At 52.5% G+C, this 56,572-nt stretch carries 54 protein-coding genes, 1 tRNA gene and 6 pseudogenes (2 of these 61 cut by a window edge); 22 read left to right on the top strand and 39 right to left on the bottom strand.

Features of this window, described 5'->3' with window-relative positions; translation table 11 throughout:
- The 12 genes from proA to GUC46_RS18730 all read left to right on the top strand — a co-directional run.
- A protein-coding gene (proA, locus tag GUC46_RS18785) for a glutamate-5-semialdehyde dehydrogenase (protein ID WP_003031370.1) crosses the window boundary here: on the top strand, nt 1-1,093 show its 3' portion. Its footprint begins 161 nt before the window's first position; the window shows 1,093 of its 1,254 coding nt (coding positions 162-1,254); its start codon lies off the left edge, out of view; its stop codon occupies nt 1,091-1,093.
- 270 nt (nt 1,094-1,363) lie between these two features.
- A complete protein-coding gene (locus GUC46_RS18780) occupies nt 1,364-2,083 on the top strand; it encodes a Crp/Fnr family transcriptional regulator (protein WP_130714955.1) in 720 nt (239 codons plus the stop codon).
- Nucleotides 2,084-2,678: 595 nt separating this feature from the next.
- Nucleotides 2,679-3,266 carry a common pilus major fimbrillin subunit EcpA gene (locus tag GUC46_RS18775; protein ID WP_003031365.1) on the top strand — a complete coding sequence of 196 codons (588 nt, stop codon included), beginning with the start codon at nt 2,679-2,681 and terminating at the stop codon, nt 3,264-3,266.
- A 52-nt stretch (nt 3,267-3,318) separates the two neighbouring features.
- Complete coding sequence (locus GUC46_RS18770) at nt 3,319-3,996, top strand: hypothetical protein (RefSeq protein WP_003031363.1); 678 nt, start codon at nt 3,319-3,321, stop codon at nt 3,994-3,996.
- A 58-nt stretch (nt 3,997-4,054) separates the two neighbouring features.
- Nucleotides 4,055-6,547 (top strand): CS1-pili formation C-terminal domain-containing protein, encoded by a 2,493-nt coding sequence (locus GUC46_RS18765; protein ID WP_008324497.1) that lies wholly within the window; start codon nt 4,055-4,057, stop codon nt 6,545-6,547.
- A gap of 4 nt (nt 6,548-6,551) precedes the next feature.
- Entirely contained in the window at nt 6,552-8,168 is a 1,617-nt protein-coding gene (locus GUC46_RS18760; protein WP_057101177.1) for a hypothetical protein, read from the top strand.
- On the top strand, nt 8,165-8,860 hold the full coding sequence (locus tag GUC46_RS18755; RefSeq protein ID WP_003031358.1) for a fimbria/pilus periplasmic chaperone: 696 nt from the start codon (nt 8,165-8,167) through the stop codon (nt 8,858-8,860). Before GUC46_RS18760 ends, GUC46_RS18755 begins: the two co-directional genes overlap by 4 nt.
- A 144-nt stretch (nt 8,861-9,004) precedes the next feature.
- The gene (locus GUC46_RS18750) at nt 9,005-9,736 is read left to right on the top strand and encodes a winged helix-turn-helix domain-containing protein (protein WP_044714364.1); all 732 of its coding nucleotides are present in this window, start codon (nt 9,005-9,007) and stop codon (nt 9,734-9,736) included.
- A complete protein-coding gene (locus GUC46_RS18745; protein ID WP_003838775.1) occupies nt 9,711-10,184 on the top strand; it encodes a hypothetical protein in 474 nt (157 codons plus the stop codon). Before GUC46_RS18750 ends, GUC46_RS18745 begins: the two co-directional genes overlap by 26 nt.
- Before the next feature lie 341 nt (nt 10,185-10,525).
- Nucleotides 10,526-11,974, top strand: a complete 1,449-nt coding sequence (locus GUC46_RS18740) for an EAL domain-containing protein (RefSeq protein WP_160180603.1) — start codon at nt 10,526-10,528, stop codon at nt 11,972-11,974.
- Nucleotides 11,975-12,322: 348 nt separating this feature from the next.
- Nucleotides 12,323-12,631: an isoprenylcysteine carboxylmethyltransferase family protein gene (locus GUC46_RS18735; protein WP_003838771.1), complete on the top strand. Its 309-nt coding sequence runs from the start codon at nt 12,323-12,325 to the stop codon at nt 12,629-12,631.
- Between the two features lie 164 nt (nt 12,632-12,795).
- Nucleotides 12,796-12,871, top strand: a tRNA-Thr gene (locus tag GUC46_RS18730).
- 389 nt (nt 12,872-13,260) lie between these two features.
- Here the strand turns inward: GUC46_RS18730 and ykfI are convergent.
- The 6 genes and pseudogenes from ykfI to GUC46_RS24315 all read right to left on the bottom strand — a co-directional run.
- Nucleotides 13,261-13,602: a type IV toxin-antitoxin system toxin YkfI gene (gene ykfI, locus GUC46_RS18725; RefSeq protein WP_003031349.1), complete on the bottom strand. Its 342-nt coding sequence runs from the start codon at nt 13,600-13,602 to the stop codon at nt 13,261-13,263.
- Nucleotides 13,603-13,622: 20 nt separating this feature from the next.
- Complete coding sequence (locus tag GUC46_RS18720; protein ID WP_003031347.1) at nt 13,623-13,940, bottom strand: type IV toxin-antitoxin system YeeU family antitoxin; 318 nt, start codon at nt 13,938-13,940, stop codon at nt 13,623-13,625.
- 17 nt (nt 13,941-13,957) lie between these two features.
- Nucleotides 13,958-14,179 carry a DUF987 domain-containing protein gene (locus GUC46_RS18715; RefSeq protein WP_003031346.1) on the bottom strand — a complete coding sequence of 74 codons (222 nt, stop codon included), beginning with the start codon at nt 14,177-14,179 and terminating at the stop codon, nt 13,958-13,960.
- Between the two features lie 8 nt (nt 14,180-14,187).
- Nucleotides 14,188-14,664: a RadC family protein gene (locus GUC46_RS18710; RefSeq protein WP_003031345.1), complete on the bottom strand. Its 477-nt coding sequence runs from the start codon at nt 14,662-14,664 to the stop codon at nt 14,188-14,190.
- Between the two features lie 15 nt (nt 14,665-14,679).
- Entirely contained in the window at nt 14,680-15,141 is a 462-nt protein-coding gene (locus GUC46_RS18705; protein WP_003031344.1) for an antirestriction protein, read from the bottom strand.
- A 112-nt stretch (nt 15,142-15,253) separates the two neighbouring features.
- Nucleotides 15,254-15,346: pseudogene (locus GUC46_RS24315) on the bottom strand (DUF905 family protein); the annotation flags it as partial.
- Between the two features lie 298 nt (nt 15,347-15,644).
- On the opposite strand from GUC46_RS24315, the gene GUC46_RS18695 reads away from it, so the two are divergent.
- The 4 genes and pseudogenes from GUC46_RS18695 to GUC46_RS24310 form a co-directional block, all read left to right on the top strand.
- The gene (locus GUC46_RS18695; RefSeq protein WP_049015173.1) at nt 15,645-16,805 is read left to right on the top strand and encodes an IS30 family transposase; all 1,161 of its coding nucleotides are present in this window, start codon (nt 15,645-15,647) and stop codon (nt 16,803-16,805) included.
- A gap of 267 nt (nt 16,806-17,072) precedes the next feature.
- A complete protein-coding gene (locus GUC46_RS18690) occupies nt 17,073-19,070 on the top strand; it encodes a choline BCCT transporter BetT (protein ID WP_032939120.1) in 1,998 nt (665 codons plus the stop codon).
- A 64-nt stretch (nt 19,071-19,134) separates the two neighbouring features.
- Nucleotides 19,135-20,412 carry a DUF2254 domain-containing protein gene (locus GUC46_RS18685; RefSeq protein ID WP_003036928.1) on the top strand — a complete coding sequence of 426 codons (1,278 nt, stop codon included), beginning with the start codon at nt 19,135-19,137 and terminating at the stop codon, nt 20,410-20,412.
- Nucleotides 20,413-20,687: 275 nt separating this feature from the next.
- Nucleotides 20,688-20,831, top strand: a pseudogene (locus GUC46_RS24310) (morphinone reductase); the annotation flags it as partial.
- 812 nt (nt 20,832-21,643) lie between these two features.
- Here the strand turns inward: GUC46_RS24310 and yfjT are convergent.
- The 6 genes and pseudogenes from yfjT to GUC46_RS18650 form a co-directional block, all read right to left on the bottom strand.
- Nucleotides 21,644-22,113: pseudogene (gene yfjT, locus GUC46_RS18675) on the bottom strand (protein YfjT).
- Nucleotides 22,114-22,136: 23 nt separating this feature from the next.
- Complete coding sequence (locus GUC46_RS18670) at nt 22,137-22,577, bottom strand: YfjS/YafY family lipoprotein (protein WP_106930872.1); 441 nt, start codon at nt 22,575-22,577, stop codon at nt 22,137-22,139.
- Nucleotides 22,567-22,812, bottom strand: coding sequence for a protein YpjK (ypjK, locus tag GUC46_RS18665; protein ID WP_106930874.1), 246 nt, complete (start codon nt 22,810-22,812; stop codon nt 22,567-22,569). The genes GUC46_RS18670 and ypjK overlap by 11 nt, the downstream gene beginning before the upstream one ends.
- A 40-nt stretch (nt 22,813-22,852) precedes the next feature.
- Nucleotides 22,853-23,554: a WYL domain-containing protein gene (locus GUC46_RS18660; RefSeq protein ID WP_003847795.1), complete on the bottom strand. Its 702-nt coding sequence runs from the start codon at nt 23,552-23,554 to the stop codon at nt 22,853-22,855.
- A 216-nt stretch (nt 23,555-23,770) separates the two neighbouring features.
- Nucleotides 23,771-24,592, bottom strand: a complete 822-nt coding sequence (locus GUC46_RS18655) for a DUF932 domain-containing protein (protein ID WP_003847794.1) — start codon at nt 24,590-24,592, stop codon at nt 23,771-23,773.
- A gap of 92 nt (nt 24,593-24,684) precedes the next feature.
- On the bottom strand, nt 24,685-25,548 hold the full coding sequence (locus GUC46_RS18650; RefSeq protein ID WP_003847792.1) for a GTPase family protein: 864 nt from the start codon (nt 25,546-25,548) through the stop codon (nt 24,685-24,687).
- A 429-nt stretch (nt 25,549-25,977) separates the two neighbouring features.
- Here GUC46_RS18650 and GUC46_RS18645 point away from each other — a divergent pair, with 429 nt between their 5' ends.
- Nucleotides 25,978-26,229: a hypothetical protein gene (locus tag GUC46_RS18645; RefSeq protein ID WP_003847791.1), complete on the top strand. Its 252-nt coding sequence runs from the start codon at nt 25,978-25,980 to the stop codon at nt 26,227-26,229.
- Nucleotides 26,230-26,244: 15 nt separating this feature from the next.
- Here the strand turns inward: GUC46_RS18645 and GUC46_RS18640 are convergent.
- Nucleotides 26,245-27,392, bottom strand: a protein-coding gene (locus GUC46_RS18640) for an IS3 family transposase (RefSeq protein ID WP_106930876.1) whose coding sequence is annotated in 2 segments (ribosomal slippage) — nt 26,245-27,155 and nt 27,155-27,392 — 1,149 coding nt in all. Because the reading frame shifts where the segments join, the coding sequence is not laid out codon by codon here.
- A gap of 56 nt (nt 27,393-27,448) precedes the next feature.
- On the opposite strand from GUC46_RS18640, the pseudogene GUC46_RS18635 reads away from it, so the two are divergent.
- Nucleotides 27,449-28,289, top strand: a pseudogene (locus GUC46_RS18635) (IS5 family transposase); the annotation flags it as partial.
- Between the two features lie 224 nt (nt 28,290-28,513).
- On the opposite strand, the gene GUC46_RS18630 reads toward GUC46_RS18635, so the two are convergent.
- The 16 genes from GUC46_RS18630 to GUC46_RS18555 all read right to left on the bottom strand — a co-directional run bounded on the left by GUC46_RS18630 (nt 28,514) and on the right by GUC46_RS18555 (nt 44,066).
- A complete protein-coding gene (locus tag GUC46_RS18630) occupies nt 28,514-29,665 on the bottom strand; it encodes a S1C family serine protease (RefSeq protein ID WP_003847784.1) in 1,152 nt (383 codons plus the stop codon).
- A gap of 24 nt (nt 29,666-29,689) precedes the next feature.
- Nucleotides 29,690-30,655, bottom strand: a complete 966-nt coding sequence (locus GUC46_RS18625) for a zinc metalloprotease HtpX (protein WP_003847782.1) — start codon at nt 30,653-30,655, stop codon at nt 29,690-29,692.
- Entirely contained in the window at nt 30,633-31,130 is a 498-nt protein-coding gene (gene psiE-GI / locus GUC46_RS18620; protein WP_003847780.1) for a heat resistance protein PsiE-GI, read from the bottom strand. The genes GUC46_RS18625 and psiE-GI overlap by 23 nt, the downstream gene beginning before the upstream one ends.
- The gene (gene kefB-GI / locus GUC46_RS18615) at nt 31,127-32,842 is read right to left on the bottom strand and encodes a heat resistance system K+/H+ antiporter KefB-GI (RefSeq protein WP_032948597.1); all 1,716 of its coding nucleotides are present in this window, start codon (nt 32,840-32,842) and stop codon (nt 31,127-31,129) included. The genes psiE-GI and kefB-GI overlap by 4 nt, the downstream gene beginning before the upstream one ends.
- 3 nt (nt 32,843-32,845) lie before the next feature.
- A complete protein-coding gene (gene trx-GI / locus GUC46_RS18610; RefSeq protein ID WP_000786814.1) occupies nt 32,846-33,286 on the bottom strand; it encodes a heat resistance system thioredoxin Trx-GI in 441 nt (146 codons plus the stop codon).
- On the bottom strand, nt 33,276-34,421 hold the full coding sequence (locus tag GUC46_RS18605; RefSeq protein ID WP_003847774.1) for a hypothetical protein: 1,146 nt from the start codon (nt 34,419-34,421) through the stop codon (nt 33,276-33,278). Before GUC46_RS18605 ends, trx-GI begins: the two co-directional genes overlap by 11 nt.
- 79 nt (nt 34,422-34,500) lie before the next feature.
- Nucleotides 34,501-35,112, bottom strand: a complete 612-nt coding sequence (gene hdeD-GI, locus GUC46_RS18600) for a heat resistance membrane protein HdeD-GI (RefSeq protein WP_003847772.1) — start codon at nt 35,110-35,112, stop codon at nt 34,501-34,503.
- 89 nt (nt 35,113-35,201) lie between these two features.
- Nucleotides 35,202-36,089, bottom strand: a complete 888-nt coding sequence (yfdX2, locus tag GUC46_RS18595) for a heat resistance protein YfdX2 (protein WP_003847770.1) — start codon at nt 36,087-36,089, stop codon at nt 35,202-35,204.
- 102 nt (nt 36,090-36,191) lie between these two features.
- The gene (gene yfdX1, locus GUC46_RS18590; RefSeq protein WP_003847769.1) at nt 36,192-37,106 is read right to left on the bottom strand and encodes a heat resistance protein YfdX1; all 915 of its coding nucleotides are present in this window, start codon (nt 37,104-37,106) and stop codon (nt 36,192-36,194) included.
- Nucleotides 37,107-37,128: 22 nt separating this feature from the next.
- Nucleotides 37,129-37,587, bottom strand: coding sequence for a small heat shock protein sHSP20-GI (gene hsp20-GI, locus GUC46_RS18585; protein ID WP_001275372.1), 459 nt, complete (start codon nt 37,585-37,587; stop codon nt 37,129-37,131).
- An 87-nt stretch (nt 37,588-37,674) separates the two neighbouring features.
- Entirely contained in the window at nt 37,675-39,480 is a 1,806-nt protein-coding gene (ftsH, locus tag GUC46_RS18580; protein ID WP_003847766.1) for an ATP-dependent zinc metalloprotease FtsH, read from the bottom strand.
- A gap of 60 nt (nt 39,481-39,540) precedes the next feature.
- Nucleotides 39,541-39,732, bottom strand: coding sequence for a hypothetical protein (locus GUC46_RS18575; RefSeq protein WP_001446316.1), 192 nt, complete (start codon nt 39,730-39,732; stop codon nt 39,541-39,543).
- Complete coding sequence (clpK, locus tag GUC46_RS18570; protein WP_003847763.1) at nt 39,732-42,581, bottom strand: heat shock survival AAA family ATPase ClpK; 2,850 nt, start codon at nt 42,579-42,581, stop codon at nt 39,732-39,734. The genes GUC46_RS18575 and clpK overlap by 1 nt, the downstream gene beginning before the upstream one ends.
- Before the next feature lie 105 nt (nt 42,582-42,686).
- Entirely contained in the window at nt 42,687-43,256 is a 570-nt protein-coding gene (hsp20, locus tag GUC46_RS18565) for a small heat shock protein sHSP20 (protein WP_003847761.1), read from the bottom strand.
- A 34-nt stretch (nt 43,257-43,290) separates the two neighbouring features.
- Nucleotides 43,291-43,572, bottom strand: coding sequence for a helix-turn-helix domain-containing protein (locus GUC46_RS18560; protein ID WP_003847758.1), 282 nt, complete (start codon nt 43,570-43,572; stop codon nt 43,291-43,293).
- A gap of 230 nt (nt 43,573-43,802) precedes the next feature.
- Complete coding sequence (locus GUC46_RS18555) at nt 43,803-44,066, bottom strand: hypothetical protein (RefSeq protein WP_003847756.1); 264 nt, start codon at nt 44,064-44,066, stop codon at nt 43,803-43,805.
- Between the two features lie 222 nt (nt 44,067-44,288).
- On the opposite strand from GUC46_RS18555, the pseudogene GUC46_RS23960 reads away from it, so the two are divergent.
- Together GUC46_RS23960 and GUC46_RS18545 are read left to right on the top strand one after the other, a co-directional pair.
- Nucleotides 44,289-44,375, top strand: a pseudogene (locus GUC46_RS23960) (transposase domain-containing protein); the annotation flags it as partial.
- 72 nt (nt 44,376-44,447) lie between these two features.
- Nucleotides 44,448-45,315: pseudogene (locus GUC46_RS18545) on the top strand (IS3 family transposase); the annotation flags it as partial.
- 165 nt (nt 45,316-45,480) lie between these two features.
- On the opposite strand, the gene GUC46_RS18540 reads toward GUC46_RS18545, so the two are convergent.
- The 6 genes from GUC46_RS18540 to GUC46_RS24305 all read right to left on the bottom strand — a co-directional run bounded on the left by GUC46_RS18540 (nt 45,481) and on the right by GUC46_RS24305 (nt 52,377).
- Nucleotides 45,481-46,485 carry a LacI family DNA-binding transcriptional regulator gene (locus tag GUC46_RS18540; protein ID WP_003029591.1) on the bottom strand — a complete coding sequence of 335 codons (1,005 nt, stop codon included), beginning with the start codon at nt 46,483-46,485 and terminating at the stop codon, nt 45,481-45,483.
- 29 nt (nt 46,486-46,514) lie between these two features.
- The gene (locus tag GUC46_RS18535; protein WP_003029589.1) at nt 46,515-47,915 is read right to left on the bottom strand and encodes a sucrose-6-phosphate hydrolase; all 1,401 of its coding nucleotides are present in this window, start codon (nt 47,913-47,915) and stop codon (nt 46,515-46,517) included.
- Entirely contained in the window at nt 47,915-49,285 is a 1,371-nt protein-coding gene (locus tag GUC46_RS18530; RefSeq protein WP_000345204.1) for a sucrose-specific PTS transporter subunit IIBC, read from the bottom strand. Before GUC46_RS18530 ends, GUC46_RS18535 begins: the two co-directional genes overlap by 1 nt.
- 137 nt (nt 49,286-49,422) lie before the next feature.
- Nucleotides 49,423-50,940 carry a carbohydrate porin gene (locus GUC46_RS18525; protein WP_003029587.1) on the bottom strand — a complete coding sequence of 506 codons (1,518 nt, stop codon included), beginning with the start codon at nt 50,938-50,940 and terminating at the stop codon, nt 49,423-49,425.
- A gap of 165 nt (nt 50,941-51,105) precedes the next feature.
- Complete coding sequence (locus GUC46_RS18520) at nt 51,106-52,029, bottom strand: aminoimidazole riboside kinase (protein WP_003029584.1); 924 nt, start codon at nt 52,027-52,029, stop codon at nt 51,106-51,108.
- Between the two features lie 228 nt (nt 52,030-52,257).
- Nucleotides 52,258-52,377 (bottom strand): hypothetical protein, encoded by a 120-nt coding sequence (locus tag GUC46_RS24305; protein WP_352145210.1) that lies wholly within the window; start codon nt 52,375-52,377, stop codon nt 52,258-52,260.
- Between the two features lie 560 nt (nt 52,378-52,937).
- On the opposite strand from GUC46_RS24305, the gene GUC46_RS18510 reads away from it, so the two are divergent.
- Both GUC46_RS18510 and GUC46_RS18505 read left to right on the top strand, forming a co-directional pair.
- Entirely contained in the window at nt 52,938-53,246 is a 309-nt protein-coding gene (locus GUC46_RS18510; RefSeq protein WP_160180601.1) for a maltose acetyltransferase domain-containing protein, read from the top strand.
- A gap of 28 nt (nt 53,247-53,274) precedes the next feature.
- The gene (locus GUC46_RS18505; RefSeq protein WP_003029581.1) at nt 53,275-53,931 is read left to right on the top strand and encodes an ATP-binding protein; all 657 of its coding nucleotides are present in this window, start codon (nt 53,275-53,277) and stop codon (nt 53,929-53,931) included.
- A 55-nt stretch (nt 53,932-53,986) separates the two neighbouring features.
- On the opposite strand, the gene GUC46_RS18500 is transcribed toward GUC46_RS18505, so the two are convergent.
- From GUC46_RS18500 to GUC46_RS18485, 4 genes are all read right to left on the bottom strand, one after another.
- A complete protein-coding gene (locus tag GUC46_RS18500; protein WP_003029579.1) occupies nt 53,987-54,607 on the bottom strand; it encodes an inovirus Gp2 family protein in 621 nt (206 codons plus the stop codon).
- A 461-nt stretch (nt 54,608-55,068) separates the two neighbouring features.
- A complete protein-coding gene (locus GUC46_RS18495) occupies nt 55,069-55,833 on the bottom strand; it encodes a hypothetical protein (RefSeq protein WP_003029576.1) in 765 nt (254 codons plus the stop codon).
- A 134-nt stretch (nt 55,834-55,967) separates the two neighbouring features.
- On the bottom strand, nt 55,968-56,189 hold the full coding sequence (locus tag GUC46_RS18490; protein WP_003847740.1) for a helix-turn-helix domain-containing protein: 222 nt from the start codon (nt 56,187-56,189) through the stop codon (nt 55,968-55,970).
- Nucleotides 56,186-56,572, bottom strand: the 3' portion of a protein-coding gene (locus GUC46_RS18485; protein WP_032296090.1) for a hypothetical protein. The gene runs 63 nt beyond the window's last position; 387 of the gene's 450 nt are visible here — the last part of the coding sequence; its start codon lies off the right edge, out of view — the gene reads right to left on this strand; its stop codon occupies nt 56,186-56,188. Before GUC46_RS18485 ends, GUC46_RS18490 begins: the two co-directional genes overlap by 4 nt.

Genomic DNA, 56,572 nt, shown 5'->3' with positions numbered 1-56,572 from the left:
AGCCAACGGCCTGAGCGATGCGATGCTCGACCGCCTGGCCCTGACGCCAGCGCGTCTGAAAGCGATTGCTGACGATGTACGCCAGGTGTGTAATCTCGCCGACCCGGTCGGGCAGGTGATTGACGGTGGGCTGCTGGACAGCGGTCTGCGTCTGGAGCGTCGTCGCGTCCCGCTGGGCGTGATTGGCGTAATTTATGAAGCGCGCCCAAACGTCACCGTTGACGTTGCCTCCCTGTGCCTGAAAACCGGCAATGCCGCGATCCTGCGCGGTGGGAAAGAGACCTACCGGACGAACGCTGCCACCGTGGCGGTTATCCAAAAGGCGCTGGAAGCCTGCGGTTTACCCGCGGCTGCCGTACAGTCGATTGATAACCCGGACCGCGCACTGGTCGCTGAGATGCTACGGATGGATAAGTACATCGATATGCTGATCCCTCGCGGTGGCGCGGGCCTGCACAAGCTGTGTCGTGAGCAGTCGACTATCCCGGTCATCACCGGCGGCATTGGCGTATGTCATATCTATGTTGATGATACCGCGGAGATCGCCCCGGCCCTGAAGATTATCGTCAATGCCAAAACCCAGCGTCCGAGCACATGCAACACCGTAGAAACTCTGCTGGTGCATCAGGATATCGCCGCGCGTTTTCTGCCAGCATTGAGCCAGCAGATGGCACAAAGCGGCGTAACTCTGCACGGAGACGAAATGGCGCTGGCTACATTGAAGGCAGGACCTGCTAATGTGGTTGCGGTGAAAGCTGAAGAGTATGACGACGAGTTTCTGTCGCTGGATTTGAACGTGAAAATCGTCACCAGTCTGGATGATGCCATCGCCCACATCCGCGAGCATGGTACCCAGCATTCCGATGCGATCCTGACGCGTACGCTACGCAACGCCGATCGTTTTGTGAATGAAGTCGATTCTTCAGCTGTGTACGTTAACGCCTCTACGCGTTTTACCGATGGCGGCCAGTTTGGACTGGGCGCGGAAGTGGCGGTAAGTACGCAAAAACTGCACGCGCGTGGCCCAATGGGGCTGGAAGCACTGACTACATACAAATGGGTTGGTTTCGGCGACGACACGATCCGTGCGTAATTGAAAACGGGCGATTCCATAATAGCACTCTGATTTTCAAGGCTATTAAGGCATCGCCCTGTTAATTCCAACCTTCACTCCACTGCCACATTTTTCTATCCTGCGTTTTAACATCATCAGTCTGGTTTTGACCCATGCGTCCCTGTGCCAGAAAGGCGATGTATCACAGAATTTTCCCTGCCAGCATGAATTTTCCTGGTCTTCAGTTCACGTATTGTTCCCATGGCCCGATCTATTAGAATCAGTCTCATTTTTATGAGGAGTTGTTGCGTGAAATCGGATATTCACAAACATCGCATTCCTGTAGTGCCGCTCGGCAACCCGTTTCCCCCCCGCCATTGTTCGCTGTGTCCAAAGGGAGCGGCAATTGATCGTGATAATCAACACCGATTAATAGACAAAAGAAGAAGGTTTAAAGTAGGGGAGATACTCGCCCGGCAGGATGAAGCCGCAAACATGCTTTTTGTTATTCACGAGGGATACTGCAAGTCCAGCGTGGAATGCGGTGATAACGATTTTATCAGTCGCTTTTATGTTCCGGGAGATATCATGGCGCTGGATGCTGTCGAAGGGGGGAAGTACCTGACAACGATTAAGGCGGCAACGGCTGCGGAGGTATGTCATATCGATATTGCGCGGTTGTTCAAAGTAGCAGAAAAGGATCCGTCGGTTGCTGCCGCAGTCATCAAGTTTCTCTGCAGGGACAATGGATTCATTGTTGAAAAACTGCGGCGCTATGCGAATAAACATGCTGAGGCCAGGATCGCTGCTTTTCTGGTGGAGTTTTACGAGATGCATTTACGTATTGGCAGGCCAGAAACGACGCTTCACTTGCCATTCTCCCGGGAGGAAATTGCCAGTTATCTCGACCTTAAAATTGAAACCGTTAGCCGGTCATTTAAATCCCTCGAACAACAAAATTTGATTACCCTACATCGGGTGCGAACGGTAACACTTAATAGTTATTTGGGATTAAAAGGTTTCAGCTAAATCTCTCCTGTTGAGCGTTATATAACTCTTGATATTCCAGGAATATTCTTTTTATATGGAAAATTCCTGGTTTTATTTATATGAAATAATTATCAATTCGAATACTAATCCTCCAGCTTGGCGATTATTTTATAAGAATATTCCCCCTCATATGAATATTTCATGAGAATTTTCTTGTGAAGTTAAAAAATTAGCATAATTGCAACAAATAATAAGCATTATAGAGAAAATATGGAGGCGTTAATTATCTTTATGTTTTGTAAGGGTTTTGCTTAGGTGGTATTTGTATGATCTTTTTGATATTTATCAAAAACATAAAAAAGATGAATTGTTTGGTATTGCTTGTTTGTGTGGGTGATAATTCTGAAACAAGGCATATTTCAAGTAATTCTGTCTTAGGATACTTCTTAGATAAATTTTTTTGTGGGAAAATTCTTAGTTTTTTGTAATTTTTGCGTTTCAGGGTTTGTTGAGATGTTACTTAATTCAAATGATAATTTTTTGGCGCGGCAATTCTGGCTCGCAATTAATGGAACCGCTGGAGTGACTTAAAAATAAGACTCGGTGGTGAGTTTGTTCTTAGGAGAAGATAAAAATGAAAAAATTATTATTAGTAACCTCTCTGGCTTCTGTATTTGTTGCAGCAAATGCAATGGCAGACGTTACTGCTTCTGCAACTGCCTCGTGGGACGCGACGGCAACAAAAGATACCACCAGTATGTTGGTTGTCACCCCGCTGAACTCTTTGACTTTCCAGTATGCTGAAGGACTGAAAGCCTTCAACTCTCAGGACGGTGCTTTTGATGTGACTATTCAGGGTCAGGAAACGGCAACTGATTTTGAGCTGACTGCTCAGATCATTAGTAACACGCTGACCAACGCCAGTGGCGATGCGTCTACCCTGAACGTAGGGGTGGCATGGAATGGCACCGCGCTGACTAACTCATCAGATACTGTCCTGGTTAACTCCAGCTCGACTTCTGGTCTTGAAAGCCTGATGGCTGATGGCGCTTATAACGGTGCTGCTCGTGTCAGCGATCAATCCAACTTCAAATTCACCATCGCGTCAGCGACTTCTGATGGTAGCCAGGCAGTAACGGATTACTCTGCTCTGCCAGACGGCTATTGGACTGGCGATGTAAAAGTACAGTTTAATGCAACCTGGACGACTCCGTCTGCCTAAGTAATAAAAATTCGGGAGAATTTTTTCTCCCGAATTTATCAGGAATGGCGTCATGAAAAAATATTTACCGGCAGTGATGTTGGTAGGGTTAGTAGCATCTTTTCCCGGATGGGCAATTAATGTGGGTGAAATCACATCGATAATGACTTCTGCTGAGAGTTCATTATCGAAAGAAATTACTAATACAACTGATGCGGCGCGTTATGTCAGTGTTTCGGTAAAACAATTGTCATCACCTTTGGCGGGGGGAGTCGAAATAAAGCCTGTCAATTCCGGAGAGTTACTTTCTACACCTGCCAATCTTATTCTTCCTGGTCAAGCAAAGGATGTTTTCCGCTTCTTTTATAAAGGACCAGCAGATGATCTCGAACGTTATTATCGTCTGCAATGGATAGATGAGCCGGTCACCGAGAGCGCGGAAACCCGGGCGAATAAAATGGCGGTAGCAACAGCGTCGGCAGAAATTGGCACTATTCTGGTGGTCGCGCCGCGAAAAGAACGTTTTGAATATAGCCGAAATGGCGATGTTATTACCAATACTGGCAATGTTTCGTTTCGTGTGATCGCCTATGGCGCCTGTAAGGATAAGGCTCGCGATCAGGGTCGAGGTTGTCGCGAACGCTATTACATTATGCCAGGTACAAAAATAAAACTGCAGTTCACCGACATTAGTAATAGCCGCTCACGCATTGGTATCTGGCACGGTAAGCAGTTTATTACAGTGAAGTGATGGTCAATAGCAGCCATCTGTACGGGATAAATAAAAATACCGGATTGTAAGGATGCATATGACAACAAAATATATTGTCGGCGGTAGCATTTGTCTTTTTCTTGCGCTGACACCAGGAACTTCACATGCAGCCCCAGTAAAAGTGGGTAATTACGTTATTCCCAGCGCTTTCGCCCGTTCACTGGAGCAGGGAATGACGGTGCCGGTATATATTCGTTACAACGAGACTGACGAGAAAAGTCAGCAAAAAATTGCCGATGCGATGATTTCGCTTGTTGATGGCAATATTACAGTTAAAGCCCTGACTCTTGCTGAATTGCCTAATAATGCCGTGTTATCTGGAAAAACTCGTGCGTTGGTAGAAAAAATTCGTGATGTGAAATTTCACGATAACACCAATATCGAGCTATCGGACAATGCACGCCTGCAACTCAACGTCTCTTCATTTCACCTGGAGATGATAGTCAGCAAAGATGCGTTAACTGAAGCGATTGTCGCACGAAGTAGCCTGCTTGGACCTTCCAGCGTGGAGTCTCTCTCTAACGTCCTGAACTATAACTTTGGTACCTACTACAACGATTATCATAATGGCAGCAGTACCCGCAGCTATCTGACGGTGGACAATACAACATCGCTGCGTGAGCACCATATCAATATTAACGGTTCGTTTTACGGCATCGGCGACAGCAACGGCACCAGTAAACTCTATCGTGCGATGTATGAGCGTGATTATGACGGGTATCGACTGGCGCTCGGGATGCTCGACACCTGGAACGTGCAGTCTATTGCTAGTTTGAATGCGTTGAATGGTGGGAAAATTTACGGTGTGAGCTACGGAAACAAAGGAAGTACGGTTGTTGAGAATACCGCGCTTTCACTCACGCCGATTACCGTATTTTTGCCAGCCGCTGGCGAGGTTCATGTCTTCCGTGATGGGCGTTTGCTCAGCGTGCAGAACTTTAATATGGGCAGCTATGAAATTGATACCAGTCGTTTTCCGTATGGTGTGTATGACGTCACGGTAGATATCGTGGTCAATGGCCGGACAATTAATAGTCGTATCAGCAGGGTTAATAAAATCTTTGCCCGCCAACAAGCCGCCGGGATTGATCAGCTTTCGTGGCAACTGTTTGGTGGCTCACTGGATTATGACCGTGTGAGTTACAAGCGAAATCATTATCAAGATTTGGGCAACGAGCAGACCTGGATTGCCGGGGGGGCCGCATCGGTGACGCTGGCGATATTATCGGGGCTGGGCCTGAAATCCACGCTCTACGGTTTTGACAACAATGCGGTTAATGAAACGGATGTCACGCTCAATGTGAATGAATACGTAAGTATTGGCAATCAGACGCTAGTGGCGAACGATTCGTCATGGCGAAATATCAGTAACATCAACCTTAATGTCCCTGAGGGATACGGTTCCCTATGGGCATCTCGTGAAGACAGTAAAATTGGCGATCGTCTGCCTTTACAGGAGCGTGATAATTATTCCATTGGCGGGACTCTTAACCTCGGAAAGTTTATTCCTCATGGCGGCTCGCTCACCGTGAGTCAGACGGAGAATCGCTACTCGGGAAATAAATATCGTAATCTGGACTACAGCACGACCCTTTATTCAGGCAGGTATGCCACGGTTGGGTTGCGTGCAGGTATTCAGCGTTATTACTACAACAATCGGAATGACGATGGGCGACAGGAACGTTATGTCAGTCTGGATTTATCGTTGCCGTTGGCGACCTGGTTGAGCATGGGCGTCTCCCGGGATCGTTATGGCAGTACTCAGGGTAATCTCAGCGCGCGTAAGCAGTATGCTGAGGGCCCGATTAAATCGGTCGGATTGTCGGCATCAACGCGTCTGAGTGGCGAACAATATTACGACAATAATTATTCGGTAAACGGCAATTTGAGTTATGACACGAAATATAACGCCGGCACCGTATCGGTAACGCGTTCTGCTGACAACTCCACCAATATGAACTTCTCTTCTCAAGGTTCTCTGGCGTGGGCAGGTAAAGATTTCGGCCTGAGTAAAGAGCGGCAGCGGTCCGGCATCATTGTGAAAACAGATTTGACCGGTGAAGGGAAACTGGCTGCGAAGATTAATAACCGCAATTATCTTCTCAGCGGTAAATCAAATTTCATTGCACTGCCGCCCTATGCTCAGTACAAGCTGGAAATCCTCAATGATAAAAACTCTGAGGACAGCTTCGATATTGTTTCAGGACGCAAACAGGAGCTGACGCTATATCCGGGTAACGTGGGTGTTATCAACCCTGAAGTGAAAAGCATGGTCACCGTATTCGGGCGCATTCGTTATCCCGATGGACAATTGGCTGCAAATACCGATATCCATAACCACATCGGTAAAACGCGTACGGATGAAAAGGGTGAGTTTGCTATCGATATCGATAAAAAGTATCCGGTCATCACGTTAATTTCAGCCAATGGCAGCATATGCGAAGCCGATCTTGATTTGGAAAAAGCACGCGGCGCAGCGTGGGTTGGCGATGTGAAATGTGCAACGCAAACCACGATGGCGCAGAGGTAATAAAATGAAAGTATTAATTAAATTAGCTACTGTAATCTGTGCCGTAGGGAGTTTTTCACCTGTGCCTGCTTTGGCGTTGAATGCAATCTCTTCCGGCTCAGTCAGCAATAACTATTTGTTTATCGAAAATGCCATTGATAGTGAATACTTTATTACCCCATCGGCACTTGATCCGCGTTTCAGCGGGTCAAACACGTGGATAAAATACGGTACCTCTCAGGTGAGTCTCGGGTATTTAGGTTTTGTCGGCTGGACTGCGCCTGGAAATTATTATCAGGACATGTGGATTGATAACTCCCCGATTAACGGGCCTTTCCGGGGAATCCGTTGTTATAGTGGCACCCAATGCCCATCAACCGGGTTTATTGCCGGATTGGGCACTGACAAAAACGGTTTTTATCATGCGCAGGTCGGCTCTGTCGCAGGCGTTATTGGTGGCGCCTACGGATTCGCTTCCCTGACCGATACTGCTTATGAGTACTTTCGCAATGTGCCTACCGGTAGCAGCGAAACCTACGTGTTCAACCGCTGTTATACTTCTGTAAATTATGATTATTCTTCCGGGCAACGGTGCAAAGACCAATCGACAGGATCATGGAATTACGTCAATTACACGTTAACTAAACGCGGTCATCTGTCACTTGTCTCGACTAACGCATTTCAGGAGCTTTGGGTTGCCAGCGACGGTACGCCGAGCATCACCAAAGACTCTGGTTATTGCGAACTTGGCGTGGTAGGCGGTACTGACGGTGTGATTTGCAAAATGGTGAGTTATAACCTGCAACAAACGGCCAATCTGACCGCCTCCTTGACGTTTCGCGCTTTTGTCGATACGGCGATGCTTGGTTTTACGCCCGGAGCGGCCACCGTGAGATACTCCGGGAATGGTTCAAACTGGTATAACTATGGTACTTCAACTGCTTATTACAACGTTTTTACGACCTCCGGAGAATACATTTATATTTTTCTGTCAAAAGCATTTTTGAAGAATCTTGTCGATTCAGGGATCAGCATTACTAACAGTCAGCCCTTTACCTTCGGCTTTTATAATGGCTTAACACCAGAGTCAGGACACTACCAGTTTACCCCTTCGCTACAGCTCAATATTGTGCCGAAGGAGTATGGGATCAGTATCGTCTCTTCGGACAACACAGCTTCTGCGAGCGGTAGTGGCACGATTGGCGATGCCGCTCCTATAGAAATGGAGTACACCGTAACCGTCTCAGGCCCCCGTCAGGCAGACAGTATCACCGCGCAAGTTATTGGGGAAAGTACGACGATAAACAGTGTCCCTTACTGTCTGTTTACGTCTGCGCAAGGCGGGCTGTCCGTCCCCATTCCCGCTTTTCTGCAGTACAACAGTCAGTCGGGGGGCGTGGTGCAAAAACGAAATAGCTGCAGTGAAGCGGCAGTCAGTATGAGAGATGCGCAGTGGCAACAGACGCCCTGGGACGCAAATAACAATGACGATGGAAACTATTATGCTACTGATTTGAAATTGCTTTTCCCAATGAATGATTCGCGTTCGATGTTAACCGTTTCCGGCGTTGACTGGGAAGGTGTCGTCAGCGCCAGTGGAGAGATAAAAGTCACGGCGAATTGGGTGGGAGTGACGCCATGAACCGCCGTCGTCTGGCGCTTAGATGGGTATTTATTCTACTTTCCGGTCTGACAGCATTCTCTACACAGGCAGTCTACCTAGAGTCGACCATTTATGAGATGCCATCGGATAAAGCATTTATCAGTAAACGAATCTATAACGATAGCCAGAAACAGAATTTATACAGTATCGGCGCAGTAAAAATTGATAAGCCGGGACCGGGAGGTGAAAACAGAAGTGCTATTGCTGAAGGCGAACTTCTGTTTACTCCGCTGAATTTTTCACTGGCTCCGCAGGCGAGTGAGTTTTTTAAGATTTTCTACCGCGGGCCGCAGGATGATAAAGAACGCTATTACCGAATTCTGTTTCGTGAAATGCCGATCACGCTGTTTACCGAACGTAATCAAGGAAAAGGCGGGCAGGCTCTCCCGGTGATCGCTATGGACACCATATTGGTTGTTCGCCCGAGAAACATAAATCTGGCCTACACCATTGATGAGGCTAACGGAACACTGAAAAACACTGGGAATACTTTTTTTAAAATCATCGTACACCAAGGGTGCAATTCAACCGATGATGAAGCCACCATGCGTTATGTGTTGCCGGGTGAAACCTGGCGTAGTAGTGAGCTCAAAACAAAAAACCGAAAGTTTATCGTAGCGTTGCAGAAATACATCCCAGTAGGTCAGGGGTGCTTCAAACTCAATCAATAGTAAGCATTGAGTCTGATCCGATATGTCATGGTTAGATATCGAACCTATACTGTAACTATCTTTATACAATGCAGTATTCAGCTCAGCACAGATGAAACTTTGGTCATTTGTACTCCATGTCACGGTATTCAAGAGTCAGGTAGTATGAAAAGTATAATTAATGATCAGGTTGAGTACGATTCCACCAGAAAAAGCCTGAAACATCGCGATACTACAATAATCCTTTCGGCATCTACAGCGAGACTACTTGAGCTATTCATTGCCCATAAAAATCAACAACTCCATCGTGAGTTTATCATTGAAGAAGTATGGAAAAAGCATGGCATGGCCCCATCGGGTCATAGCCTTAATAAAAGTATCAGTATATTGCGAAAAGCATTTAGTGAGTTGGGGGCCGATAATCCCATTGAAACATTGCCCCGGCAGGGATTTTTGTTCCATGCTTCGGTCAATGATGAACAGTCATCTTTCAGTGGAGATGTACCTGTTCGTTCGTTAACAGAAACGGTGAGCTCACCCGCAACACCGAAACGCAAAAATATTGTTCTGTTCATTTTATTGTTTACCTTTCTTGGGTGCTCTGTTTTGATATTGCCAGCTCTTAATTCTGGTGCCACGAATTTTATCTATATCAGGGCAATAGGTGATTGTGAACTTTATACTGCCGATGATAATAATGCTGATAAAACGAAAGCGTTTTTATCTTCCGATATGTGGCGAAAAATAAATGCGACTTGTCATGATGGCAAGAAAACAATTGTTTTTTATGATGATAATAATTTATCGGCAGGTAATGATCTTAAAGAGAATTTTTTGGGGGTCTGTACGCTGGATAAAGGAGGGGCTGCCCGTGAATGCGAAAATTATCTTTATTAGCGGGGCGATCTTTCTTGCGGTGATAACAGCATACTTTTTTTATCGCCATCAAGAACCTGAGACGCTGACCTGCTCTGCCAAGAATTACCTGCATCTGGAGGCGCAAACTCAGGGCGTAAAAATTGAAGGTGAAGTTCTGTTGGTTTTTCGTATTTCTTCCGCTACCGAAGGGCGGGTATCCCAGATAGGGAGCCTTAATATTCAGGGTAAGCACTATGCTGTAGATCGTAATGTTGTCCTGAATTTTATTGGCAAAGACCGCGACGGATATCTGCAGACTCGTCGCTTGGCTATTGTCAAAAATAAAAATGACAATGTTCCCGATGACATTACCGAACTGCTTATGTCTCAACAGGATATTTTCTATTATAAGGTCATCCGTATCGCAGGAAATGTCTATGCGATAAGAGATCTGCGACGTACGCTCATGGTTTGTCGGGCAGCATAAATCAAGGTAATGTGTTAGTATTTTGATTTTTGTGGTTGTATATTTTGTTGTTGCTTGCATTTGTGGTTTTTTGTTTTGCCCTGTAGTGAAAATGAATAAAAGGATTTGTACTGATGAAAATTAGGAGTTTTCCTTTTTCGATATTTGAAATGGATTTATTATTTAATGGGAATACGCATATGGATAATTGTGATTATAAACTCTGAAATTACGTGATATGGCTTATGGATAAAGTTAATTCACGAACCGCCTTATAATTGCTGGAGGCTGAAGGTGTTGTATATTCTCTCGTGTATATAACGAGGGACCTGCTATGCCATAAATTTAAGTTGGTGGTAACTATGAATACGAAAAAGGTTTTTCTGCTCAGTTATGATATTTTTCTTTTCTCAGGGATAAAAGCGTGGCTGCCAAATCTGGTACTGGTTGATGCGCGATCATTTATTTCTGGTACACAGTCAGTTATTCCACGATACCCGTCCTGTTTGCTGGTGATCGATAACCGGTTACCATTGCTACTGGTCAGGAAATGGTTTCAGAGAAATAGCACGCAGTTTATCAACATCAACTGTATTGTTCTTCGGATGAATGAAACTCGTTCTGTTAATCGAGGATACGAGGAGTATGCTTTCATTAATGGACGAGAATTATCTGATCAATTGATTTCTCAGCTAAGAGCCAATTTAATGGCACCCAATGAGGTTGTGGAGGTCACTAAAGGTTCGACGATTTTTAATTTTCATTTGACTGAATTTGAAGAGGAAATGTTGTATTCATCATTCACAAAAGAAAAATTGCACGACTTTTGTATTGCTAACTCACTAACAACTAAGTCAGTTTATCGATATCGGGAGCGGATAACCGCTCGTCTGGGATTTTCTCATTTTAATGAAACTATCATTTTTTTAACCAGGAATAATTTATTGCATGACGGCTACCCGACAAACAGTCATTCTGGCGAGAATGTAATTTATGGCGATGCATATGATGTTTCAGATTCTGGCCGACTGAGTATGGCAATAAGGAATGAAGAAATCATTCCTTATTTTCAGCCCATCGTAAATATCAATGGGGACGTCTGTGGTGTTGAGGTTTTGGCTCGGTGGCCACAGGGCCATAATTATGCGATTTCTCAGCGTGAGTTTATACCTCTGGCTGAAAAAAGTGGCTTAATGAATGAGTTAACGAGCTATTTAATGACCACCGTCGCGCGTAATCTGGTTGACGTAAGCGAGGATATCAATAAAACGCTATTCGTCTCCTTTAATGTCAGTCCATCAGGTTTAAGTAATCCCGTTTTTTATTGGGAATGCCTTAACTTTATGGAGATAACGCAAAGACTACCGATAAAATTAATGATTGAAATAACCGAAAATCAGACTCTAACTATCACTCCAGCTATCAAAGAGTTGATACGATCGTTGCGAAACAGAGGGGTGCTGTTTGCTTTAGATGATTTTGGCACGGGATACGCTAATCTCTGCTATCTCAATGAGTTAGACCTGGATGTAATCAAAATTGATAAAACGTTCATCAAGGCTATTAAAGAAGTTGAGCAACATATCCCTATGCTCGAGTCAATCATTCATCTTTCCGGACTCCTGGGGTTACGCATGGTGGCGGAAGGCGTTGAATATGGCTATCAGCAGCAATGGTTGCGGAAAAATAATGTGGATTACCTGCAGGGTTATCAATTTTTACCGCCAGTGATGTTTGATGATTTTATGCGTTTTTACAAGCAGTCTGTAGGGCTGTTTGAATCAGCGTCGGATTCAACTTTTTCAGCGTAAACCTGTCGTGAACATCAGGGGCGGATGCCTCTGATGCCGGTTTTTTTGCCGAGGTTAGTACTACAGATCCTGCCTGTCTGGTGAAGACGATAGCCTGTTCTGAGTGAAACATTGTTTGTTTATGTGTCTTTTACAGGGTATTTATAGCGGTATCAGCGTTAATCAAACCGCTTCCGAGGTTAGTCTATAGCCATGCGTCATTTCCTGACAAAATTAAGAGTCTGGCTTCCACCACCACTCATCTTAATATTATTCCTCATCGCGGATGCGTTGACGGCGATCCCGCGTTTCATATTTGGCGCGGCGACTATCGTAATAAGTGCATTGTTGGCTAGCGCCAGTTTGGCGATGATACTGCATACCGCGTGGCAGATGCGGAAGAAACGTACGACGCTAAACCCACTGCATGCAGAGAAATCGACCACGCTTGTTACTGGCGGATGTTATGCCTGGAGCCGCAATCCAATCTATCTTGGAATGAGTGGACTCCAGTTAGCTTTTGCTCTCTACGTCGGTAGCCTGATTGGAATATTGGTTGCACCACTGTTTATGCTGGCGGTTGCCAGATTGCACATTGATTTTGAAGAGGAACAACTGCGAAAACATTTCGGGCTGGAATGGAAACACTATGAGCAGCGTGTTCGCCGCTGGTTATAGCGTTCCCTTGCTGCGTACAGGATGCCTGTGACGACACGATTCGTGCGTAATTGAATCCGGATGATGCAAAAATAGGCGTTTGATTCGCAAGGCCATTGACGCGTCGCCCGGTTAGTTTTAACCTTCTACCCCGTGCTCACATTCGTGGACATGTCCTTTTCAGGGCCGATATAGCTCAGTTGGTAGAGCAGCGCATTCGTAATGCGAAGGTCGTAGGTTCGACTCCTATTATCGGCACCATTAAAATCAAATTCTTACGTAAGATCTTATCATTCTCCCACCAAAAAATTATTTTCATGTAACAGCTGGTGTAAGTAAATTCTATCAACGAAGATCAATCTTATCTACTGACCAAAAAGGCCTGATAGGGCTTCGCTCACTATACATCCGTGGCTGCAGGTTTAGTTGTCCATGTCTACACCACTCCTAAATTTAATGTGTTGGCAATGTGTTCAATAAAGCTCGAACAAATTAGCTCATTATGATCGGTTAATACTTCAACTTCTGGTTGCATGATTGTTTGTCCGTAAAAAGATAACGCGCCCGCCGGGTAGTAGCAGGCGCATTACGCAATAGGTAAACAAGGGAGGAAGTTCAGAAATGTAAATCGGGAAGGTTGTACGCAATGTTCATCGTACTACGTTGTTACGGCTTTGCCGCAACAAGCCAGTTGCCTGCCGCGCTCGCAGAATGTCTACAGCCCGGAGATAAGGAGATTGTTCCTGCCAGCTAAATCCCTTCCTGTCTATACGAACCAGCTCGTATTTTTCTACCAGAAAATTCACGGCATCGGCTAGGGTGATACCGGCATCGATGTGTTCCTTAATCACAGCCTCATTGCAGAATGGCGTGTCGTTTATTGTCAGACCATAGTGCTGTTCCAGCAGACGTGTCAGTAACATTTGCCAGACAGCCACGGGTGACAGGCAGGGCTTCACCGCCCGCTGAGTTGTTGCAGGTAAAGTTTTCATGTTTGCTCTCGTGAAGGTAATTAACGCTGAGTGGGGTAAATGGCGATGTATACGTAGCCGCAACTGCCAAGGGTGTCGGCTTCGCAGGTTAAATCGTTGTGGTACAGGGTAACGCAGTGGGCATGGTGGGTGCTGAGTTCACCAGTGGTCAGCATCGATTCCATCTGGCGGATAAAGTGCGGGAATGTTTCATCCAGCTTCCGGTATTCGATGTCACTGAACTTGCCGGTCATGCTGGCCCGGTCAGCCAGATAATGCAGTCGGTTGCCTTCCTGCACCAGACGGGCTCCCAGACGTGGCGTGATATCACGCTGCAGACCCCATGTGATTTTGCTCATTGATAACCTCTTTATTGTCAGTTCAGGGTGATGCTCATCAGGCAGGCATAAGGCCCCTCGCGGTCCTGGCGGCGTTCGGCGTATACCGCCAGGACTCCTGTGATATCCGGAACGTCCCTGCCGGTGTAATGGCAGACGCTACCGTGCCACTGGTATTTGCCGGTGCAGAAACGAAAGATTCGGGACTCAGGATGCTGGCGGTATATCGTCATTGCCCGGCGTTTACTGATAATTTTCATGTAATACCTCACAGCAGACCGTGTTCTGCGAACGAATAGATTTGCCTGCCGCCGACAATCAGATGGTCAGGGACACGGATATCCACCAGTTGAAGTACCTGAACCAGTCGCTGCGTGAGGGCTTTGTCAGCCTGGCTGGGCGTCGTCTCGCCGGAAGGATGGTTATGCGCCAGTATTACCGCTGCCGCGTTGAAGTACAGAGCGCGCTTGACCACCTCGCGGGGATGTACCTCGGTACTGCTAATAGAACCGGCAAACAGGGTTTCGTGGGCAATCAACTGGTTCTGCTGGTTCAGATACAGCACCCGGAACTCTTCCCGTTCAAGCGCGGCCATATGCAGCCGCAACCACTCCCGGACGGCATGAGTGGAGGTGAAGGCTACCCCAGGCTCATGCAGGTGCCGCTCCAGAGCCCTGAGCGCCCGCTGAATGAGACGCCGGTCCTGTGGCGTTATCTCGCCGGGTAAAAAGGAAAGCTGTTTCATTCGTTGCTCCTCCGGTCAGTCAATGATACGCAAAATGGCGTGGGCTTCAGAATGCTGCAGGGCATAGTCCCGCAGGCGGTAATAGTGCGCGGTCATTGCGTCACACTCTGTACGGCAGGCGTGATGGCTGTATTCAATCAGGCAGACAGCAATGCCTGCGGCTTCAGCACTCATGTCCGCGCCATTGCCGTTCATACCGTTGAACAGATGCCATTTATCGTCAACGTCAGCATCAGGGGCCATAAACGCGCCGCCATTGCTGAGCGTGTAAAAGGACCAGATACCACTGTTGTACTCGTCACAGAAGCGGTCCATCCAGGCGAAAATGCGGGGTTCCAGCGTTATCCATTGTGGGATAGAGCCAAAGTACTGCGGCCAGAAGCAGATACGCTGTTCGTCGGGTATCTGCGTTACGGTCAGTTCAAATTCGGATTCGTTAGCAGCAGATGCGAGGTTGTTTTTTGTCGCTGTTGTCATGGGTATGTCTCCGTCAATAAAAAAACGCCAGCGGCGACGGCTGGCGTATGCGGTAATAATGAGTGTTCGGGAAGATTAAATGTTGCTGGTAAATCATGCGGAGCCAGCAGATGGATACGTCCGTACAGATGCCTGGCTTGCGGGTATAGCGGTTAAGACCTTCACCGGCATCCGGTTCAAAGTTCCATGCCTGCCCTAGTCGTCTTCAATGTTAACGCCGGTGATACTGGCAGGAACTAATGGCCCTGCTGCGCAATCAGCCGATACCCACTACGGTAGGTCATAAAGCGATTAGTGAAACGACTTCAAACCTTCAGAATTATTCATTACTCCCCCCCTGAAAAATAATAAAAAAGCGGCAGAATCGTGAGATTCTGCCGTTAGTTGTGTATGTTCAGAGGAATGATATATATCTGAATATTTTTATAATGCTGATAGGCCGTTTTGTGCTGTGAGTTCAACGGGTCGATGCAACGCTATCCTTAATCAAGGGGGACGTTGCCATGAAACGAAGAACTCGGATTTACTACACGCCAGAGCAGAAGGCGATTATCTGGGACAGATATAAGCAAGGTGATTCCCTGCATGATATCGCCAGAATGTTCGACAGATATCATTCTTCTATTATGCCCACTATCCACCAGACTGGTGGATACCGTCCTCCTGTGAGAAAGCGGCACCGATTAGCGCTTACGCTTGATGAAAGAGAGGAGATATCCAGAGGATTGGTAGCAAAACTCAGTATCAGGGACATCGCTGCCAAATTATCAAGAGCGCCCTCAACGATTAGCCGCGAGGTCAGGAGGCACGGAGGTGCCAGGCAATACCGTGCAGCAAAAGCCGATACTTCTGCGTGGGAAAATGCTCTGAGACCAAAACCTTGCAAGCTAATTGAAAGCCCCACATTGTGTAAAATCATTGCAGAGAAGATGCATCAGGACTGGTCGCCGGAGCAGATCGCCGGTTGGCTGAAACGCTGTTATCCGGATAATCAGGAAATGCATGTGTCACACGAAACGATTTATAAAACGCTTTTTATACAAACCCGGGGCGCATTAAAAAAAGAGCTGCAACAATGCCTCAGAAGCGGAAGAGCGGTTCGTAGATCCCGAACGTCATCACTTAAAGGGAAAGGATTAGGGAAAATCCCGAATGCGCTATCTATCAGCGAAAGGCCACCGGAAGCCGCAGACAGAGCCATACCTGGTCACTGGGAAGGTGATCTGATCCAGGGCTCGAAAAACTCCTATATCGTCACCCTTGTAGAACGCCATTCCCGCTTTGTTATGTTGGCCAAAATCAGGGACAATAAGACCATAACGGTTATATCTGCACTCATCAGACAAGCCCGGGAATTACCTGTTGAGCTTTATAAAACATTAACCTGGGATCGGGGCGCTGAAATGACCAGCCACACCCGGTTTACTGTAGCAACAGACATCCAGATTTACTTCTGTGATCCTCAATCTCCCTGGCAACGTGGCTCAAATGAAAATACGAACAGATTGCTCAGACAATATTTTCCAAAGGGAACTGACTTATCGGTTCACAGTCAGCAGAGACTAAACAGCGTTGCGAGACAGCTCAACGAAAGACCGAGAAAAACGCTAGACTATGAATCACCCGCAGAACGGTTCAATAAGTGTGTTGCGTCCATCAGTTGAACTCACAGCCAAAAGCAGAAGCTGGTAATTCGTGTCTAATATACTTCACTTAACGTATATCCCAGCTCTGGTACAGAATATGCAAATTAAATACCCAAGAAGTGGCAGGCTGATTAACAAAGAACTCCTTCGATTATAGGATGATTTGTATCGGCACTCATCACACCATGTGCTCGATTCACGCCGCATAGTCAGTTGAATTTTGCTACTCTGTAAGAGGTGGTAAGCATTATCCAATACGGATTTAAATCAATGGAATAAATGATTATGAGTGAAAATGAAACAATCCCAAAGAAGTGTCACAGCCAGATTAACAAAGCTGTATTCTTTACATCTGCTTTGTTAATTTTTCTTCTTGTCGCTTTTGCCGCTGCATTCCCGGATGTTGCTGACAAAAATTTCAAACTACTTCAGCAACAAATCTTCACGAATGCAAGCTGGTTCTACATCCTTGCTGTGGCCCTGATTTTATTGAGTGTCACGTTTCTGGGACTCTCACGCTACGGTGATATCAAGCTGGGTCCGGACCATGCGCAACCTGATTTCAGCTATCACTCCTGGTTTGCGATGCTTTTTTCGGCAGGGATGGGGATCGGCCTGATGTTCTTTGGCGTTGCTGAACCGGTGATGCATTATCTCTCACCTCCCGTTGGCGCCCCAGAGACTGTTGCGGCAGCGAAGGAAGCAATGCGGCTGACCTTCTTCCACTGGGGTCTGCATGCCTGGGCAATCTATGCCATTGTAGCGCTGATTCTGGCCTTTTTCAGTTACCGCCACGGTCTACCTTTAACGCTGCGTTCTGCACTCTATCCCATTATTGGCGATCGCATATACGGACCTATAGGCCATGCGGTTGATATTTTTGCCGTTATAGGTACGGTCTTTGGCGTTGCAACATCGCTGGGTTACGGTGTTTTGCAGGTGAATGCCGGTTTGAACCACCTATTCGGGGTGCCCATTAATGAAACGGTGCAGGTCATTCTGATCGTGGCCATCACGGGGTTAGCGACGATTTCTGTGGTGACCGGCCTAGACAAGGGAATACGTATCCTGTCTGAGCTCAATTTGGGCCTCGCGTTGTTGCTCCTGGCGCTGGTCCTGTGTCTGGGGCCAACTGTGCTTCTGCTGAAGTCATTTGTGGAAAATACCGGCGGTTATCTTTCGGAACTGGTGAGTAAAACGTTCAATCTTTACGCATATGAACCTAAGTCGAGCAACTGGCTGGGGGGCTGGACATTACTGTACTGGGGATGGTGGCTTTCATGGTCGCCATTTGTGGGGATGTTTATCGCACGGGTCTCACGCGGCCGAACCATTCGCGAATTTGTCACCGGCGTGCTGTTTGTTCCGGCCGGCTTTACGCTCATGTGGATGACGGTGTTTGGTAACAGCGCAATCTATCTCATTATGAACCAGGGGGCGACCGATCTCGCCAATACCGTCCAACAGGATGTCTCGCTGGCCTTGTTCAATTTCCTGGAGCATTTCCCGTTCTCCTCCGTGCTGTCATTTATTGCAATGGCTATGGTCATCGTCTTCTTTGTCACATCTGCTGACTCGGGGGCAATGGTTGTAGATACTCTGGCATCAGGTGGGGTGGCAAACACACCCGTCTGGCAGCGAATCTTCTGGGCATCGCTCATGGGAGTTGTTGCAATTGCGCTTCTCCTTGCGGGAGGGCTGAGCGCGCTGCAAACGGTGACAATAGCAAGTGCATTACCCTTCTCCGTGATCTTGCTGATATCCATATACGGGCTGTTAAAAGCCCTGCGTCGAGATTTGACTAAGCGTGAAAGCCTGAGCATGGCGACTATTGCTCCTACGGCTGCACGTAACCCAATTCCCTGGCAGAGAAGGTTACGCAATATCGCGTATCTGCCGAAACGATCTCTTGTGAAACGTTTTATGGACGACATTATCCAGCCTGCCATGACGCTGGTTCAGGAAGAACTGAACAAGCAGGGGACGATAAGCCACATTAGTGACGCAGCCGACGATCGTATTCGTCTTGAAGTGGATTTGGGCAACGAGCTGAATTTTATATATGAAGTGAGGCTTCGCGGGTATAGCTCACCCACCTTCGCGCTCGCCGCAATGGATAATGATGAGCAGCAGACTGACCAACATCGATATTATCGCGCTGAGGTTTATCTCAAAGAAGGCGGTCAAAATTATGATGTGATGGGCTGGAATCAGGAACAGTTGATTAATGACATACTGGACCAGTACGAAAAACACCTGCACTTCCTGCACCTGGTTCGTTGATAGCAAAATGCCGTCCTAGGGGGCGGCAATTATTTATCCCGACCGCAATACGAGGGAATGCAGAATGATTTCACGCTGGCAATGGATTCTGAAGCAAACATTTAAGAAACTCTGGTTCAGAGCTACGTTATTCGCAATTGTCGCGATAATAACGGCTCTTTTATCTATTCTTTTTAAATCAATGATTCCTGAGTCGGTTTCAGTGAAGGTTGGTGCGGAAGCAGTTGATAACATTCTGAACATACTGGCATCGAGTATGCTGGCAGTGACCACATTTTCGCTGAGTATCATGGTCACAGCCTACGGTTCAGCCACTACTAATGTTACTCCCAGAGCAACGCGTTTAGTTGTGGAAGACGTAACCACACAAAATGTACTGGCCACCTTCATTGGTTCCTTTCTCTTCAGTCTGGTAGGAATTATTGCCCTCAATATGGGAGCCTACGGAGAAAGGGGAAGAGTCATTTTATTCATTGTCACACTCGTTGTCATTGCCCTCATCCTCATCACATTGCTTCGTTGGATACAGCATTTGACCTCTCTGGGGAGGGTCGGTGAGACAACAGCAAAAGTAGAACAGGCTGCCATCGAAACATTTATTGCGAGAGCCAGAAATCCCTGTCTCGGCGGATATCCATGGCTTGAGAGCTATGAACAGCCGAAAGGAACGGTTGCAGTTTATCCGAAGAAGATTGGCTATGTTGAATATATTGATATGGAGAAACTCAGCAAGCTGCTGGCCAATGATCCTCGTCATGTATACCTTGTGGCGCAACCAGGCAGTTTCATTCATCCGTCCATGCCAGCTTTGTACCTGAGTCAGGGCCAGGAGTCATCAATCTGCGCCGATTTACTTGAGACGATCATTGTCTCGGATGTGCGTTCATTTGCTCAGGATCCCCGATTTTGTCTTAGCGTCATGGCCGAAATAGCCTGCAGAGCCCTTTCACCCGCAGTGAACGATCCTGGAACCGCAATCGATGTCATTGGCAGAGGTGTTCGTATACTTTCTGCTTACGCGCAGAATAAGTCTCATGAAATTGAAGTGACCTATCCTTCAGTACACGTTGCGCCACTTCAGAACAACGATCTCCTGGAAGACTTTTTCTCACCTGTCGCACGCGATGGTGCCAGTATGAGAGAGATTCAGATAAGAGTGCTCAAAGGGCTATCTATGCTGAGTACGGGTTGGCCTGAGATGTTTGCTGATGCCGCGCACACTCTGGCAATTGAAACATTAGAGCATGCAAATCGCGCTGACCATATAGACTCCGATAGAGAATTCATAAAATCAATTTATTTTGATTTGTTTTTTGATGAAAACGCTAATAAGCAATCATAGTTGTGGAGCAAGCGATTTGGTTGCTAGCGAGACAAGAACAAAGCGTCTGCATGAGAATGGGCGTCTGCTTTGTATTAGAAGAGAACATACTGAGTCTTCATCACTTTTGCAGCAGGCTTTATCTCTACGTAAGACATCGCCTACAATCAAATATTTCGGTTTAATACCAGGAGAACACTAAATGTAGAAATTATGTCTACTCAGTTCGGAACAGACTACTGTTTTTTTATTCCGTAGCTGAGACCATCATATTTCCTCCAGCAAAGGAGATAAAAATGGAAAAATTATTTACCCCGTTTCAGACCGGTGATACTGACCTGGTAAACCGCGTCGTTATGGCCCCCATGACCCGCTCACGGGCAATGACTAGTGATACCGCTGATGAACTGACCGCAAAATATTATCAGCTGCGTGAATCCGTATGGGGCAAACCGGAGGTCGTCCGTGACGGGCTCAGGGATCTGGTTCGCCGCACGGGCGCAGATGAAATTATGGTGAACTCATGGCAAGGCACTCGTCTTTGCCGCTCTTCAGAAATAATGCTGAGTATTCTACCGGAAAGGCAAAAGGATCATTTACCAAAGATAATGACGAGAAAGTCATTGACGAAGCGGGGAAGGGGTTAAGTCATCAATCCATATCAAAATATCAGACGCCTGTTTACGCTATGCGGGCGTCCGCTTTTCGCTCACAGCGGACCTTCAATCCAGTAAGTATGTCGGCTTCGTGCTATGAGTCCAGCGATTATTGCAAGAATCGAAATACGCTAACCAACTGGGATCGGGGTACGTCGGCAATCGAAGCTGCAGGCAGGTAGCTCCTGCAGCCAGTATTGTTAACATTTCAACAGCAGCACTCTGCTTCTTTTTCACTACATTCTTCACAAATTCTGCAAGAGCAGAAGTCCTCAAGGTTATTGCACTGGCTACATTTTTTGCAGGTACAGTCCGACTCTTTCTCGTCACAGTTCTCACAAGTTCCACAAGTACATGCACTCATCATGTGTGCACACTTATCACAAATTTTATCCATAGTTTCTCTCAACCGCTAAATAAACAATCTCAACATAACACGTGATTATTTTATCATTGCTATATAGTCAACTAAAACTGGCCACTGCGCTCATTATTCGGAAGTGCCTGGACTAATCGGTGGAAATAAAAAATGAAAAAAATAAACCCTGACTGCTCCTGGCAGTCAGGTATGTTGTTATGGATGGAAAGCACAACTGTCACTCGTTAGTGCAGTCTGCTAATGTTGGCAGTGCCTTCGTAGCGTTCGTCAGGTCAACGCTGAAGGTCCCCGCTTTGCGGTCATTGACGTAGACGTCGAACTGCCTGGCCTTACGGATATCCATGATGAAACTAAACCAGGCATTATCCCCGTTACGCCAGCCAAGGGTTGAGGGAATGGCGTATTGCTTATGGGGCCCATCACCACTGTGATGTCGGTACTGTCATCATGCGAGCTGATCGTTTTATCCCCTGCGAGGGTCAGAAAAACCGATTGCTGGTAAATACCGTTCTGGTCCGGATTTTCCGTGCAGTTGATGGTAAACATCTTTCCGCTGCTATCCGTCACACTGTATTCCGCATTGCCCTGACCGTACCCCTGTTGCCAGAGTCCCGAAACCGCAGAGGCATTGAAGCTGACAAGCAGCACGCCAGCGAGCATGAGCCGACTTAAAGAATTTATTTTCATTTCTGTCTCCTTTGTCTTTGTATTTATTCCCGGTTATCAGGATTTGAGGGTATCAGCAGCCGTCCCATCAGTTTGCCGTCATGGGAATATTCAAGGAAACGCTCCCGGGTGCGCGGGGCCGTTTTCTCGTGGTATTCCAGGCTGATGTTGTCGGCAATACACAGCGCATTCATCAGCGGCTGCACGGTTTTCTCCTCCATATCCACGAGGTAGTAGTAACAGCCACCCTCGCAGCCATCGGGCGACTGACGGGTACGTAAGACCTGCATAGTGGGACCAGAAAGAGCAATCTGCGACCACTCTTCCCTGACATCATCCTGACGGCTCACCACATCGCTGAAGCGCGGAGGCGTGAGGTCCTTAAATTTACTGATAGCTTTCAGGTCATCACTCCTGTCATCGCAAGCGCTCAGAAACAGAGTGGAGGCAACCAGCGCCAGTAGAGGTAGTGTTTTACGTTTCATTATTTTTTCCTGAAATCAGACGAACCACTTTGGTAAAGACATAAATCCCCACGAAAATACCCACCGGCACGCCGACGAACGGCGTCAGCGCGACACTGGCAGCACCGGCTGCGCCACCTCCCGTCAGTAGTGCGGCAACGGTTGCAAGTGTCAGGGCCGTGAGGCTGTCGGACACTCCAGTTTTGTTCAGAATGATGGCGATGATAACAATGGCGATAATGGCAATAACAGGCACTGGGCTCCTCCCTGTTGCAGGGTTGATAACAACGCCTGCGCTATTCCGGTGGGCTGTCAGCCGGAACAAACGTAAGCAGTGAATGCTGGATAAAGCGAAAATGGGGTAAGGCCTGAATGAAGACCGGGTCTTCAGTCAGGCGGCACAGACTGTCATTCCGGCGAAAAGTCTCCTGCAAAGGCTGAATCAGATGGATTTCATCAAGTGTGAATAAGGCGATATGCCCTTCGTGTTCAGCCACCAGATACCAGGTCTGCTGGTGGATGAGTAACCGGCAGGGAGCCAGGCGCTCACAGCGTCGCCCCTCCGCAATCAGCGTCACCCGCCTGCGCCCGGTAATGGCCTGAATCAGTCTCCAGAAAGACAATGCTCCTGAAGGCGAAGGCACCGGATTGGCTGGTGCTATCATGCAGGGAGACTCATCGCACATCAGCAGAGCATTCACCAGACGGCGGTCAAGGCCGGGAAAAAGCCCGGCCAGCCCGCTGCGGTGGGCAAAGATAAGCACGTCGGGCACCATCTGCATCTCGCTGCCAGCAGTGCGTAAGCGGCAGTATCCGGATTGATACTCCAGGTCCAGATACATCAGCCGCTCACGAAAATCACGCCGCAGCGTGCGCACCGACACACCAAACTCAGCGGCCAGTTTGCGCACACTCAACGTTTCACCCGCCACCAGACGGCTGATTATCAGTGACAGCCTGACAGCCAGCCGGTCATGGCGGCGTTCTGCCTGTGTCATGAGAGGTTCTCCAGGAAAGTTAACTGACTGAAAATGATGTGATTACTTTAAAGAGGGGGGCGGACAGGGTATGGACAACGCAGAAACTATTTTTTATTTCTGCAAAAGCCAGATGTAATGGGGGTTAAAGGCTATAACCGGAGGATTGAGGCACACGAGCACATAGCGATGCGGACAGGTGGTGTCCGATATTAACAACGCGGTAACATCAAGCAGCTACTGCAGCTGCGTGAGCAGCGTTTCCGCCATCACCCACAGTGCCCGGTTAAGCTTCACGTCCCCGTCAATGCCACGCACAGCACGGGTATGCGACCGTCCGCCTTTGGCATTACGGCCACTGAGCCCACCTTTAATCAGGTTCTCCTGAATACGCTGCCAGGTAGTCCACAGGTCGTTGCTTTCGTCCTGCCAGCGGCGCGGGGAGAGTATCTGCGATTCAGTAACCGGCTGGTGGTCCTCACCAAAGCGATACGTCAGCGCGGCTTTTGCCAGTGCCTGCTGCGCAGGTGGTGGTAACAGCAACGACTGCATGGCATCCCGCTTTTCTTCCACGCGATCAAAAATCCCCAGCACTTCATACGCTCCCTCAATCACCTGGCTCACCACATCCCCCTTGTGCGGCACCCGTACCTCGCCAAAGGATTCGCCGCAGACAAGACCGTTTTGGCACACAGCCCTGAACAGGCCCGGCAACATCTGGTAAGAACTTGTGCCATCATGGGAGTTAAGCAGGATAATTTCAGGCACCTGTTTACCGGTAATCTGTCCCTCCCGACGCAGGCGCAACATATGCTTCGTATGTTCACGACGACCAGGGTCACGAACACGGGTCTGACAGGCAAAGAACGGCTGAAAGCCCTCCCGATGCAGACTGTCCAGCAGAGAGATGGTGGGAATATATGTGTAACGTTCACTACGGGATTCGTGTTTGTCCTCGCTGAATACGCTGGGTACCACGCGAAACAGCTCTTCACGGGTTAACGGACGGTCACGACGAATAAGATTTGCAGCGCCAAAGCGCGAAGCCAGACGGGTCATAAGCAGATTCCTCATAATGGGGAAAACAAACAAAAGAAAGCCCTGTCGCACTAGCGACAGGGCTCGGGAAAGAACAGACAGGCGTTAAACGTTCAGAAGAAGAAATTCCAGACAGCCCGGGCAACGGACACCACGGTGTCACGGACGGCCTGTATTACGGCCCGTACCGGAGCCGGTATCAGTGGGAAAGCACTTACCGTGTCCAGTACCGCGCCGACCGTTTCACCAAAATCGTCACGTGCTTTTTCCTGGACTGTCGTTGTGCGAAAGGGAGACTGCAGTTGCGCCACCACCGGGCTACTGGCTTCACGTGGCAGACACTTTATCATCCGCTCGGCCATCACCCGTAACCCCCACTGCAGACGGACCGACACCGCACACACCGGATGTACAGGTTGAAACAGCTCGTGCAGCAGGCAGATTTTGCGGCTGAGATTCTGCTTCTGCGCCGTGGACAATTGACCACTACCGCTGGTGGGTTCAGTCTTGTCCGACTGGCTGATAACAAACAGCACCTTATGCCGGTATGACTCACCAATTACCTGATGATAAAAATGCTCATCCACCGCCAGCGCCCGATCATCGGCCTTGATCAGCCACAATACCAGGTCAAGTCGGGGAAGTTGCTGACGGTAAAGTGCAGCGTATTCCGCATCCCTGCGTTCACTTTCACCGACACCCGGCAAATCAACCAACGTCATAAAACGCTCGCCCAGTTGCAGCCGAAAACTCAGCGGATTACGGGTGCAGGCTGTGACATCGCTGACCGGGGATACATCACCAGCAAAAAGGGCATTGCAAAGGCTACTCTTTCCCGCTCCGGTTTTACCCAGAATACCTATCACTGGCTCGTAGTCTGTTAACTGGTTTATTTGCTGTAGAATCCGCTCTGATGCCCATTGTGGCAGACCAGAAAGCGATTGCTGAAATGACTTCAAACCTTCAGAATTGTTCATTACTACTCCTCTGAAAAATAATACAAAAACGGCAGAATCGTGAGATTCTGCCGTTAACCAGGTATGTTCAGAAGAATGATATCTATCTGAAAATAATTTGAATTAAGGTAGATGACGAGCCACTGCCGCCTGTGCTCTCGGTCCCTGAGTCGTTAGGTAATTCTGGTATCGCTCATCCCCAGACCAGAACAGTAGATAAGGGCAAATTGCCTGAGGGGGCTATATGGCATTGGGCAGCAAGGTTTTATAGTTGGATGGCATAAATATAACGGTATAGAAGCATCAGCCTATACGATGACTGCCTACGTTTAAGCCATAAATTCTAGCTGTTACATAAGTATTAATGCTGATTATCATCAATTTGATTATAACCATGGCATTTTATGGATTATCATATTAAATATTCATTTTTTCCTATAGTGATAATTCATGCTTGGTTCCCCTTCTAAGCGGCTTGAGGACTTGAGTCTGGTCCAGCGCGATCGGCTGGCCTACATAGATTTTCGGCTCTACTTCTTCGGTGAGATCGGTCGCCCAGATCTGATTGAGCGCTTCGGCGTGGCTCCAGCAGGGGCGACTCGCGATTTGGCTTTGTATCGGGAAATCGTGCCGCATAACATCACCTTCGATGGTAGCAACAAGATCTATCGCATCGGGCAGGCGTTTTCCCCGTTGTTCTGAATCGCCACGGATAATCTAGACACTTCCGAGCCGTTGATAATACTGGTTTTCATATTCTGTCGGTGACATCTGATCGCTGGAACCATGCCGACGCTTACTGTTATAAAACATTTCGATGTAATCAAAAATATCGCTGCGGGCTTCCTCCCGCGTTCCGTAGATCTTTTTCTTTATCCGTTCGCGTTTCAACAACTTGAAAAAGCTTTCTGCAACCGCATTATCGTGGCAGTTACCGCGACGGCTCATGCTGCCCTCCAGTCCGTGTGATTTCAGGAACGACTGCCACTCATGGCTTGTGTACTGACTGCCCTGATCCGAATGAACCAGCACCTGTTTTTGGGGATTACGCCGCCATACAGCCATCAGCAGTGCGTTCAGGACAATGTCCTTTGTCATCCGGGATTGCATGGACCAGCCGATAATTTTGCGTGAGAACAGATCAACAACCACAGCAAGATACAGCCAGCCTTCTTGGGTCCTGATATAGGTTATGTCGGTTACCCAACGCTCATCCGGAGCATCCGGATTGAACTGTCGCTGGAGCCTGTTGGGCGACACGATACTGGCCTCGCCTTTACGTGCCCACGGGCTCCGGTATCCGACCTGAGCCTTTATCCCGACACGTTTCATCAGTCGCCAGACTCTGTTGACTCCGCACTGTTGCCCGCTGTCCCGCAGATCCAGATGGATCTTGCGATAACCATAGACGCATCCCGATTCCAGCCAGAACTGTTTAATCTGTCCTGTCAGTCTCAGGTCTGCCCGATGGCGTTGTGACTGCGGCTGCTGAAGCCATGCGTAAAAGCCACTGGGATGAACATCCAGCACCCGACAGAGCAGGCGAACAGGCCAGCAACGGGCGTTGTCACGGATAAAGGCGTACCTCAGTCGGACAGTTTTGCGAAGTACGCCGCGGCTTTTTTTAATATGTCCCGTTCGTCAGTAACCCGCTTCAGCTCTTTCTGGAGACGGCGGATCTCGGTCTGAGCATCTGACTGTTCTTTATGAGTGGAGGAATCCGGCCCGTACTTCTTTATCCAGGCGTAAAGGCTGTGGGTGGTGATATCGAGACGTGTTGCAACGCTGGAAACAGAATAACCACGATCAACAACCTGTTTGACTGCTTCAATTTTAAACTCTTCGGGATAACGCTTACCGCTCATGGCACCTCTCTTTAAGCCATCTTAAATGACTCTGAGGTGTCTGTTAAACCCGTGTCGATTCAGGTCGCCCGGCGTATCCCTTGATGGCGATGCTGCGTATCCATCTGATGCAGAACTGGTTCGGCTACAGCGATCCGGCCATGGAAGAAGCGCTGTACGAGACGACCATCCTACGTCCGTTAGCCGGGCTGAGCATGGAGCGTATTCCTGACGAAACCACCATCCTCAACTTCCGTCGTCTGCTGGAGAAACATGAGCTGGCAGCCGGCATCCTCTGCGTGATCAATGGCTACCTGGGGGATCGCGGTCTGTCGCTGCGCCAGGGCACTATCGTCGATGCCACGCTGATCCACGCGCCCAGTTCAACCAAGAACCAGGACGGCAAGCGCGACCCGGAAATGCACCAGACCAAGAAGGGGAACCAGTATTACTTTGGCATGAAGGCGCACATCGGCGTTGATGATGAATCGGGGCTGGTACACAGCGTGGTGGGCACGGCAGCCACCGTGGCGGATGTCACCCACGTCGACAAGCTGCTGCACGGCGACGAGAACGTCGTCTGCGCCGATGCCGGCTACACCGGCGTCGAAAAGCGCTCCGAGCATGCCGACCGAGAAGTGATCTGGCAGGTCGCAGCACGCCGCAGCACCTACAAGATGCTCGATAAACGCAGCGCCCTGTACAAAGCCAAGCGCAAGATCGAGAAGGCCAAGGCGCAAGTGCGAGCGAAGGTAGAGCCCCCGTTTCGCGTGATCAAGCGGCAGTTTCGGCTACACCAAGGTACGTTTCCGAGGGCTGGTGAGGAACACTGCACAACTGGTGACGCTGTTTGCCCTGTCGAACCTATGGATGGCCCGCCGACATTTGCTGGCAAGCGCAGGAGAGGTGCGCCTGTAATGCGGAAAATGGCCGTCGCAAGGTGCTCGCGACGGCTGAAAGCACCGAAATGAGCGGGTGATCCGATCGTTTTTGATCGGTTCACCGCTTTCAAAATCAGCAGTGGCTGAAGTCAGCCGGAAATACAGGGCTACTTCAGACCATCCCTAGCTAGGGCTCGTAGTTCGGCGCAAGGCTGAAGTCGCTTGGCTGCTTCGCTGTGCAGATCCATGACCCACTTTCCATCAAACTCCCGGTTGTAGTTCCACAAGCATCTCGCGAGTCTTGCCGGCCCGCTCCACTAACAAGACCACAACATCTCCAACGTTCTTGTCGTCTAGCCGGGCCTGTAATGTGGTGACGTCGTCGACGGCGATACCGTCGATGCTGATAACGCGATCGCCGGGCACGATGCCGCCTGCGGTGACCTCGACGCCGACGAGCCCGGCCCTGTGCGCCGCCGAGCCCGGCGTCACGCGCAATACGAATACGCCCTTACTGCCGGTCAGCGCCTGCAGACGCGCGTTGAGCTGCTCATCCACCTCGATGCCCAGCGCCGGACGGATGTACTTGCCGGTCTTTATGAGTTGCGGCACCACGCGCATGACGGTATCGACCGGCACCGCAAAGCCTATGCCGGCCGAGGCGCCAGACGGACTGTAGATGGCGGTATTGATTCCGATCAGCCGCCCAGCCGAATCGAGCAGCGGGCCACCGGAATTGCCGGGGTTGATGGCGGCGTCGGTCTGGATCAGGTGATCGATGGCCGGGCCGCCCGCTTCTCCCGGCAACGAGCGGTCGAGCGCGGAGACGATACCAGTTGTGAGCGTCCAGTCCAGGCCGAAGGGGTTGCCGATAGCGAACACCTTCTGACCCACCTTGAGGTCGGCACTGGTGCCGACCGGCACGGCCGGCGGGCGCTTGAAACCGACGCCGATCTTGAGCACGGCGATGTCGTGCGCGGGGCTCGTCCCCACCAGCGCGGCCTGGTAGTCGCGGCCGTCGGCCAGTTTGACGGTGGCTTCGGACGCGCCCTGGATGACGTGGAAGTTGGTGACGACGTGGCCGGCGTCGTCCCAGATGAAGCCCGATCCAGTGCCGCGCGGCACGGAGAACACGTTGCGCGTCCAGACATCGCGTACTAATTGCGCGGTGGTGATGTAGACCACCGAGGCGCGCGATTTTTCGAACAGTTCGATGGTGGTTTTCTCGTCCGCCGCCAGATCGCCACGCGCCATCACGGTGCGTTCTGCTGCCTCGCGCGGACTGAACCATGCTTCGATGGCGGGCAGAAACTGCCACAGCAGCATGAGCGCGGCAATGCAGGCGGTGATGAAGAGCCCGCGCCGGACGAAGCGGTCCGGCGCGGGGCGTTGGTACGGGTCGAGATAGGCCATGAGACGTCTCCTGTTGATGGGCAATCAGCGCCACAGCCCGCTCGGGCGCCAGCGCGGTGGGCGCGTCGCCAAAGCGGATTCCGGCAAAAAATGGGGCGCGCGGAGTGGCAACGCTGATGCTGGCCCAGGCGCCAACGTCAGCAGGCGTGCGATGCGCTCTTGCGTTGCCGGACGCGTGCGCAAGCAGGAGGGCTCGGGATTGCCCCATCCCGGCCATAGCCAGGCACGCCAGGAGCGGCTGACCCGCTCGATTTTCGCCAGCGCGGACGCCAGCCCCTGCGGGTCGCCAGTCAGTTCCGCCGCAAGGCGGTCAGCGTCGAACTCACGCACGCGAGACAAGCCGAGCAGTGCGAGCAGAGCCAGCTGGGGCGATGCGGCCAATAACAATAGACCAGGCCAATAGACCTCCGCCGCGCCAACCAGCTGCGCGGGCAGGCTGAGCAGGATCGCGATCTGTCCCATAAGGGCCAGTAGGCTCGTGAGGCGACTGTCGGAATCCGCCAGCCCCATGACACGCAGATCCTCATTAGCGATGTGCGCGACCTCGTGCACGAGCACACCCGCCAGCTCGCGTGGGCTCAGGCTGCGCAGCAGGCCATCGGTGAGGGCGATCGATGCCTCCTGCTTCGATCCGGTGGCGAAGGCGTTGACGACGGCACTGGGCACATAGTGCGGCACCGGCGTGGCGGGCAAACCGGCACGGGCGGGCAGCTCGCGCAACCGGGCCCACATCTCGTGGGCTTCTTGCGGGTGCAAGGCCCGTACGCGGTACAGGCGCAAGCTCAGCGCCGACGCGGCTACCGGTTCCAGCAGCAACGCACCTGCAACGGCAAACAGCGCGAGCCACAGGCAGCCTTCCCCAAACGGCAGTCTCCCTGCTGCGGCTGCGATCCCGACCAGGGTCAGGACCAACAGCCCGGTCTGCAGGCGGTTGAGCCAGCGGTGTTGCAAGAGCGCCGTGCGCGGATCACTGGGATGATGACGGGTCATGCTCAGAGGTCTCGGCGGCGCGGTCGCCGCGCTTGCGCAGCAGCCAGTAGGTCGCACCCAGAGCCAGCGTGGCGCTTGCCAGCGCGGCTATCTTTGCGGGGCTCGCGTCGGAGTCGAGGACCACGAACTTGCGGGAGAGTGCGATCAGCGCGATCAGGACCACTGTCTTGACCTGGATGATGCTGTCCCGACGCAGCGCCACGCGCACGATGGAATGCTTGAACTCCATCGCGATCAAGAGCGTCATGATCATACCGAACACGCTCTGGAATACCTTGTGGTCCAGGGGATTGAAGGCATCGAGAACCAGCAGCGTGAAGACGATGGAGATGAGCTGGAACAGCGACACCACGATGATGACGGCGATCACCGCCGACAGCACGAGCGCGACGACCTGCTCGAAGCGCTCGTAAAAACTCATGATGGCTAATTGGTCACGCAAGACCTGAAATGGGTTAAGGCGTGTTGATTTCATGACGATGAACTCCCTGGAAAACGGCTGCTGTCGAGACGGCGGCGCATTGCGTTGATGTGTCCTTCAATCAGCTCGGTCGACATGCCAAGCGTCGACATCACCTGTTCCGCCAGCCCAATAGCTGCGGCAAAGGATTGCTGATACACGCGCACGTTGGGCATGGCGCGAAATGCATCGGCCGCGGTCGTACTTCTGCATGACACCCACAAGGTCAGCGCCGGACGGCGCTCGGCAATCGCCTGGGCGATGCGCAACGCTTGCTGGGCATGGGCGAACGTCAGCACCACCAAGTGCGCATGCGTCAAGCCGGCAGCCAGCAAGGTATCGGGCCGACTGGCATCGCCATGGAACACCGGCGCGCCGGCGGCACGCGCGGCCTCGACCTTCTGCGCGTCCGCCTCCAGCAGCAGATGCGCCACGCCGGCGTGGCGAAGAATCTCGCTGACTGTAAGGCCAAGCTCGCCCGCGCCGCAAACGATGACATGGTCTCGATATCGCGTCGTCTGCGCGGCGATCTCGACTTCTTCAGCCTGGGGTGGCTGAATGACGCCGCCGGTGCGGCTCAAGAACCGGGCAAGTACATCGTGATGGCGGATCAGTAGCGGTGCCAGAGCCATGCTGAGCACCAGCGCGACCAGCATGGGTTGGACGACGGTCGCGGGGATCAGATGCTGCTGCAAGACCGTGCCCAACAACAGCAGGGCGAACTCGCCGCCGTGCCCCAACGCTATGCCCGCGCGCCAGGCATCGAGGGCGGACAGGCGCGTCGCCCGCAAGGCCAGCGTATTGAGCAGGATCTTGACTGGTACCAGCACCACCAGCCACGCCAGCACCGCCAGCGGTGCCGAAATAATCTGTGCTGCGTCCAGTTGCAGGCCGATGGTCACGAAGAACACGCCCGACAACACATCGCGAAAGGGCCTGAGGTGGCTTTCCATGTGGTGCCGGAAGTCGCTCTCGCCCAGGACCATCCCGGCGAGGAAGGCCCCCAGGGCGGCGGATACGCCGACCGCGTGCGCAGCGGCGGCGGCAGCCACCACCACGCACAAGGAGACGAGCACGAACGATTCCTCGTGGCCCCGCCGCGCCACCCAGCCCAGCAGGCCATGCAACAGACGGCGCGAGGCGAGGGCCGCTGCCGCGAACAGCAGCAGCACACCGAATACTTCGAGCAGCACATGCTCGATCTTCGGCGACTCGCCGCGCGCCCAGATCGCCAGCAAGGCCAGCAGGGGCACGCTGGCCAGGTCCTGAAAGACCAGCACGGCGATGGCACTGCGGCCGTGGCGGGTGGTGAGCTCGCCTTGGTCGGCCAGTTGTCGGCTGACCAGCGCCGTGGACGACATGGCCGCCGCAGTGCCGAGCAGCGCGGCGCTCTGGCCGGGCTGCCCCAGCCACATCAATAGCAGGATCAGCGGCGGGGCCACGGCGATCATCTGCAGAGCGCCCGCCATCAGCACCGTCCTGCGGGCGAGCCAGAAGTGTCCGAGGGAGAATTCCAGTCCGACCATGAACAACAGCAGCGCCACGCCCAGCTCGGACAGAAAGCTCAGCGTCTCCCCCGGCGCGATCACGCTGATGACTGAGGGGCCCAGTACAACGCCGACAGAGAGATACCCCAGCAAGGCGGGCACTCTGAACGCCGCCGTCGCCATCGACGCCAGGCTGCAAGCCGCCAGCAGGATTAGCGTATCGCCGAGTAAGGCCTGCATCGGTCAGCGTCCCACTTGCGTCGACGTCCAGCGCACGATGTCCTGCGCGCCCATCGCGCCGGCCTGACGGGCGATCTCCCGCCCACCCTGGAACAGGGCGAGCGTCGGGATGCTGCGGATACCGAACTGCGCGGCCAGGTGGGGCTCAGCCTCGGTATTCACCTTCGCCAGCCGGATCCTCGGTTCGAGCTGGTGCGCCGCTTGCTGGAACTGTGGCGCCATCATCTTGCACGGCCCGCACCATGGCGCCCAGAAATCGACCAGTAGCGGCAGATCGCTGCGCTCCACGTGGCGCGAGAACGTCGCCGTGGTCAACTCGATGGGCTCGCCCGTGAACAAGGGCTGCTGGCAGCGGCCACAGTTGGGATGTTCCGATAGCTTCGCAGTCGGTACGCGGTTGATGGACTGGCAATGCGGGCAGACGAGGTGAAGATCATTCTTCATGGTTCGCCTCCTTGGACCACAGTGAGGCTGCCTCGCTTCGGGTCACAGACAATGCCGACCAATCAACGCCTTGGAGCCAATCGTTCCCGTTTTTGCTTACTCCGGCCTCTTCCAGATGAGCAGCGATGAATGCTTCGGCCTGCATGAGCCACCTTCGGACAGCATCTTCCTTACTAGGAATCAGCAGGATTTCAGAGACGCTGCTGGCATTCAGCCCGTCCACACGGATAAGCAGAAAAATGCGCCGCCACAAACGCGGCATGTCCTTCAGCAGGTCAAATGCAAAAGCGAGCTCGCTCGACCGATCAATCAGCTCCTCCTGTTCCGCGATCGTTGCGACATCGGGATGCTGACTGCCAGCGAAGATATCGGCCAGCTTGAGTGTGTCATCGGGCTGATAAAATTCGAAGATTTCCTCTTCCACCATGGCCTCGGCCACGTCTTGGGCATCCGGTTCGACCGGCGCGTCCAGAGAAACGAATTCGCCAAATTGCCGGCTGCTTGCCACTTCGTTATCCAGGACGGCGAACAGATGCTTCAAAAGATCGGTGTAAGCCTCTTTTTCCCCCGGCACGGATTGCCATTCCACCTCAGCTCGGACAATCGCTTCATCCACCACGTCGCGCAGCGTCGGATAATCGCGCGGTAAATCGCCGACGGCCCGCAGATAAGCCAGCTCACGCCTTGCGACAGCCTCAAGTTTCGACAGTAGAGGCATTCGGGTCACCTCGGCCTCATGGGCGGCTGATGCGGGTTTTGCGGCAATCCGCACCTTGAGCTCGCGCAAGCGCTCGCGTCGTGCTTTGCGCTTGATTTGATCCTGAGCATGCAGTCGGTCAAAATGCTTCCTGGCCTGACGGAACAACGACTGTGCGAGCATCTTCGCGAGGGGCGTCAGCTCGTCATGTGATGCAGTAACGCTGACAATCTTTTTGCCGGGCAGGTGCATATAGCCACTGGCCAGAAATTGCCGCTTGATCTTGTCGCGATCAAGGACGATTTGAAGTTGCGCTGAATCTTTAGTGTGTTTGTCGAGCAATGGCTTGAGGGCGTGCTCGATCACATTTCCCAAAGTTCTCTGCCAAGGTTCATGAAACTCTTTGTCGATAGCTCGATAGCTATATTGCATCTGCATGTATGACTCCTTCGATGTCATTTCTATGGAGGTATGAATCGAGGATGCTCATATCCATAGATTTTGGTTTGGCACGCTCTTACCCCAGGCGCGTTTTGCGAAGACTCCAACTCAAGAACAAAAGCGTGACGCCATAGACTGCCGCATGGAAACCCAACAGCCAGCCTGCGGCCACGAATGACTCGACCGGACGGGTAAAAAATATCCACAAGACGATAGCGCCAAGGATAATCGAGAGCAGTCCACTGAGGGCAAGCCAGATTTCACCCTTGATTTCCCGACGCAGCCGAACGGCGGCGGATATCTCCAGCACACCGGTGAAAATCGCCCAGAAGCCCACGCTAGCCCATAAAAAAGAAGCCAAGACTATCGTGGCGGCCCAAGGAGCAACCAGGACGACGACGCCCGTAAGTATGCCGACAATGCCGCTGAACAGCAGCCAGCCCCAGCGCTCTTTTTTCTGTATATGGCGCACCGCTGCAAACAAGTTGAACGCGCCATTGACCAAGGAAAATGCGCCGAACATGATGGTCATGGCCAACAGAGCCGATTGTGGCATCCAGAACGCGAGGGCTGCAAAAATCAATGCCAAGACACCGCGCAGCACAAAAAGCCACCAATTTTGGCTCAGCGAACACAGTGCTTTGGTGGGGTCATCCGCATTGGAATTAGCGATGGTGTCTGTGTTCATGCAATATCTCCTAAAGATCTATACAGAATAAAAAATCAAACACTCATGGAACAAGAGAGGGGGCGCTATGCGCCCCCTATCCAGGGGTTTCAGAACAACTTGGACAGTTTTGCCTTGACTTCATCGAGCCAGCCTTTTCCGCAGCCTCCCCCTCCCGTCTTTTCCTTGATTTTCTTGAGTTCAGCGTACAGGGGCTCAAAGTCCTTCCTTTTTCCATAGCCCAGCAGTTCTGCCATTTCCAATTGCTGCCGGGCTTCGTTCAACAATGTCTCCAGGCGCTCATTGGATGCTTCGCTGCGCTGACCATCTTCTACCAGGGGCTCGGCGCGCTTCAGGAGCAGCTTCGCACGCAGGACGGGCAGCGGAAGCACGCTGCGCTCCTCGACCAGCGTGCTGAGCGCTGACTGCAGCGCGGCTTTGGCTTCTTCGATCTTGCCCTGATCGATCAGCGGCACGACTGCCTTCACGGCTGCGGGATAGGACGCCAAAGGGATGCTGGTGACCGTGATCACGATTTCACTGGCCAGCAAAGCCAGCACGTGGCGAGCCTGTTGCACCTCGCCATGTTTGAGGGCATCCAGCGCCTCGTCGGTCATCGCCTCAATGGTTTCCGTGTTGGCGAACAAGTCGTGCACGATGGTGCGCACATCAACGCCGGCCAGGGCGAGCGTGGGTTCGCGCGCGACGATCAGCTCCAGCTTTCCCGTCACTTCGGCCAGCGTTGCCAATGCGCGTGCAGTGTCCTTGCCGTCAAGTGCGGCCAGCGCGGATTTGGTCAGCGACAAGGCCGAGACTGCCTCATCGAGGACTTGTTTACGTTTGTCTTCCGCCTGCGAGTCCGTTTCTTTCTGAACCTCAGGCTGTACCTCCGTGACGACTTCAGGCTTGGACTCTGGACTGACAGGAAGGCTGCTTACCGCGGCCTGTTCGTTTATTCCTTCGTTCGTCGCATTGGGATTCGGTGTTTGCTCATTCATGGTGATATGCCTCGTATGAGATAGTGAAAATAGGCGAATCTATTGGGGCTGAATGCGAACATCGCGAGACTGACCGACAGAGCAGTCAGCCCCTTCATCACCTCAAAACAGCTTTTGGATGCGCGTCTTCAACTCGTCGAACCATCCCTTGCCGCTTTTGCCACCAGCCGACTTTTGCTCAATGGACTTCACCTGATCGAAGATGGGTTTGAAGTCCGCCTTCTTGCCATAACCCAGGATCTGCGCCATCTCGATCTCCGTGCGCACGGACGACAGCAAGGTGCTGAGCTCCTCGTTCTGCTTGGCATCGCGCCTGTCGGTCTCGGCCAGCTTTTCAGCTTTTGCCATCGCGGCTTCGGCCCGTAGCACGGGCAGAGGAAAGGCGACCGAGGTCACCACCAGCGTGTTCAGTGCTCGGGCGAGTTCCGCTTTGGCGTTGTCGATCTTGCCGCTGTCGATGAGCCGTGCGGCCGACTTGATCGCTGCCGGGTACGTTGCCATCGGAAGGTTGTCGGTTTGGATTACGATTTCGCTGGCCAGATTGGCAACGATGGGCCGGGCCTTTTGCACCTCGCCATCACCCAACAACTCCCGAGACAACTTGACCGCTTTCTTTACCGATTCCACGTTGGCGTGGATATCGTGGGTGATGACGCGTACATCGACCGGCGCCAAAGCAAGTTTGGCGTCGCGTGCCAATACCAGTTCCATCTTTCCGCTGGCCAGTTCCAGCGCAGCAAGCGCCTCCTTGGTCTTATTTGCATCAAGGAGGGTCAAAGCCTCCTGGGTCTTGGTGAGCGCCGTGATGGCGTCTTGAGTGAGCTCGGCACGCTTTTTATCGGCTTCCCGGGCGGCCTTGTCATCTACCTGTGGCTGTGCCGCCTTGGATGCGGCAGAGGGTGCTGCAGCACCTGGGCTAGAACCTGCCGCCGATTGGGCCAGAGCCGGTCCGCTCAGTCCGACGACGACCGCCAGGGCAAGTGCGGAGAAGGTGTATTGTGGCTGTTTGATATTCATGATCTTGGGCTCTTGATTGAAGTTAGTTGACTGAGATTTCAATCTGTTTCGGTTTGGCTTGCTCGGCCTTGACAAGCCGCACTTCCAGCACGCCGTCTTTCATGGAAGCCGTCACCTTGGTCGGATCAACGTTGTCAGGCAAGACAAAGCTGCGCACAAAGCGGCCATACGCACGTTCGATGCGGTGGAACTTCTTGCCCTGCTCCTCTTTTTCCAGTTTGCGCTCGCCGCTGATGGTGAGCACACCGTTTTCCGCGCTGACGCGCACGGCATCCTTGGGGACCTCCGGCAGATCCAGCTTGAGGAGGAATGCGTTCTCATCCTCGCTGATGTCCGCCATTGGTGCCCAGTCCGCCGTGGTCATGGCTTCGTTGCCGGTACGGGCGCCCTGTCGCTGGGGTATTCGTCCGAACATCGTCGCCAGGCGGTTTTGCAATTCATCCAGTTCCCGGAAGGGGTCCCACGGTGTCAATGCAGACATATCGGTTCTCCTTGAACAATGCCGACGAATTGGATGACGCACTGAACAGAGCCGTCGGTTTACTCTGAATGGCACCTACTACTGTTTTCAGTTCCGAACAAGTCCTTGAGTCAATTGACGGATATCGCTTTCGTCGAGCGTTTCCCGCGCCAGCAGCTCGCGCGCACAGCGCTCCAGCACCGCGCGGTTGATGTCGAGAATCCGGTAGGCGCGCTCGAACACGCCCATCACGATGTCGCGGATAGCCTGATCGATGCGCGCCTGGGTCGATTCGGCCAACCGGCAACCGCCGTGGGCCAGTTCAGGTGTATCGAGAAAGCGGGGCCGCTGCGCCTCGAAGGCGATGTAGCCCAGGCCCTCGTCCATGCCAAAGCGGGTGATCATGTCGCGGGCGATGTCGGTGGCTCGCGCCAGATCGTCCGCCGTCCCGGTAGACAACTCGCCGAACACCAGCTTTTCGGCGGCACGCCCGCCCAGCAGTACGGCGATCTTGTGCTCGAGATCGGTACGCGTCATCAGGAAGCGGTCTTCGGTGGGGCGCTGCAAGGTGTAGCCCAGCGCGCCGATGCCGCGCGGGATGATCGAGATCTTGTGTACGGGGTCGGTTTCGGGCAGCGCCAGCGCCACCAGCGCATGGCCCATCTCGTGATGGGCCACGGTTTCCCGCTCCTTGGGGTTGAGCACGCGGCTCTTCTTTTCCAGGCCCGCCACGATGCGCTCGATGGTCGCGGTGAAGTCCTGCAATTCCACGGCGGACGCACGGCGTCTCCTCGCCGCCAGCGCCGCCTCGTTGACCAGATTGGCGAGGTCCGCGCCGGAAAAGCCCGTGGTCAGTGCGGCTACCTGTTCGAGGTCTACATCCTGGGCCAGCGTCACCTTCTTGACATGAACCTTCAGGATGTCCAGCCGCCCCTTCTTGATGTCGGGCCGGTCCACCAGCACCTGGCGGTCGAAGCGGCCGGCACGCAGCAGCGCCTGGTCGAGGATTTCGGGGCGGTTGGTGGCGGTGAGGATGATCAGCCCGACCGAGCTGTCGAAGCCGTCCATCTCCGTGAGCAGCTGGTTGAGGGTCTGCTCGCGCTCGTCGTGGCCGCCGACGCCGCGCGCGCGGCCCAGCGCATCGAGCTCGTCGATAAATATGATGGCCGGTGCCTGCCCGCGGGCCAGCTCGCACACACGGACCGCACCCACGCCGACGAACATCTCGACAAACTCTGAGCCGGAGATGGAGATGGAGAAGCAGGGCACCGCCGCCTCGCCGGCAACAGCCTTGGCCAGCAATGTCTTGCCGGTGCCCGGTGGGCCGACCAGCAACACGCCCTTGGTAATGCGCGCCCCGAGACGGCCATAGTCCTGCGAATTCTTCAGGAAATCGACGATCTCGACCAGCTCCGCCTTGGCCTCATCCCCCCCCGCGACATCGGCGAACGTCACACCGGTGTTCTTTTCCACGAACACCTTGGCGCGGCTCTTACCGATGTTGAGAAACCCGCCCATGCCCTGCTTCTCGGCGAAGCGGCGGAACAGGAAGAACCAGACGCCAAAGAAGGCTACCGCTGGCAGGATCCACGACAGCACATCGCGCAGCCAGGTGCTCTCCAACACGCGGGCATAGGGCACGTCGTACTTCGACAGGCGATCGGCAAGATCGGGTTCGACCCTCGTTGCAACGATCGTCGTCTTGCCCCGGCTGTCCGGCGACTTCAGGCGCCCGGTCACCGTACGATCCGACACCAGCACTTCGGCCACGCGCCCCTCGGCCAGCGCCTTCTCGAACTCGCTGTAGGGCACCGGCTCGACGGTTTTCGCCGTCTGCCAGTAGCTCTGCAAACTCAACAACAGCAGGAGTGCAACGATCCAGTAGCCGGTATTCCATTGATTCTTTTTTTCCATGGGCCGTGTTCCTCGAAAGTCGAGTTGCCAGAGGATCAGGTGAACAGACGGGCCGCACCGTCACGCAAACGGATGGCCAGCGAGCGGGAGAGCAGTGCCGCCGCTGATGAGCAGCCCCCACGGCGTGGCCGACCGCGGATCACGCTTGTAGACGACCGCGTGACCCGCGGCCACGACCGCCACCGCGATCGAGGCCAGGGAGGCTGCCCATGCCAGGCCGATGGGGTCGGACACGGCAGCCTCGCCCGCCATCAAGATGCGTCGCTCGCCGACTTCTTCTTGCGCGAGCCTTTGCCAGCGTCGCCGTGCGGCGTCTCGGTCGCCTTCGCGGCATCCGGCAGCTCCGGCTCGGCCGGGGTCTGCGGTGGCTCTTTGCGTTCGAACACCACGCGTTCGGCCTTGTCGTCCCAGCGTGCGCTGGCGTGATCGCCCTTGCCGATGCCGCCACCGAGCATCTCGCGCGCCAGCGCAGTTTCCAGCTCGCTACGGATCAGGCGCTTGAGTTCACGCGCACCGAACTCGGGCTTGTAGCCTTCTTCCGCGAAATGGTCGATCAGCGTCTGATCGAAAGTGAGCGTCACGCCCTGGCTGGCGGCGCTGCGCGCCACGCGATCGAGCTGCAGGCCGACGATGTGGCGGATCTCCTCCTTGCCCAGCGCATGGAAGACGATTATCTCGTCGATGCGGTTGAGGAACTCGGGCCGGAAGTGGCCGCGCAGCACGTCCATGACCTCGGCCTTGGTCTTTTCGTACTCCTCGCCAGCCGCCTCACGCGCCTTCAGCCGTCGCTGGATGATGTCCGAACCCAGGTTGGACGTGGCGATGATGATGGTGTTGGTGAAATCCACCACCCGGCCCTTGCCGTCGGTGAGGCGACCGTCGTCGAACACTTGCAGCAGGATGTTGTAGACGTCAGGGTGTGCCTTCTCGATCTCGTCGAGCAGCAGCACGCTGTAGGGCTTGCGCCGCACCTTCTCGGTGAGCTGACCGCCTTCGTCGTAACCGACATAGCCCGGAGGCGCGCCCACCAGCCGCGCCACGGTATGGCGTTCGCCATATTCCGACATGTCGATGCGCAACAGGGCGTGCTCATCGCCGTAGATAGATTCGGCCAATGCCTTGGCGAGCTCGGTCTTGCCCACCCCGGTCGGGCCCAGAAACAGGAAGGTAGCCACCGGTTTGCTGCCTTCGCGCAGGCCGGCGCGGGACAGCCGCACGGCATCGGCCACGGCACGGACCGCCTCGTCTTGTCCCACCAGGCGCTCGTGCAGCCGTTGTTCCAAGTGCAGCAGCTTTTCGCGCTCTTCCACCGTCAACTCGTTGACCGGGATGCCGGTCAGGCGCGAGACGATCTGCGCCACGTGTTCCGCCTTTACCTCGGCACTGCCGGAGGCCCGCTCCCGCTCCCAGTCCTCGACGAGCTTCTTGAGCTCGGCCTCCTTGGCTTCGATGCGCTTGCCGAGCTCGGCGGCCTGGTCGTACTGCTTGCGCGCGGCCACGTAATCCTGTTCACGCCGCAGCTGGTGCAGTTCGGACTCCAGCTCCTGCACGGCCACCGGCCGGGCCGTGGCCGACAGCTTCACGCGCGCGGCCGCCTGGTCGAGCAGGTCGATCGCCTTGTCCGGCAGGAAGCGCGCCGTGATGTAGCGGTCGGACAACTCGGCCGCCGCGATGATCGCGTCCTCGGAGATGCTGACCTTGTGGTGCGCCTCGAAGGTGTCGCGCAGGCCGCGCAGAATCATGATGGTCTGGGCCACCGTCGGCTCGGGCACCGTCACCGGCTGGAAGCGCCGCTCCAGTGCGGCATCCTTCTCGATGTATTTCTGGTACTCGTTCAGCGTCGTGGCGCCGATCAGGTTGAGTTCACCGCGCGCCATCATCGGTTTGAACACGTTGGCCACGTCCAGCCCGCCTTCGCCACCGCCCTGGCCGGCACCGACGATGGTGTGCACCTCGTCGATGAACAAAATCAGCTCGCCCTGGTGCTCGGTCACCTCCTTCAGCACCTTCTGCACGCGCTCCTCGAACTCGCCGCGATATTTGGCGCCGGCCACCATGGCGTTGATGTTGAGTTCCACCAGGCGCTTGTCGCGCAAGGTCTCGGGCACTTCACCCGCCACCATGCGCTGCGCCAGCCCTTCGACGATGGCGGTCTTACCCACACCCGGCTCGCCGATCAGCACCGGGTTGTTCTTCTTGCGCCGGGCCAGCACCTCGATGGTGGTTTCGATCTCCTGCGCGCGGCCGATCACCGGGTCGAGCTTGCCGTCGCGCGCCATCTTGGTCAGGTCGCGCGAGTACTTGTCGAGTTCTGGCGTGTTGGTCGGCGTCTCAGCGCGTCCATCCTCGGCGCCCTTGCCGACCACCTTGCTGACCTGTTGGCGCAGCGCCTGCGGCGTCAGGCCGTAGCGGCGCAGCAGGTTGGCGGCCAGCCCTTCGCCTTCCTCGGCCAGACCGATCAGGAAATGCTCTGGACCGACATAAGAATGGCCGAGTTCATTGGAGGCCACGAAGGCGCGGCTGAGCGCATCCTTCACGCGCGGCGACACGCCGATCTCGCCCTCGAAGGGCTTGTCCCCGCGCTTGGCCTCAGACTCGATCTGCCGCTTGAGGTCATCGACCTTGATCTTGAACTGACCCAGGATGGTCTTGACCACGTCGCTGTCGGCCAGCGCCAGCAGCAGATGTTCGGTATCCACCTCGGAGCGGCCAAATTCGGCAGCGTGTTTGGCGGCCTCCTGCAACAAGGCTTCCGACTGTTCGCTGATGCGGCTGGCCAGCCCACTGCCGCGACGGCGCGGCGCACCCGAACCTGCGGCGGCGGGCTCGCCAAACGAGGCATCGACCACGTCATCGGTATCGGCGGCAACTGGCGTCGCGTCGTCGCCGATGCGGAAGAAGTCACTGCCGAGGAAGTCCTCGAACAGGCCACTGCGCGAACCGAACAAGGCTTCCAGCGGCGAAACGGTGCGCTTTTGCTGGCGCACTAATTGCCGGTAATGGTCGTCGCACAACAGCATGGTGCTGTGACGACCGTTGAGATTGGCTTCCACCCGCACGGTGGCGGGTTGGCCGCAGACCTGGCATTGTTTTCTGGCCATGCTGATGCTCCTGAGAAGGTTGACAAGGTTGAGGCGACGAGGCATCGCGAGCCGCGACACCTCGTCTCGGGCCGGGTTTTTCTTGTGACGAACGAGCCGGCGACGTCAGCCGTTGATCGGGATCGAGCGTCCCTGCTTCGGCGCACTGACCTCGCGCTTGTCGATCGTGACCGTGAGCACCCCGTTCTTGAACGATGCCTTGATCGAATCCTGGTTGGCGTCGTCAGGCAGGTTCAAGGCACGCTGAAAGCTGCCGTAGGAGCGCTCCACACGGTGGAAGCCACCTTCCTTCTTCTCCTGTTCCTGGCGCTTCTCGCCACGCACCATCAGCACGTCGTTGTCGAGGGTGATCTGGATGTCCTTCTCCTCGACACCGGGCACTTCCAGGGCAATCTTGTACTGCTTGTCGGTTTCCTGGATGTCCAGGGCCGGCTTCAGCATGCCCGACCAATCGGATGGCCACTGCGGCATGTTCAACGCCGAAAAACCGAAGCCCCGGAATGCGTCATCGAACAGCCGGTCGATTTCCCGATGCAGTTGCAGGATCGGGCTGACTGGCCCGCTAGCCGCTGGCAGGTCATTGCGCTGCACTGGCAGGGAAGAGGCGGTCTGCTGCTCTTGCTGCTCGTTCTTGAACCAGTTCCAGGGAGCCAACTTCTTGAAATCGATGTCCATGTCATACCTCCAGAAAAATTGGAAAACGAGTTACTCAAGCCCTTTGCCTGCTGCGACGGGCACTGCGCCCAGGCGACACGGGCTGCTCGGATGACTTCTGCTGTTCACGCTTGCGCATCACCTCCTTCTTTGCTCCGGCTCGGGTCTGATCATTGAGCCACTGATCGATTTCACTTTGACGAAACCGCCACGTCCCGTCCACCTTGAAAGCCGGAATTTCCCCGTGCGCGGCGAGCCGATAAAGCGTCCGCTTGCCGACTTTCAAGTACGCAGCCAATTCATCGAGCGTGAAAATCACCTGTAGGTGCGCTTTCATCTCACCCTCTCCAATCGCGTCGCTTTGCGGTTCCGGCCAAGGAAATCCTTGCAATACTTTGTAAAATATTACACCTACCATGACAAACTTCAAGAGTCAAGAGTCAATGTACAGCGTTCTCCCGCCCCATTGATGCAGGTCAACTGCTCAGGCAAGGCGCAGGGGGGCGGCCTGATCAGGCAATGGACAGCGCCTGGCTCGTCAGCCTGCGTGTGCCACAGGCGCCTCGATCAAACACCGATCCTCACGTTGTAGTCGAGTGCCCGCAGCCCCTTGCTTGTCTGCATGTTCCTTGGCGGAAACTCGTCTGGGCGCGCCCAGACGACGATTTCCCCGAGGCTGCTCAGGCCAACGTGCGGAATTGCCCAGTCGTCGCTGCGGATCGCGTTCCAGAGTCGGGCCGAAACACTTCCGTTGCCCCAGACAACGTAGTTCAACAGTATCCGTCCGGCCAACACACCTTCCCGATACCGCCGCCGAAGGCCATGGCCCATCAAGCGGATTTTCCATGCGCCCTCAGCGCCGTACCAACAGCAAATCTTTCAAGGCCCAGGTCATTCAGGAGTGTTCTGAACCCGATGCCTCCATCGCAAACATCGCCTTGGGCTACAGCCTCAATGCCAACCTCGTCCACAAATGGATTCGCCTGCTTACCCAGAAAACCACGGCTATCCAGCCAGCGTTCATCCCGTTGCCTTCTCAAATGCTCGGCGCGGGTTCGCATGCTCAAGCGCGCTGCTGCGATCATGAGTTTGATCCAGTCGGCCCGTAATAATGGGCACGATCCGTATGCCTATCTCAAGTGAAGTGGTTTACTGAATTTGGCCACCTGAACAGAGGTGATATGCTCACCTCAGAACATTACAGGTGCCTCAATGAAAAAAAGAAATTTCAGCGCAGAGTTTAAACGCGAATCCGCTCAACTGGTCCTTGATCAGAACTACACCGTTGCAGCTGCGGCCAGTGCTATGGATGTCGGCCTTTCTACCATGACGCGATGGGTAAAGCAGTTGCGGGATGAACGACAGGGCAAAATACCTAAAGCCTTTCCTATAGCCCCGGAGCAGATTGAAATACGTGAGCTGAAGAAAAAAATACAACGCATTGAAATGGAAAACGACATATTAAAAAAGGCTACCGCGCTCTTGATGCCAGACTCCCTGAACAATTCTCGTTAATCGGGAAACTCAGAGCGCAGTATCCTGTGGTCACACTTTGCCACGTGTTCGGGGTTCATCGCAGCAGCTACAAATACTGGGGAAAAAGCCCCGAAAAGCCAGACGGCAGGCGAGCTGTGTTACGCAGTCAGGTTCTGGAACTGCATAACATCAGCCATGGCTCTGCTGGCGCAAGAAGTATCGCGATTATGGCAACCCTGAAAGGCTTCAGAATGGGACGCTGGCTTGCCGGAAGGCTCATGAAAGAACCGGGTCTGGTGAGTTGTCAGCAGCCAACTCACCGGTATAAACGTGGTGGTCATGAACACACCGCTATCCCGAATTGCCTTGAGCGACAGTTTGCAGTGACAGAACCGAATCAGGTGTGGTGCGGCGATGTGACGTATATCTGGACAGGCAAGCGTTGGGCTTACCTTGCTGTTGTTCTCGATCTGTTCGCAAGGAAACCTGAGGGTTGGGCAATGTCATTCTCACCGGACAGCAAGCTGACATCAAAGCGCTGGAAATTGCGTGGGAAGCTTGCGGTAAACCCGCCGGAGTGATGTTCCACAGTGACAGTAATAATGCCGGTGTCAGTCTTTACCACCACTCAGTTTGCCGTTTAACCCGATTGGTGTGATTACTGATGCAGTGAAGACCTTTCCGCATCACATCACTACAAATATTGATTTTTGATTGTTGGATTCGCACCAGATTTCACCTCTGTAGGGTATTCAAAAATGCTCAGTTATTACTGATGCCTAAACTGCAGCGTTGCGGGCAGGTAGCGTTGTAGCGTTTCGGGCGTATCGCCCTCGATCAATTGGCTTATCAGATCATAGCAGTGCCAGGCCAACTGGCGGTTATCCTGCTGTACGGTATCGATACGCAGCGACAGCGAATCATAAAGATAGTGATCGTCAAAGCTCGTCAGATGGATATCTGAGTCGAGTAAATGGTGCTGGCTCATATAGCGCAGTACCCCTTCGAGCAGTCCACAGGCGGCAGTGAACAGCGCCTTAGGCGGCCGCCCAAGTCGCGCGCAGAGTGCGGCGAACATCTCATAGCCTGAGCTCGGGTGGTAGTTACCGTTAATCACCCATTCCGGGCGCAGTGCAATACCCGCCTGAGCCAAACCCTGCGTGAAGCCGGTCAGACGATCGCGTGAAGGCGACAGACGCGACTGACCGCCTAAAAACCAGAACTCATCGCTATGCTTAGGTGCAATGCGGGAAATCAGTTCCGCCGTTGGGGTAATCGAATCAGTCATCACCAGCGGCAGCAGGCTTTCATTAGGACAACGGTCAAACAGCACTACTGGCAGTTGTTGGCTGAGCTTAAGATAGTCGGCATCGTTGTGCATACATGAAGCGACGATCAGACCGTCAACCTGGCGGGAAATCATGTTATTGACCACCACGCTCTCCTGACCGGGGTTTTCATCAGTACAAGAGATCAATAGCTGGACGCCTGCTTCGCGGCACAGCATTTCCAGCTCATGTGAAAAGACCGCAAAGCCGTGGTTGGTGATCTCCGGCACCACCAGTCCGATGGTGTGGCTGCGGTTGTCGCGCAGCGAGCGGGCGTGAATGCTTGGCTGATAGTGCTGCTCACGGGCAATCGCCAGTACTCGCTCACGCGTTTCCTGCGCCACACGCAGCTCCTTACCACGACCGTTCAGTACTAGGCTGGCGGTCGCTTTTGAGACGCCAGCCTGTTCGGCGATATCTTTAATGGTTACGCGTTTAGTTTTCATTACGACGCCATGAGCTTGAGGCAAAACGCTTATTCTACCATGCAAGTTCGCAGCGGCCAGTAGCAGAATGCGTCCGGTGTGATGCCAGAGAACATTAGCTGCCCTGAACAGGCCGGGAAGTAGCGGCAGCTCATCACTCCTTCGCCGCCGTTGATGAAAATCTCCACGCTAGACTGGTCGATGAAAATATGCAGCGAGCGGACGTCTCCGCGCCAGTAACGATAATGCTTCTCGTCGCTGGCCAGACTGGGTCGGGCCAGGCGGATCCCGCTGGCATCGCGTTCAAGGATTAATGCGCCGTCAAAATCGAGGCTCAAAATATCGTCCCCAGTGGTTTGTAGAACGATTTCCATCGGTGCCAGCGGCAGGGAGTTCCCTGCCCAGCCGTGCGCTTCGCCGCGCAGGGCGCTCAGCTCTCGTAGAGGACGTTGGTATAGCTGACCATCGATAAACTCCAGCTCACGCAGGCAGGTCATCTGATGGATCCAGCCGTTGGTGAGGGTCGGTTGAAGCATCTCTTCGCCCTCCGGCACGCCCATCCAGCCGACCAGCAGACGGCGGCCATCACTGGTAAGCATGGTTTGCGGGGCGTAGAACTCAAACCCTGCGTCCAATTCGTGCAGTTCGCCATGCTCGAAGGCCGCGCGGTGGTAGTCGAAATCGCCGCTCATCCACACTGCCGGGTAGGTGTTGAGATAGCGCTCTTTCTCACGAGGCACGCCCTGCGGGCAGCAAATCAGGACATGCTGGTCGCCGAGGGCAAACAGGTCCGGGCATTCCCACATATAGCCCGCGTCGTCCAGGCCATTGATGCCATAACCGGCGATTTCGCCCTGACTCGTCCACTCATGAAGGTCCGCTGAGCTGAATAACAACACCTTGCCACGCTTTTGCAAATCCTGTGCGCCCAGCACCATGTACCAGCGACCTTCGTGCTGCCAGACTTTCGGGTCACGCACGTGGCCGGTATAGCCCTCCGGCAGCGGTAATACCGGGCCGAGTTTGGTAAACGTGCCGTCGGCATTTTCCGTCGCCAGGCACTGCCACGCGGTTCGGCTGCCGTCGTCAAATTTTACGTTGCCGGTATAGCACAGGGTGAGCGTGCCCTGACTATCCACGGCGCTTCCGGAGTAGCAGCCGTTGCGGTCATACTCTTCATCCGGCATGAGCGCGATCGGCTCATGTTGCCAGTGCAGCAGGTCGGCAGAGCTCCAGTGCCCCCAGCACTTGAACTTATGATCGCAGGCGAGCGGGTTCCACTGATAAAACAGGTGATAACGTCCGGCAAATTCAATAAAGCCGTTGGGATCGTTCATCAGCCCGGTCACCGGCGCATGGTGCCAGCGGGGATAGTGGCTGTCGGCCAGCGCGCGCGGCTGGCCCTGCATAACAGCCTGCAAAATCGCAGGCAGGCGTGATGGATGTGACATTATTCAGCGTCCGTTTTGTATTTCAGTACCAGGGAGACGACAAAGGCGACGCCAAAGGCGATAACCATCCCGATAATGTAGTTCAGCAGCGAGCTGGCCTGCACGATAGCCATGCCAGGGATAGCCGTCAGGCCCACCGCGGTCATGTAAACATGCATGGATACCACCCACGCGCCGCCCACCGCGCCGCCAATCAGGGCTGCGATAAACGGTTTTACAAAGCGTAAGTTAATACCAAAAATCGCCGCTTCGGTGATGCCGAGCATGGCAGAAAACGCCGAGGGCAGGGTAATGGCTTTGATTTTGGCATCTTTCGTTTTGAACCACACCGCCAGACAAGCACCGCCCTGAGCGACGTTGGCCATCGCCCAAATCGGCAGCAGGAAGTTGACGCCGATGGATGGGTTGCCCAGCAGTCCCGCTTCGATGGCGTGGAAGCTGTGGTGAATACCGGTAATGACGATAACCGAATAGAGACCGCCAAACAGCAGTCCGGCCAGCCAACCGGCGTGGGTAATCAGGGTGCTAAGGACAAACGAAATACCGTCGCCAAGCGCGCGACCAGCCGGGCCGATAATCAGCAGGGCGATAAAACCGGAAATGATCACCGTCAGGAACGGCGTCAGGATCAGATCCAGTGCATCGGGGATCACGCGACGCAGCTGTTTCTCAACGATGCTCATAAACCACACCGCCAGCAGCACCGGGAACACCGTGCCCTGATAGCCGATCATGGCAATCTCAAGGCCGAAGAAGTTCATGGTGTGGAAACCGGCGGCCACACCCCAGGCGTTGGTGAGCGCCGGGTGAGTCAGGATGCCGCCAAGCGTCGCGCCAAGATAAGGATTACCACCGAACTCGCGGGCGGCGGTGAAGCCAATCAGGATCGGCAGAATAATAAACGCCGCTGAGCTGCACATATCCAGCATGATGTAGATGGCGTTACCCGGGTCGACCCAGCCGTACGTTTTAACCATCCCCAGAAGGCCCATCAACAGGCCGGAGGCGACGATAGCCGGGATGATCGGCACAAAGATGTTCGACAACAGGCGGGCAATGCGCTGGAAAGGATTCAGTTTTTTCGCCGCAATGTCGGCAGCTTCCGATTTGCTGGATTCGCCAATCCCTGCCGCCTGGATAAAGGCGGCGTAGACTTTGTTCACCACCCCGGTGCCGAAGATAATCTGCATCTGTCCGGCGTTACGGAAACAGCCCTTCACCCCATCAATTTTGCCGATGGCCTGCTGATCGGCCAGTGAGTCATCGACCAGCACCAGGCGCAGGCGTGTGGCACAGTGCGCGGCGCTGGCGATATTTTCCTTGCCTCCCAGAAGCGGAAGTAGCGAGCGGGAAATCTGTTCAAAATCCATAGTACCCTCTGAATGCGTATTGATTTTCGAGTTGTCGTCCCGTGGTAGCCGGAGCGCATTCTCTTCGTTGTTATTGTGTCCGGGGCGACGAAACGTATTTTGTCGCCCCGGCGGTTACTGTCGCCAGGTGTTAACCATCAAAACCAGGTTTCCATCTGCATCCCGAACGACCATTCGCCGCCCGATTTAAAACCACTGCTGCCCAGCGCGTCATCGCTGGCGTAATTATTGAGTTTTTTGCTCCAGTCCATCCACGAGGTGTAAAGACGGATTTCAGGACGGCTGAAGAAATCGCCGATGTCGCCAACCTTAAAGGTCGGGGCGAAGGTGAGCTTGTAGAAGCTGCCGTTTACCGCATGGCGATCGTTATAACCTTCAGGTTTGAGATCCATATACTGGTAACTGCCTTCATAAGCGAGGGCGAAGTTTTGATTGATCTCCTGGATCAGACGCATGTTGAGGGTTGCCCACTGGTAGCTGTCGCCATCGACATAACGGTCTTTACTGGTTTGTGCCAGTATCGCCGGGGCGATAAACCAGTTCTTGCTCAGTGGCGTGGTGCCGTAGCTGGCGAAGCGCCAGGTGTTAGCCCCCGAGCGTAACGCGCCGTCAGAGCCGACACCTTTAACTTCGGCACCCAGTCCGTGACCGTAGAGCAGGGCGGTTTTGCTGGCACCTTCACGCAGGCCGTAAAAACTGTCGTTGTGCAACCCGAGCAGCGCATGTACACCGGTATTTGCCGCATCGCCTTTGACCGGATTACCGTTGGTATCCTGGCGTTCGTCGTTGTCTTTTGCCCGCATCCCGCTGACCATCATCTGCACCGGCCCGATGAAATTGTTCATGCTGACGATGTAGTTCTGCACACTGTTGCTGGTATCAGCAATATCGCCGAAGTTACGCCCGTAAAGAGAGAAGTTGCTGCGAACGCTGTCGTTCCACCTGACATCGTAAATACCGCCGCCGGTACCGGCGAGGAACACGACATCCGAGTCGATCCAGTGAATGTCAAAGTTATCCCGGTCAAAGCGTTTCCCGGCCCACAGGGTGGAGCCTTTAAACGGCCCGTCGAAGGTGGGCAAGTTGCCCAGTTCAACAAAGGCCTGACGCACGTTCAAATCACTGGTGCTCGCCGTCCAGTCGTTATAAGTGGTTTGACCGTCGGCGACCATGACTTTGAAGCGGGTCGTTGCCCCGTTATCCAGGGTCTGCTTATGTTCAAGATTCATTTCAACATAGGTATCGGCCTGGTTTCCCAGGCGGCCAATAGCCCCACCGGTTTCCCCTGCTGGCGTCATGTAGGCTCCGGATTTGGTGCTGGCGCCGGAGTCATTCATTATCACGCCGGAGCGGGCGTAGCCGTGGAACTCAAACCCGCTTTTCTCATCGGCTTTTTTCTCCAGTTTGGCGGTACGCTGAGCCACTTCCTGAGTGCTGTCCTGGGTTTTTTGTTGCTGTGTCGTGAGCTGCTGTACTTTCTTCTCTGCCGACTCTGCGCGGGTTTCTGCCGTTTGCGCTCTGTTTTCGGCATCCTGTAAGCGTTTTTCCAGCGCAATTAAACGGGCTTCGATACTGCTGAGATCCGTTTGTGCATGGGCTGAGGCGGCGCCGGTTAGCAAAGCGATAAGAACCGCGAGTGTGCTTTTTCTGAACATATTGATTGCATCCCAAAAGGAAAATAAAAAATTGTGTGTTTTTGCTAAACCGGTTTAGTTGCAATGTTAAGCACGACATTTAACATTTTGAAATTGATTTTGCTAAACCGGTTTAATAAGTGTGATGGATGCAACAAAGTGGACCGCGTACGACGGTATTTAGGATCAAATCTGGCGGTGTAGATCGCGCTGGTATGGCAGGGCAGTCATCGCGCCTTTCGCCAGGGTTGCCAGGGCACCGCAGGTTTGCGCCAGAGCGAGCGTTGGCTCCAGGGCATTGATATCCGCCGGCATCCCGTTGGCAGCAAGGCTGGCAAGCAGTCCGGCGACAAACGCATCGCCCGCACCGGTGGTATCCACGCTGACAACCGGTTTAGCGCTGAAATGGATAAACTGCTGCTGGAATGCGGCGATGACGCCCGCTTTACCCTGAGTCACCAGCAGTAATTCAGGCTGATAACGCTCAGTGATGCTGGCGATCCCCTGCGCGATATCATTACTCCCGCTGATGAGTATCAGCTCTTCTTCGGACAGTTTCACCACGTTCGCCAGACGCAGGGCGCGGTCGAGACAGGCGTGCAACAGGTTCTGATCTTGCCAGAGATCCAGGCGGATATTAGGGTCAAAGCTCACCCGGCCACCGGCACGTTTGATGTTCTCCATAGCCGCGAAGGTAGCACTGCGGCTGGGCTCGGCGCTGAGCGCGATGGAGCAGATGTGCAACCACTGTCCGGCGGCAAACTGTGGCAGGTCTTCTTCAGCCAGGAACAGGTCAGCGCTGGGGCGTACCATAAAGGTAAAGGTGCGTTCACCTTGGTCATCAAGGTCGACCACCACAGTGGACGTGCGGTGATGATCGTCAAGATACATATGGCTGACGTCGACCTGCTCCTGTTGCAGGGTATGACGCATGTAGCGGCCAAACGGGTCACCGCCGACGCGGCCGATAAATCCGCTGTTGCCGCCAAGGCGGGCAACCCCTACCGCCACGTTAGCCGGCGCGCCTCCAGGGCACTGTAGCAAGCGCCCTTCACTCTCCGGTAGCAGGTCCACCACTGCGTCGCCCAGAACCCAAACTTTTGCTTTCATGCTAAAACCCTCCAAGGCTAAACTTAATTAAACCGGTTTAGCATATTAAATCACAGTGAATGAGTGGGGGAAAGTTCCAGCCGGAAAAGCACTGCTCAGGGCATAAAAACGTGAGCCGCCTTACGAAATAGAATTGATTCGACAGCTGTGAAGACTTACGTCCTGGACACAAATGGATCCTGGATAAATTACCATGCAACTTGATGAAATTATCATGTTTTATCTTATTTACAGATAAATCAAAGGGCTTTTAACACCACACTTCTTGGCATAATGGTTAAGTGTAGTAATGCTCGCTCTGGATGGGTTTGCTTCTATGCTGCGCAGGTATTTGTAAGAAATACCCATTCTACTGGCGAGTTGTTGTCGCATCAGGCCAGCGAAACTGCGCAATTTCATCAGCGTTTCTGGAGGGTTTCCTTTAAAACTTCATCGACAAAACCGCTTTTTACCGTAGATACAGTAAGTGCCTCTTCTCTGCCATTATCCCAGCATCCAAGGTTACCGGGTTCTGATGTAGTCTGCCGATATGCAAGAAATGCAACGGCATCATGCTGGTTATGATGCTGTTTAATCTTCATTGTCACATGGACTATTCAGGGAGCGACAAGCGCTCCCACATGAAAACAGAACCACTCGTTTCATTTACGTGCTTCCTCAAAAGTAATCTCATACCCAATACTTCTGATTTAGTAGGGTTCTGATCATATCATGCAGCTCGATTGCGCTCAATTTGACGGTTTTCATCTTTACACAATGCTCGGTTATGATACTTTGTGATAGGCATGACAAGATCTGGCCGTAATTTTTTAGAAGTGAGTTTGCCCGCCACTTCACGGGACAGCATACATCCGGATAAAACCGGTAACAGGAAAGGCTCCACGCTGCATACGGAGGAAACAGAATTAATGAATGATAAATTGCCGTCCTGCGCTGATACCAGGGTGGAACGTGTCCGTCTTAAAGATGGGGATTACTTTTTCCCTGCTGAACCCGCCATAAAAGCGGATTCTTTGCGGACAAAATCGCTCCTTCATCGTTTTAACCACACCGATCCTGCTCATATTGATTCCCGCCTGCTACTGATGAAAGAGTTGCTGCCTGAATGTGGGGAAGGGGTATCTGTCACCACGTCTTTCCACTGCAGCAGGGGGTATAACATTCGTAAGCGTCGTCTCAGCACCGTCTGGCAGATCCTGAAATTCCTGAGAGGATAGTGGACACCAAATATGGTGGACACTATCCATGAAATCATTAACCACAGTGCGTAAAAAAAGCCCTAATTATCCCGTTGAGTTCAAAATCAAAATGGTTGAACTCTCGCATCGACCAGATATCCGAGTCTTTGCGTTTGCCAGCGAGGATAAGGAGTACCAACCGTTACTCGATGATATTCTGGATGGTCCAATGGTTGGGCGTTTTGATACTGAGGAAGCCGGAAAGGCTTTGATCGATGGTGGATTGATTGAGCGTTTGATGTCAACTATCATGCCCTTTATCACTTCAGAGGCCCCTCTACCCGATACGCATCTACGTCGGGAAACAACCTGGTATTATCCACTGGAAGCTATTCGCGAAACTGTTGTAAATGCACTGGCTCATCGTGACTGGACACGCTTTGTTGAGATAGAGATTGGCTTGTATAGCAATCGATTTGAAGTTATTAGCCCAGGGGCGCTGAATAATTCGATGTCGATTGAAAAGATGGTTACAGGTCAGCGATCACCACGCAATACGATTATTATGGAAGTCTTACGTGATTATGGTTACGTTGATTTCAGGGGGATGGGAGTCAGGACAAAGATTATTCCACTAACACAGGCCATGAGTGGCCAACTCCCTGAGTTTACTGCAACAGATGATTACTTGAAAACAATACTTTATCGCTCACCATCTTCTTGATATATAAGGTCTGGCCTTTCCATCCATAAGAAAGGCCATTGCTGTAAAAAATAAATTACCCGCGACTGCAGCCGAAGCTACGGTCGCCATCTCCATATGCTTTTGTATCGAGTTTAGCTAGGTAGTCGAAGCGATTCAGTAATTTATTGTATTCTCCTTCAAAGTTAAAATCATTGACGTCTAAAATATAACGACAATTTTCAGGGTAGTGAACCAATCCCGGATAATCATCCAGTTCCAATCCCAGTGCGCTATACCATGCTCTTACAATCATCATCCTTAAATTTCTTTCAGCCTCATAATCACCTAAATGGTAATAAGCATCTTTATTAAAAAAAAGACCAAGGTGAAAGTGACATTTTCCTTCTTCGGAAAACTCCCGTGCCCAAACATGACGAACACGGTTTGGATATATTCTTTTGCCGTTAGCTGCTCTGGTTCTCTCATTGGCCTCCAACATGGCATTTAATGCATTACGGAAACGGGATATGGCACCAGGCTCTAGATTAGGAAAACAGCAAACAGTGTCACCTCTGTCTAAAATGGGTGGATAATGAACATCAACACGTAACGCCATTGTTCTGGGGAATTCACTGATAGCATCATTGACGACTCGTTCAATATGTTTTTTATAGGCGAGCACATGCTCACCATGGGAACCATGATATAATTCCATGTTTCGATCCTGTCGTTAGCCCTACGGCTTTGGATAGCCGTATATAGTAATATGATCAGACATAGCTGAATGTCTGTGGTTAGTTATATTAATTAACTGTTAATAGTAATGACTGTTATATAATACCTTTCCAACAATAAAACTTGTTATCAACCCATTACCCATGCAGTAAAATAATTAAAAAGCAACTCTGCAATTATAATCACCCAAAGATGCCGTTATCCCAGTGTCTTTTTACCGTGGAAATACTTATTCCTAAGATCTTTGCCACCTTGGATTGAGAGTAATGCTTAGCCTTCTCACTCTGAATTAAATGGGAATATTTACTTCCTTCAGGCCTTCCTAGAATTTTCTTTGATTTTGCTTTGTTAGTAGGCATCTTTTACCCTCATCAAGCTATTAGGTACTAACTCCATACTGTCGAGATGTATACAACTAAGTGGTTATGCTTAACATTGGTATCAGAAAGTATGGCTTACTTCACCGTTAAAGGGGTTAATAATGATGGCATCTCCTCCTTTCATCGCCTTTTGAGGTGTATCGCCTTCGGCAATCACAGGGACCATTACCGCTAGATCATTTGTGTAATAAATTGGTATCCAGCAATAGCATGATTGTTTAGGGGGAGTTTTATTTCTTTTCAATACTGCTTCAACTCCAAATGTAATAAGTTCAAAGATTGGCATAATCACAATGCTGCTCAAATCAAAAAAACAACCATCGTAGACTGTTTCCTTTATCAGTATGATATTAGATAACCCTCCTGCAATGAGATGTTTGTGGTTCACGCGCCGATCTGTGTAAATAAAAATTGCTTTTTTTACATTGAAACTTTTTATAATGTATGAGAGCTTTTCATGAATTAATTTTTTTTCGCTCTTACCCATCTTATCATGAGGTATTTTGTGCGCATAAAAATCTTGATCGACAACCTCGTTCCGGTGTCGAATGTGAGTGTTCCAGACGGAATAAAAAAACTCTTCGTAAGTTAATTTTGGCTCACCCCGTGCGATTGAGGGGGCCTTCTCTTCAAAAATACAGCCTAATGTTGACTCCAAAGTTTGAGCTATATGATATTGCGATGTTATTTTATTCAATGCTGGGGCTGTGGCGTTTAACAAAAATGATATCACCTCTGACCTAGAATATCCTTTTGCATTGCTATAGTCGTCAATTGCATCAATAGTTGATTTTTTGTTTGCGCTGAAAGTGATGCGTTTTTTCATATGTATCCTTGACTTTCGTTAATGTAAAATGTGATAAACGGTGTGATTTAGTATCTTTTATCGACGGATTGTTTCTGTTAATTAACCCAGCTATTCTTTAGAATAGCTGGGGAGTTATGATTTTGATGCTGCTGTTAATTACAATATACTGAGAAGGTTAATAGGAACCTATCAATGTCTTTGCGTAACCAATAATGTCGGCTGTTAATTTTCTTTGGGCGTGGTAAACCATTAGGCAGCTTGTCTTGGCAAAGCCATTTTCGAATTGTTTGGGCTTTAAGGTTTAATAGATGTGCTAACTCACTTGTGGAAACAAGTTCAGATAGAGATGTTCTGGATTGCTCATATATGCTCATGCTACCACCTCAATGATTGAGATGCAGGCATATACAAAAAGTAATGAAATTAGAAGGGAAAGAAAGGACCAAAAAGAAAACAAAAAAGCCAAGCTTGAATAAGCTTCAGGGTCAGGATCACTACCTTCGCTTGAGCCGGATGAGGTACTTTTAGTTGATTTAGACGCATTACCTTGCGAGTTTTCGGCCTGATTTTTGTGCGAGATGATACGTGCAAAAAAAACGCCCAAAGTTTTATGTCGATTGTTTTTATTGTATAAAGAGTTTTTTTCACTGAGGTGTCCAAGAGCAGCTCGAATCCTGATGTTCACCTGTCTTTCCTGAAATATGGACTCAGCACAGGTTTGTCGCTGCTTACTAGAACGAACAACTTTGATCTTACC

The organism is Citrobacter sp. LUTT5 (genome assembly GCF_009905315.1).
GTDB classification, from domain to species: domain Bacteria; phylum Pseudomonadota; class Gammaproteobacteria; order Enterobacterales; family Enterobacteriaceae; genus Citrobacter; species Citrobacter freundii.
Note: the sequence above shows the minus strand (reverse complement) of the source record. Positions and strands in the feature narration are given on the sequence as shown.

Excerpts from the sequence above, each read along its gene's own strand:
- GUC46_RS18775 (WP_003031365.1), top strand. The coding sequence starts at position 2,679 with ATGAAAAAATTATTATTAGTAACCTCTCTGGCTTCTGTATTTGTTGCA.
- GUC46_RS18770 (WP_003031363.1), top strand. The coding sequence starts at position 3,319 with ATGAAAAAATATTTACCGGCAGTGATGTTGGTAGGGTTAGTAGCATCT.
- GUC46_RS18765 (WP_008324497.1), top strand. The coding sequence starts at position 4,055 with ATGACAACAAAATATATTGTCGGCGGTAGCATTTGTCTTTTTCTTGCG.
- GUC46_RS18760 (WP_057101177.1), top strand. The coding sequence starts at position 6,552 with ATGAAAGTATTAATTAAATTAGCTACTGTAATCTGTGCCGTAGGGAGT.
- GUC46_RS18755 (WP_003031358.1), top strand. The coding sequence starts at position 8,165 with ATGAACCGCCGTCGTCTGGCGCTTAGATGGGTATTTATTCTACTTTCC.
- GUC46_RS18750 (WP_044714364.1), top strand. The coding sequence starts at position 9,005 with ATGAAAAGTATAATTAATGATCAGGTTGAGTACGATTCCACCAGAAAA.
- GUC46_RS18740 (WP_160180603.1), top strand. The coding sequence starts at position 10,526 with ATGAATACGAAAAAGGTTTTTCTGCTCAGTTATGATATTTTTCTTTTC.
- GUC46_RS18735 (WP_003838771.1), top strand. The coding sequence starts at position 12,323 with ATGATACTGCATACCGCGTGGCAGATGCGGAAGAAACGTACGACGCTA.
- ykfI (WP_003031349.1), bottom strand. The coding sequence starts at position 13,602 with ATGAAAACTTTACCTGCAACAACTCAGCGGGCGGTGAAGCCCTGCCTG.
- GUC46_RS18720 (WP_003031347.1), bottom strand. The coding sequence starts at position 13,940 with ATGAGCAAAATCACATGGGGTCTGCAGCGTGATATCACGCCACGTCTG.
- GUC46_RS18715 (WP_003031346.1), bottom strand. The coding sequence starts at position 14,179 with ATGAAAATTATCAGTAAACGCCGGGCAATGACGATATACCGCCAGCAT.
- GUC46_RS18710 (WP_003031345.1), bottom strand. The coding sequence starts at position 14,664 with ATGAAACAGCTTTCCTTTTTACCCGGCGAGATAACGCCACAGGACCGG.
- GUC46_RS18705 (WP_003031344.1), bottom strand. The coding sequence starts at position 15,141 with ATGACAACAGCGACAAAAAACAACCTCGCATCTGCTGCTAACGAATCC.
- GUC46_RS18695 (WP_049015173.1), top strand. The coding sequence starts at position 15,645 with ATGAAACGAAGAACTCGGATTTACTACACGCCAGAGCAGAAGGCGATT.
- GUC46_RS18690 (WP_032939120.1), top strand. The coding sequence starts at position 17,073 with ATGAGTGAAAATGAAACAATCCCAAAGAAGTGTCACAGCCAGATTAAC.
- GUC46_RS18685 (WP_003036928.1), top strand. The coding sequence starts at position 19,135 with ATGATTTCACGCTGGCAATGGATTCTGAAGCAAACATTTAAGAAACTC.
- GUC46_RS18670 (WP_106930872.1), bottom strand. The coding sequence starts at position 22,577 with ATGAAACGTAAAACACTACCTCTACTGGCGCTGGTTGCCTCCACTCTG.
- GUC46_RS18660 (WP_003847795.1), bottom strand. The coding sequence starts at position 23,554 with ATGACACAGGCAGAACGCCGCCATGACCGGCTGGCTGTCAGGCTGTCA.
- GUC46_RS18655 (WP_003847794.1), bottom strand. The coding sequence starts at position 24,592 with ATGACCCGTCTGGCTTCGCGCTTTGGCGCTGCAAATCTTATTCGTCGT.
- GUC46_RS18650 (WP_003847792.1), bottom strand. The coding sequence starts at position 25,548 with ATGAACAATTCTGAAGGTTTGAAGTCATTTCAGCAATCGCTTTCTGGT.
- GUC46_RS18645 (WP_003847791.1), top strand. The coding sequence starts at position 25,978 with ATGCTTGGTTCCCCTTCTAAGCGGCTTGAGGACTTGAGTCTGGTCCAG.
- GUC46_RS18630 (WP_003847784.1), bottom strand. The coding sequence starts at position 29,665 with ATGGCCTATCTCGACCCGTACCAACGCCCCGCGCCGGACCGCTTCGTC.
- GUC46_RS18625 (WP_003847782.1), bottom strand. The coding sequence starts at position 30,655 with ATGACCCGTCATCATCCCAGTGATCCGCGCACGGCGCTCTTGCAACAC.
- psiE-GI (WP_003847780.1), bottom strand. The coding sequence starts at position 31,130 with ATGAAATCAACACGCCTTAACCCATTTCAGGTCTTGCGTGACCAATTA.
- kefB-GI (WP_032948597.1), bottom strand. The coding sequence starts at position 32,842 with ATGCAGGCCTTACTCGGCGATACGCTAATCCTGCTGGCGGCTTGCAGC.
- trx-GI (WP_000786814.1), bottom strand. The coding sequence starts at position 33,286 with ATGAAGAATGATCTTCACCTCGTCTGCCCGCATTGCCAGTCCATCAAC.
- GUC46_RS18605 (WP_003847774.1), bottom strand. The coding sequence starts at position 34,421 with ATGCAGATGCAATATAGCTATCGAGCTATCGACAAAGAGTTTCATGAA.
- hdeD-GI (WP_003847772.1), bottom strand. The coding sequence starts at position 35,112 with ATGAACACAGACACCATCGCTAATTCCAATGCGGATGACCCCACCAAA.
- yfdX2 (WP_003847770.1), bottom strand. The coding sequence starts at position 36,089 with ATGAATGAGCAAACACCGAATCCCAATGCGACGAACGAAGGAATAAAC.
- yfdX1 (WP_003847769.1), bottom strand. The coding sequence starts at position 37,106 with ATGAATATCAAACAGCCACAATACACCTTCTCCGCACTTGCCCTGGCG.
- hsp20-GI (WP_001275372.1), bottom strand. The coding sequence starts at position 37,587 with ATGTCTGCATTGACACCGTGGGACCCCTTCCGGGAACTGGATGAATTG.
- ftsH (WP_003847766.1), bottom strand. The coding sequence starts at position 39,480 with ATGGAAAAAAAGAATCAATGGAATACCGGCTACTGGATCGTTGCACTC.
- GUC46_RS18575 (WP_001446316.1), bottom strand. The coding sequence starts at position 39,732 with ATGGCGGGCGAGGCTGCCGTGTCCGACCCCATCGGCCTGGCATGGGCA.
- clpK (WP_003847763.1), bottom strand. The coding sequence starts at position 42,581 with ATGGCCAGAAAACAATGCCAGGTCTGCGGCCAACCCGCCACCGTGCGG.
- hsp20 (WP_003847761.1), bottom strand. The coding sequence starts at position 43,256 with ATGGACATCGATTTCAAGAAGTTGGCTCCCTGGAACTGGTTCAAGAAC.
- GUC46_RS18560 (WP_003847758.1), bottom strand. The coding sequence starts at position 43,572 with ATGAAAGCGCACCTACAGGTGATTTTCACGCTCGATGAATTGGCTGCG.
- GUC46_RS18555 (WP_003847756.1), bottom strand. The coding sequence starts at position 44,066 with ATGGGCCATGGCCTTCGGCGGCGGTATCGGGAAGGTGTGTTGGCCGGA.
- GUC46_RS18540 (WP_003029591.1), bottom strand. The coding sequence starts at position 46,485 with ATGAAAACTAAACGCGTAACCATTAAAGATATCGCCGAACAGGCTGGC.
- GUC46_RS18535 (WP_003029589.1), bottom strand. The coding sequence starts at position 47,915 with ATGTCACATCCATCACGCCTGCCTGCGATTTTGCAGGCTGTTATGCAG.
- GUC46_RS18530 (WP_000345204.1), bottom strand. The coding sequence starts at position 49,285 with ATGGATTTTGAACAGATTTCCCGCTCGCTACTTCCGCTTCTGGGAGGC.
- GUC46_RS18525 (WP_003029587.1), bottom strand. The coding sequence starts at position 50,940 with ATGTTCAGAAAAAGCACACTCGCGGTTCTTATCGCTTTGCTAACCGGC.
- GUC46_RS18520 (WP_003029584.1), bottom strand. The coding sequence starts at position 52,029 with ATGAAAGCAAAAGTTTGGGTTCTGGGCGACGCAGTGGTGGACCTGCTA.
- GUC46_RS24305 (WP_352145210.1), bottom strand. The coding sequence starts at position 52,377 with ATGGGTATTTCTTACAAATACCTGCGCAGCATAGAAGCAAACCCATCC.
- GUC46_RS18510 (WP_160180601.1), top strand. The coding sequence starts at position 52,938 with ATGAATGATAAATTGCCGTCCTGCGCTGATACCAGGGTGGAACGTGTC.
- GUC46_RS18505 (WP_003029581.1), top strand. The coding sequence starts at position 53,275 with ATGAAATCATTAACCACAGTGCGTAAAAAAAGCCCTAATTATCCCGTT.
- GUC46_RS18500 (WP_003029579.1), bottom strand. The coding sequence starts at position 54,607 with ATGGAATTATATCATGGTTCCCATGGTGAGCATGTGCTCGCCTATAAA.
- GUC46_RS18495 (WP_003029576.1), bottom strand. The coding sequence starts at position 55,833 with ATGAAAAAACGCATCACTTTCAGCGCAAACAAAAAATCAACTATTGAT.
- GUC46_RS18490 (WP_003847740.1), bottom strand. The coding sequence starts at position 56,189 with ATGAGCATATATGAGCAATCCAGAACATCTCTATCTGAACTTGTTTCC.